The organism is Diaphorobacter sp. J5-51, from assembly GCF_001023515.1.
GTDB lineage: Bacteria > Pseudomonadota > Gammaproteobacteria > Burkholderiales > Burkholderiaceae_C > Diaphorobacter > Diaphorobacter nitroreducens.
Window position 1 is genome coordinate 1 of the sequence record NZ_JSYI01000047.1, and the last position, 56,916, is coordinate 56,916.

A 56,916-nucleotide genomic window follows, 5' to 3' on the forward strand; every position below is an offset into this window, starting at 1 on the left:
CAGGTTTGAGGCTCAGAGGTGTCTAGAAAACCCGGGGCGATTCAGAGCTGCCTATGCGGCAGTGAACGCCGACCCCGTAACCGTTGAGGCTGTCGCCAATTTCTGAGCTGCCTATGCGGCAGTGAACATGCCCAGTGGTGATGGGCAGCGACGTGCGCTTTTCTGAGCTGCCTATGCGGCAGTGAACGTCTTCAATGGTCTGCTGCAGTTCGCGCATCATTTCTGAGCTGCCTATGCGGCAGTGAACCTGGGCCACGTGGCCGTGGTGCTGGCGTGCCTTTTCTGAGCTGCCTATGCGGCAGTGAACTCGGGTGAGTGCAGGCCGGCGGCGCGCGGCACTTTCTGAGCTGCCTATGCGGCAGTGAACTGTTGGCGGTCGGCAACCGAGCGGCGAACACGTTTCTGAGCTGCCTATGCGGCAGTGAACCGCTTCGGCTTCGACGGCCCCGGCATGCTGCATTTCTGAGCTGCCTATGCGGCAGTGAACCTGCACGCAGCGATTCAGCGGTTCCACGATTTTTTCTGAGCTGCCTATGCGGCAGTGAACGCCATCGCCGTAGCTGGTAAGCAGGTGCACATTTTCTGAGCTGCCTATGCGGCAGTGAACGTTGTGGATTCACGGACTCCCTCTCTACCTTATTTCTGAGCTGCCTATGCGGCAGTGAACCGCCATAGGCTATTGACCTCAAACTAGCCAAATTTCTGAGCTGCCTATGCGGCAGTGAACACCACCCGTCAGCAGCGGCAGCGTCATCGTGTTTTCTGAGCTGCCTATGCGGCAGTGAACATGCCACGATCGAGAGCGACGATGGCGGCTTTTTTCTGAGCTGCCTATGCGGCAGTGAACTCGTTGCCCTTGAAGTTCACGCATTCAACAAATTTCTGAGCTGCCTATGCGGCAGTGAACATGTGCGATGGCACAAACCCGGTGGTATGCGGTTTCTGAGCTGCCTATGCGGCAGTGAACGCGATGCCGCTGCGAATGTCCGCCTTGCTTACTTTCTGAGCTGCCTATGCGGCAGTGAACGGGCAGGTGGGTGTGCAGCAGTTCGGCGCACTTTTCTGAGCTGCCTATGCGGCAGTGAACCGTTCTGCTCCCCTGGCGCTGCCTGGGTGGTTTTTCTGAGCTGCCTATGCGGCAGTGAACGCGAGAAAGCAACCATCGCCAGCTCTGGTATTTTTCTGAGCTGCCTATGCGGCAGTGAACGGCCGTTGGTAGGTTTCCCGATAGCTTTGAAATTTCTGAGCTGCCTATGCGGCAGTGAACGTCAGGCCTGGGCGCGTCCGGGCCGCCAGCGTTTTCTGAGCTGCCTATGCGGCAGTGAACTCTTCACACATGTTCATCCTCCCGTTTCGCCATTTCTGAGCTGCCTATGCGGCAGTGAACGCCAACTCCACGATGGTGCCCACCGCCTACCATTTCTGAGCTGCCTATGCGGCAGTGAACGATGGCCGCCTGAACCCGGAGTGGGTCGAATGTTTCTGAGCTGCCTATGCGGCAGTGAACTTCATGGTCGGCCTCTGTCACATGCGCCAATCTTTCTGAGCTGCCTATGCGGCAGTGAACGGGCAGGATATGGTGAAGGTTGGCCCGGACATTTTCTGAGCTGCCTATGCGGCAGTGAACTCGCTCGGCGCTGCGCTTGTGGTGTCATTCATTTTCTGAGCTGCCTATGCGGCAGTGAACGCGATAGAGGGCGCGCGTCCAGCGGAACTTGCGTTTCTGAGCTGCCTATGCGGCAGTGAACCTACGCCACCGCCCATCGCATCCGCACGGGAATTTCTGAGCTGCCTATGCGGCAGTGAACAATGCCTGCTCGATTTCTGCCTTGGCTTCCATTTTCTGAGCTGCCTATGCGGCAGTGAACGTCGAATGCGTCGAGGCATGGACTGAGGCCCATTTCTGAGCTGCCTATGCGGCAGTGAACGGGCCTTCCAACAACCCACAATGCCGGCGATTTTTCTGAGCTGCCTATGCGGCAGTGAACACCCCTACGTGGATTACGTGGAGCGCCATGTTTTTCTGAGCTGCCTATGCGGCAGTGAACTACTGATGGAGGGCGGGGACTTGCCCGTGTATTTTCTGAGCTGCCTATGCGGCAGTGAACGTGGGCATCAAGCGCATGGCTGGCTTCCAGCATTTCTGAGCTGCCTATGCGGCAGTGAACGTGGGCAAACCCCTGTGAAGGGGCGAGGGATTTTTCTGAGCTGCCTATGCGGCAGTGAACCCGGAGGAATGCAGCCAGCACGGCGCTTTTCATTTCTGAGCTGCCTATGCGGCAGTGAACCTGACTAGGCCTTCACTGCATCAACGTTCCTTTTTCTGAGCTGCCTATGCGGCAGTGAACGAAGTCGATCACATCGTGCCGCTCAGATCAAATTTCTGAGCTGCCTATGCGGCAGTGAACTCGATCAAGGCCGACACCGCCGAGCTGCTGGATTTCTGAGCTGCCTATGCGGCAGTGAACGTGCAGCAGGGCGAACTGGCTCAGCCGCTGGCTTTCTGAGCTGCCTATGCGGCAGTGAACCTGGATCAGAACGCGGCGCAATGGCCGTACCTTTTCTGAGCTGCCTATGCGGCAGTGAACTCCTGCGCCTCCTGCGGTGGCGCTTCCTGGGTTTTCTGAGCTGCCTATGCGGCAGTGAACTTCTCTCCCCTGCGCTTCGATGTGGAATGGCTTTTCTGAGCTGCCTATGCGGCAGTGAACGCGCCGGCAGGGCCTGCTGCAGCTTCGGGCTTTTTCTGAGCTGCCTATGCGGCAGTGAACCCAGCTCATCCCTCGTAGTCGCCGATGCCAGCTTTCTGAGCTGCCTATGCGGCAGTGAACGGGACGACGCGCAGATCGGCTCCAGCGGGTACTTTCTGAGCTGCCTATGCGGCAGTGAACCAGAGGCGTCACCTCAAACCATTGGCCTCGATTTTCTGAGCTGCCTATGCGGCAGTGAACCAGCCCGAACGGAATGCCGGTCATATCTTCGCTTTCTGAGCTGCCTATGCGGCAGTGAACGGAAAGGTGGCTGCCATCCAGATGCGCAGCAATTTCTGAGCTGCCTATGCGGCAGTGAACTCTTCCGGCCAGTCAAGACAACACCTCTTTGATTTCTGAGCTGCCTATGCGGCAGTGAACGATGCCGATGGCCTTGAGGCGCTGCAGCAGACTTTCTGAGCTGCCTATGCGGCAGTGAACAAGGTGCGCGCGAACCCGAGCGGCGGCACGAATTTCTGAGCTGCCTATGCGGCAGTGAACGTGCAGCTGCGATCTTTTCGCACACATCCTGCTTTCTGAGCTGCCTATGCGGCAGTGAACAGCTACGTCTATGGGCGCGATCCCGTTGCGATTTTCTGAGCTGCCTATGCGGCAGTGAACTCTTCCACCAGATTTCCGGTGCGGCGCTCGTATTTCTGAGCTGCCTATGCGGCAGTGAACTTCGACTCATACCGCATTGACTACGTGGCCAATTTCTGAGCTGCCTATGCGGCAGTGAACGTGCGCTGGTTGCGCTGGTTTACGTGTTGGCTGTTTCTGAGCTGCCTATGCGGCAGTGAACTTTTGGCCACCTGTGGTGGAATTTTTTGTGATTTTCTGAGCTGCCTATGCGGCAGTGAACGCACCGCCCAGGCGGCACCTGGCACCTATGAATTTCTGAGCTGCCTATGCGGCAGTGAACCCACTGACCTACCGCTACCCGCGCACTTCCATTTTCTGAGCTGCCTATGCGGCAGTGAACGGCTGCGAGTACCACTCGACACGGGTTGCTGATTTCTGAGCTGCCTATGCGGCAGTGAACGCTTCTGCGAACGGCCCGCCATCCGTTCTCCGGTTTCTGAGCTGCCTATGCGGCAGTGAACTTCTCGCGGCAGGACATTGCCGCCTCGCAGGATTTCTGAGCTGCCTATGCGGCAGTGAACGCAAGGGCTGGCTGATTTGGTGGATGCTGGCATTTCTGAGCTGCCTATGCGGCAGTGAACCAGATCAACCCACTGGCGCCCAAGCAGCCAAATTTCTGAGCTGCCTATGCGGCAGTGAACGGCGAATTGCGCTACTTCGCGGCCCAATGGGTTTTCTGAGCTGCCTATGCGGCAGTGAACACCACATAGCCGCCATAGCCGCCCATGCCGCTTTTCTGAGCTGCCTATGCGGCAGTGAACAGCACAGCAATTCCGCTGGCGCTGTACCTCTATTTCTGAGCTGCCTATGCGGCAGTGAACATGCACTCAATGCCATCGTCCAGCGCTGATGCTTTCTGAGCTGCCTATGCGGCAGTGAACGCCGGGCCGATGGCGGCGATGACCTGGCGGATTTTCTGAGCTGCCTATGCGGCAGTGAACGAAGCGGCCATATTCTGCGCTGAACTCGGCCTTTTCTGAGCTGCCTATGCGGCAGTGAACGCGTCTTTGAGATTGATGCGGCACTTGGCCATTTTCTGAGCTGCCTATGCGGCAGTGAACGGGTTGTCGCGCCAGTTGATCTCGCACGTCCATTTCTGAGCTGCCTATGCGGCAGTGAACAAAAGATCGCAGCTGCACGTCGCGCATACCAATTTCTGAGCTGCCTATGCGGCAGTGAACGATGCACATCGCGGCACGGGTGTGCTTGCCCATTTCTGAGCTGCCTATGCGGCAGTGAACCTCGCGGATGCGCGTCATCTGCTCGCCGTAGATTTTCTGAGCTGCCTATGCGGCAGTGAACCCTTCTTGAATCTTGATGAACGTTTCGGCCAATTTCTGAGCTGCCTATGCGGCAGTGAACCATTAAACGCAAGCTCCCCCATCTCAATGCAGTTTCTGAGCTGCCTATGCGGCAGTGAACAACACCCCGGCAGGCGGGCGCTCAGACTGCGTTTTCTGAGCTGCCTATGCGGCAGTGAACCAGCCCAGACGAGACCATCAGCGCAGCCTTGTTTTCTGAGCTGCCTATGCGGCAGTGAACGCGCACTGGCGGGGATACACCGACGACGGGAATTTCTGAGCTGCCTATGCGGCAGTGAACATCAAGCGCACCTTGCGCAAACCGCCCACCGATTTCTGAGCTGCCTATGCGGCAGTGAACCCCTGGTGGCATTCCTTGCACAGCGCCACGGCTTTCTGAGCTGCCTATGCGGCAGTGAACGTGAGCTGGCCGCCATTGAGGCATTTCGCACCTTTCTGAGCTGCCTATGCGGCAGTGAACGGCATCCGTGACCACTACAAGGCCAAGCTCAATTTCTGAGCTGCCTATGCGGCAGTGAACATGCGCAAGTGCGGCTTTGACGTGAGCGATATTTTCTGAGCTGCCTATGCGGCAGTGAACCACCTTACGGTGTAGTTTGAGCCCCGGATCGTTTTCTGAGCTGCCTATGCGGCAGTGAACGCTTCAAGCCGGCATCGCTGCGCCAATCAGCCTTTCTGAGCTGCCTATGCGGCAGTGAACGGTGGTCGAGGGGTGTAAGAGGCCGCTGCCGTTTTCTGAGCTGCCTATGCGGCAGTGAACTGCCGGGGCCATGAGATAGCAGTCCTGCCGCTTTTCTGAGCTGCCTATGCGGCAGTGAACTCGGGTCTGTCCCGTGGATCGTGACGCCGACCTTTCTGAGCTGCCTATGCGGCAGTGAACCCCTTCAAACTTCGGACATATCGCGCACCTCATTTCTGAGCTGCCTATGCGGCAGTGAACGGAAGCACACGCCTTCGTATGGGACTGCCCATTTTCTGAGCTGCCTATGCGGCAGTGAACGATTAGTTTTTTCGTCTTTGGATGGCCGGGGATTTCTGAGCTGCCTATGCGGCAGTGAACTGGACCCTATCCCACCCAACCTTCTGTTTTTAAAGAACATTCCCCCATAAAGCCAGAACACCCCAATTCCTAGGGTGCTCCGTAAGTGCTTGATTCACAAGGCCCTGCCATGGCCCCTGAAAAAAGGGTCAAACAGGCTCAAAACCAAGGCACGGTCGCGTCATGCCCCAGGCCATAGGCGTTGAAGGCCCCGGCCACAGGCAGCGGTTGCAGTGGGCCATGCTCCACGCACAAGCAAAACGACTGACCAGTGCTGCTGCTGCGCAGTTGCACAAACGGCAAGTCAGGTCGGCGCTCTACCGTGTCGGGGATAGCAGCTGCGGCCTGCTCGGCGGTTTCGCCCTTGCGCTGCATGCGGCGGCGGCGTAGGCGGTCTGCGTTGGTCTTGAACTGGCGGCGTCGCACGGTGCGGTGCTGTGCGTTGGCGGGCACTGGCAGCAGCTCGCCCACCTGCGTGTGGTCGCGCATGCCCTTGAGCCAGTCTTCCTCCATCAGGCGCTGCAGCGCCTCGGGCGTGCCGTGCAGGCGCAGCACCGCGCCCAGGGTGCGCTTTGTCAGCGGCTGGCTCACGTGCTGCGGGTAGCTCACGCCAATGTCGGTGGTCTGCCCCTGCACCAGGGCACGGTGCAGCTTGGCTACCAGCGCGCCCAGCAGGTGCGCGTGGCTGAACTCCGGGTCGGGCAGCAGGGTGATGTTGATGTAGTGCGTGGTCATGGCGCCTCGCCCATCAGCTGGCGTCGCCAAATACGCCGCCACGGATCAGCACTGCCATCACAAAGTGCTGCTGCTCTACGGGCGGCACCTGGTCTTTCAACAGCCAGTTGTCCAGCAGGGTGTAGAAGTCCAGCTTTTGCTTGGGCTGGCGGTAGGCCTTGCCTTGGGTGGTCACGGAGCCGTAGGGCTCCACCGCGATGGGGCCCAGTTCTTCAGCGCCTTCATACCAGGTATCGATGGTGCGGATGGCGTTGCCGATCTTTTGCGAGTGGATGGCGGCCACGCCGTCCACGTGGTACAGCGTCTTGCTCTTGCCAGCACTGTCCTTGTCCAGAATCAGCTCTTGCGATGGGAACACCTCTTGCCCCGCACCCTGGCGCACAAAGGCCGTGATACGCAGCAGCACATGCTGTGATCCGGCCAGCCCGGCAGCCATCGCCTGGCCTAGCTCGTCGAGGCCTTTTGCTTCTGTATTGATAGCGCCTACCGCCCGTGTATTAAGCGCCAGGGCATCAAAAGACCATATCTGCGCAGCCTGCCCGTTCTGCATCTGCTCCACCGTCACTTCGACTTGCTCGGCCCCGGCGCGGTTGCGCCACAAGAAGCGGCCATTGGCCAGGTTGGCCGCGTAGCGCCGGGCCAGCTCGCCAAAGCCGTGCTGCTGCACATAGCCCTGCACCGTAGCCAGCAGCTTGGCTTGGTAGGCCGCGCTGTTGCACGCCGATGGCGTGCCCGCGCCTCCCAGCACGCGCAGCGTGAACTGCACTTTGAGCGTGTCAGCCTCAGCGGGCAGGGCGGCCACGTCCACGGTTTGCAGGTTGGGGTTCTCGATGGCGGCGTCCAGCTTGGCGGGGTCTTGGTCCTTGGCCTTGAGGCGGTTGCTGATGGTGCCGCGCACAGACTTTTCACGGACAGTGACGGGCTGCCACGCGTGCGACTGTGCGCGGTCGTCCCAGCGGCCTGCATGGAACACGGCGTCGGATGGGTCCAGCTTGCGTTCAAAGGCCAGGACGGATGCGGTAGTGAGTTTGTCGGTCATGGTGTCAATCTTTCAAAAATAGGGGTGTTGAATGCGAAAGGGCAGGCACGCGGGGCTCAGGTGTATGCATAGGCCTCGTCGTCGTCCCATTCGTCCAGCGTTTCGGTGGTGGGGTTGCCGTCTGCGCCAGCGCCCTCCGCCTTGGCGGGTTGGTAGCCATTGCGGCAGCGGTACAGACCCTGTGCTTCGTCGGCTTCGGCGCGCCACAGCAACTGGGCCAGATGCGTCAAACGGTGTGGGCTGATCCACTCGCCCAAGGCGTAGACCGATTCCACAAACCGCATCGGCACCGTGGCATCGCGCGCATTGCGCACGGTGCCGGGGGCGTGGTTAGGTGTCAGCGCCGCATAGCCCACGGGGATGGGCACCACCCAGCCGCTGCCTTTGCGGCGCTGTGGGTCTGCCCACTTCACCTGCCCATCGGGCGCAGGGGCTCCGCCGTCAGGTACGACCGGCGCGTAGTTGAAGCGGGCCGCATGCAGCCAGGCGTCCAGCAGCGTGGCGTCAGGCTGGGTGGTGCGCAGCGCTTGCAGGCGCACAGCCAACAGGTCATCCCGCTCCACCAAGGCAAAGCCCGGCAGCCACTGCCGCCGCCATTGGCGGAACTCCTTCTCTGCCGCCACAGGGTCTTCGGGCACAACGGCCATCCAGGGCCGCACGCGCTTGCCTGGCACCGGGCGCGATGGCAGCACGCTGCCCCCCGCCACGCGCATGCCCGCCAGGATGTGGCCCGTTTGCGCAGCCCATTCGTCCAGCTGTGCCTGGTTGCTTTGCAACAGCGCTGCAGGGGTGCCGGGCGTGCGCTTTTCTGACACGGCCAGCACCAGCGTGATCTGCAGGTGCATGCGGCCTTCTTCCACGATGGCGGCGGTGCTGCCGTCTTTGTCCACCGGGTTGCGCGTGAGGTTGAAGTTGCGCACATAGCCCTGCGTGACCTGCTCCTGATGGTGGTGGCACACCACGCCCACGCCCTGCAGTTGCAGGGGCACACCGGCCTGGGCCAGCTTCCGCTGCAGCGCCCACATCACGCCTGTGAAGGCGGTGATGGATGGGAAGCCGTGCGTGAGCGGGCTGCCAATGGCGTTGGCGTTTTGAATGCGCAGGTGGGGCAGTACGAGGATGGCTTGGGGTTGCTTCATGGCATGACCTCCGTCGCTGTGCGGTCAAGCCGCTGGCGCAGTGTGCGCAGTTGCTGCTGAAAACCGTCCTCGTCGGTCAGCAACTCCTTCTGCCATGCACGGGCTTCCGCATCGCCCAAGGGCAGCTTGCCGCGCAGCTGCGCGTTGAGCCAGTTGGCAAAGCGCTGACCCACGACGGCAGGCCAGTCCATCTGCAGCCACTCGCGGGCAAAGTCGGCTTCATCGGGTTTTTCGGCACGCAACGGGTCCAGCCACAGTTGCTCGCTGCGGTGCAGATCCGCAAAGCGCTCGTCATCCCAGCTCCAGCCCGGAGGCAGGATCTGTTGCAACTCGGCAGCCAAGGACACCAGCTCGTCCACCAACGCGTCGAGCAGTTCCTCGCGCCGCTCACGCGTGGCCAAGTTGGCGTCGGGGTTGGACTCCAAAAACACCCGCAGCGCCCGCACCGTGCGGCGCACCTCGGGCCGTGCGATGAACAGCCGGTCAAACACCGAAGTGGCATGCGCCGGCATCCGCACCGCACTGGCTTGCCACTGCGGCGGCAGCGACGACAGCAGGTAGTTCATGCCCCGCCGTTCGCTGTTGAGCTGGCTGATGTTTTGTGGCTTGGTGCCCCCCATGTTCTGCACGGCCAGGCCGGGGTAGTCGTGGAATACGCCGTCATGCATCTTGCGCTCGCGCCGCGCCTGGCGGGCGGCCTTGTTGGCCTCGCCAAAGCGGTCTTCCTGCACCTGGGCATGCACCGCATGTGCGAGCGATGTGGCGTACAGCGGGGCCAGCAGGGTGTAGTGCGTGTCGTCGCTGGCGTCGGGGCCTGTTAGCCAGTAGATCTGCTTGCTCAACGTGTTGGCCGACACCGCTGTGCACTTGGGCTCTAGTAGTTGAATGCACAGAGCTGCAGCGTTGTCTAGTTGCGCAGAAGAGTTCACAGCCTCAGTCGCGTCTGGATCTTCAAGTCGCAACAGATCAATAAGTTTCTGCCCCTCAACGCGACATTCCAGCAGCAGATACAGCTCGTATGCAGCGGAGTTGTAGGAGCCATTGCCAGTCGTGTCGTGTAACCCATCTCGCTTCGATAGAACGTGTGAACCGACAACGTCCACCATTGGCAGGCTTGAAAAATCGACGGCAAGGTTTGTCGTCTTCTTTACGGGCAAGTCGGGGTGTACGCCTTTTGCGATGTGGCTCGCTACGGCGATTTGCTCAACAGTGCGAACTCCGCGTTCAAGTATGTGCACCAATTGGTACTTTTCTTGAGCTTCTATTCGGCGCTGCTTTGCAGCTGCGTCATCTTTGCCTTGCAGTTTTCTAAGAGCATGGGCGAGGCGATGCGCGACATGTTCGTGCATCGCTAAGCGTATTCGCTGACAGCGCTCGGTAGTTTCTCGGTGCGATTCCAAAGTGCTAGCCCTCCTTTCGATTGAAACCTAGTTGTTCGTGCCACTGCCAGCCCGCCTGCGATTCAGGCAGGCTGGCGGTGGCATAGCGTTCTGCACATTGCCCCAGCGACAAGCCCCGCGCATCTGCCAGTGCAGCCAGTTCCTCCATCAAGCCCAACTGCGGCCAGGGCGATACGCTGGGCGATACCAGTTGCGCTGCGGACACCGGGTGGCACAGGCTTTGGTGGATGGGTACGTACAGCTTGTCGTAGCGCCGCTCCCCGTCTTGCACGCGGTGTAGTTGTAGCGTTTCTTCCTCTTCGTCTGGCAGCAGGGCTACGTCATCGCGGGGCTGTGGGTCGTAGCGAAAGCGTTGGAACTGCGGCAGCAGGCCGGTAAGCCACAGCTGACCGGGGTGCGCCCAATGCAGGAAGGCCGCGCGCTCCGGAGCGGTGGTGTATTTGCTGGCTGCGGAGCGTTGCAACATGGCATCTCGCATGCGCTCGTGCTCCAGGTCGGCCCAATGGCGGCGGGGGTGGTATTGCACGGTGGCCACTTCAATGCGCGGTTGGGCATCCACCGCCCACGGTGTGTCGTCTTTGACCATGCGCGTCATTAATTGGCGCAGGCTATGGCTGTGCAGGTAGAAGTTCTGTGCAGCGTCGCTCGACCCCGGTGGCTGTGGGTCCATCTCAAAGCCTGGTTTGCAAAACGCCGCTTTCCCCTTGTGCTCGTAGTTTCGCAAATTGCTGTCCAGCACCACCATGTTCACCCCGCCTATGGCCCCAGGCCGGTGCCGCCGCACGCGCCCCGCCAGCTGGATGAGCGAGCGCATGGACGAGGGTTCGACCACGGCCCAGTCGTAGTCGTGGTCGCGGCCCACTTCGGTCACGGGGCTGCCCAGCACGATGAAAAGGTGGTGGGGCTCGGGGTGGGCGTCGATGAGCGCACGCAGGGCGGGGCGTTGCAACGCGGCGTCGTGGCCGTCCTTGGCGCCGCGGCGGTTGAGCAGGGTGTCCAGCTGCTGTTCGATGGCCGAGCGCAGCAGCAGGGGGAACTGCGAGTGGTACACGCACAGGTGAATGCGAACCTTGCCGTGCAGTTCTGGTGGTAGTGCATCAGCCGCATACATGGCCAGTGCCACGTCGTACAGCGGAGCGATGTTGGCCATGCGGATGAGGCCCAGGCTCACGCACTTGCCGCTAGCGTCGGTGCCGTGGTTGTGGGGCTGCTGGTGCAGTTGCCAAGCTCGCTCCAGCACCAGGCGGGCAAAGTCTTTGCGGCGCTCGGCTTCTTGCATGCCGTGCCAGGTGTCGGGCAGGGGTGCAATCTGGGCTAAGCGGCGCACCTCGATCTGCTTGGCCTGTTGCAGTTGGGCTACGCGTTTGTGTACGTACTGCGTGTGCGCTGCGCGGAAAGCAGCACCGTCCGCACAGTCCTGCACGGTTAGGTTTTTGTGGAACTCATCGATCCACAGGCAGCAGATGTTCGCAGGCTCGCCGGGCCGTTCGCTGCGGTGCCGCTGGTACACGGCCCGCCCGGCGCGGTATGCCAGGAACAGCCCTTCCACCAGCGCGGGCGGCAGCGTGGCCGATGACAGCAGCACGCGGCTGCCCAGCAGGCCCGCCCAGTGCACCAGCCGGGTGAGGGCGGGAAGGTCGGCCATGTCAAAGTCGTCGGGCTCGTCCAGTACAAGGTCGCTGGTCAGCAGGCGCAGCATGGGCGCAATCTGGCGGCCACCGCGCAGGCTTTCGGTGGCGGGGGTGAGGTGGTCTACGGTGCACACCAGCAAGGGCGCGGCAATCAGCGCACGGGCTTTGGCGTCGTCGGTCAGGCGCTGGAGCAGCGGGTGCTGGTCGTTGCCCTCGTAGAGCACGGTGCCCGCTTCGTCCAGTAGCGCCTGGCTGGATGCGGAGCCGGTGGCTTCGGCCTGCTGTTCCCAGTATTCAAACAGCGCCCGGCTGGCCGCACCGCCGACCTGAATGGCCAGTTGCTCGTCGCTCAGTTGCAGGTCGTTCTGGAACACGCGCCCGGTTTGCAGCGTGAGTGTGCGCAGCCCCATGGCAAAGGCGCAGCGCAGGCCGGTGGCGGGGTCGGCCAGTGCGTTCATGACCCGGGCATTGCCCAATGTTTTGCCGCAGCCGGTGGAGGCCATGTTGACGATGAACGCGCCTTGCGGCACTGCGCGGGCGCGCACGCTGGCGGCCAGGTCGGCGGCCTTGTCTTGCCAGGCAAAGCGCGGGTCGGCGCTGCGTTTTTTGAGGGGCTTGTGGTTTTTGAGCGCGGGCAGGCTGTGCGTGAGGCTGGGCAGGGAGCGTGCCACTAGCGTGGCATGGGCTTGCACACCCAGCAGGTGCTCGTCCAGCGCTTGATTAAAAAATGGGCCCTGGCGCTTATCCGTAAAGCGCGAGCAGCTACTATTTTTATAGTGAATGCTGCAAGTGTTGGCGTAGAGCGGATAGCCTTGGCTGAGGTACGGGGCGCGAGCGGCGGCGTCGGTGAGGCTGGAATAGTGGTGGTCCGCCAGCATGAGGCACAGGCGCGCAATATGCATCGCAAAGGGGTCGTGTAGCACAGTGCCTTGCCCGGCGGTTTTCGACAGCTCCAGCAGTTTGCGTGCGTAGCGGGCGGCTTGCTTGCGCCAGGCGGGCTGGGTGACGGGCAGCCCGTGCGGGAAGTGCCAGTGGGCTTGCTCAGTGGAGGACCCGGTGCGCTCGCGTGGCTCGTTCCAGTCGGCGCTGATGCGCAGCAGTATGTCGTCCAAGACGTTTGAATTTAGGAAGCGGGGGCGCGCCCCAAAGCGGTGGTGAATGCGCCTTTCGTCTTCCGTGTCATGTGGATCTACGTCTTGTGACTTCTCTACCGGCAGGCAGGGCAGGCGATGGTGGGTGAACACCAGCCACGCCACCGCCTGGGCCAGCGGCGGTAGGCAGGCGAACGGCAAATGCTGCTTGGCTTGGGGCTCATCCAGCCCATCGCGCAGCAGCCGTCCGCCTGCATGGTCCAGCCACGTTGCCTCCAACGCCTGCGCATCGGTGTTCACGTCGGCATAGGCCGCCAGCCGTTTCAACCAGCCCGCGTCATCGTCCTGTCCCACAAAGGCCTGGAAGAGCCGTACCGAAACCCATTCATGGCGGTAGTGGTTGCGCTCGCGCAGACCGGGGTTTTTGAGCTTATCCTGAAACGCCTGCGTGGCCTTGCCAAGGTCGTGCAGCAGGGCAGCCAGCGCGGCCAGGGCGGTCATCTGGGGCAGGTGGTGCCAGGCGTTTTCATCGCCTGCGCGCAGCACGTTGCTGGCCGTGGTGTTGGTGGGCACCGCACCCTGGTCGTTGAATTGGCTGGCGTCGCCCACCACCCATAGCAACTCGCTGTGGTCACGCCCACGAATCCAATGGCAGGCCACTGCGGTGTTCTTGCGTGCGGTCTGGCGCAGCAGCTTGCGCACGGTGTCCAGCCCGGCTTGGGTGATGGGTGTTTGCCAGGTACGCTCGCCGCGCCGCTCCGCAAACTGATCGAGGATGCGGCGGGTTTCAGTCAATGCACGCTTGGTGCATTGCGCGACGAAGAGCACGTTCATGCATTTGGCTCCCGGACAGGAGGGGGCGCGTCGGCCAGCCGCGACGTCGTGCTGGCGATGTGTTTGAGTGTGTCGATGATGAAATCCAATGATTCGCTGCGCGTCAACGCCTCTATGCATTGGCGGCGGAACTGCTGTTCATCATCGCCCCGCATCGCCGACAGAAAGGCTTGCGGCAGGATGGCTGCATCCTTGATCAAGTCTGCTGCGTCGAATACCAGACCACCCCGTCGCGTCTTGCCGTGCAATACCGCCAGCCCGTGCGGCAGGCCCAACACCCAGGTCGCGGTAGCGCCCAGGCCATAGGCCAGATAGTTGCCATGGTCAAGGAAGCGGTTCGCAGCGTCGGTACCCGTTCCGCGTTTGGCCCGCGTGAATTCCCCGTAGCCCACGGCTTCCACGGCCAGCCTGAAGAGGGCCTTGGTCAAGCGTGCCTCGTCAGTCAGCAGCGCTGTCACATCAGGGGCGTTGCTGATCAGTGGAGTGAACTGCTGCACCAGGCTCTGCAAACGACCCAGATCGATGGAAAAGCCGGCTTCACGCAAAGAGCGGCTGTTCCATTCGGCCGCCAGCCGCTGCAGTCGCCAGGTCTGCAACTGCTTCGCGGCGTGCAGGCGCAGTTCCTCATCGAACCAGAACTTCACCCAGTACTGCAGGTATTCGGTGGGCCGGTATTCACTCTGCGGTGTGAGCCAAGCGACTTCTACGTCGACTTCATTGGCTGCGAAAAGTGGCGTACCGCCACCACCGCAGAAGCCCACCAGTACGCCTGCCTTCGCCAGTTCTCGCATGGCGGCCTGCGTGATCGAGGTGCCCGTCCCCAGCAAGATGCTCGTGGTGTTGGCAATGGGAATGTTCCAGTACAGGCTTCGCTTGCCCGTGTCGGTCACGTACTCGACGCGGCCGCCATTCACGAGCACCCGGCAGTGCTCCAGATAGTAGATATTGGCCCTCTGTGAATGCAGTATGGCCTTGAGGTCACCGGCGGCAATGTCTTCCATCAGGGCACAGTGTGCCCGCGCGCCTTGCTTGGCGCTTACGTCACCGCGCCCCGTGCATCCACGCGGATGATGCGCTCCACTACGCCGTGCGCCAGGCCGCCGCGCACGCCAATCAGGTAGTCGTGCAGGTTCACCGTGGGGTCACAGTGGCCGGGTACCAGCCACAGCATGCGGCCCAGGGCCGGCAGGCGCGCCTTGGGGCCAGTTGCGTGCAGGACGCCGTGTTCGTCGCCGCCGTTGGCGTAGCGCAGGGCGCGCTCGGGCGGCAGTCCCCAGACCAGCGGCATGCCGGAATCGATGGCGTGGCTCTTGTGCCCTGCGTCGCACACCACGTGCGTGGGTCGCGCAGAGATCACCTGCGTCTTCACGAACAGCGCATGCTCGAAGGCGGGCTGGGCGCCTTCGCGTTCATTGGCGGCGTAGTCCGCGTCCATGAAGAGGAACGAGCCGGCCTGCAGCTCGCCATACACCCCGCTGGCGGCCTCGTGCACCAGCGTGCCGGTGCCGGAGCCCGTGACCAGCGGCACGGGCAGGCCCGCGGCCTCGATCAGCGTGCGGGTATCGGCGGCGGCCTGTACTGCGTGAGCGATGGCTGCGCGCCGCTCGGCCGCGCCGCGCAGGTGCTGTGCGCTGCCGTGGTAGGCCTGCAGGCCTGCGAAATGCAGGCGCGGCTGGGCCGCTACGGCCTGGGCCAGGGCGAGCGCCGCCGGGCCGGGCGGCACGCCGCAGCGACCCTGGCCGACGTCGATCTCCACGAACACGTCGATGCCGGCGTCGCTGCCCGCCACGCGCATGGCTTCGGACAGGCGGGTGATGCCTTCTTCGCTGTCCACCGCGATGCCCAGCCGGCCGCCGCGGGCGGCCAATTGCGCGGCCAGGCGTGCTGCGCGCAATAGTTTGGCTCCCCCCAGTACCTCGTTGCTGATGTACAGGTCGGCCACGCCGCCGGCGGCGAGCGCCTCGGCTTCGGACACCTTCTGCACGCAGTGGCCGCGCGCGCCGGCCTTTTCCAGTTGCAGGGCGATCTCTGCGCTCTTGTGCATCTTGGCGTGGGGGCGCCAGCGCACCTGGTGCTTGTGCGCGAATTCGGCCATGCGCTGGATGTTGCGCTCCATGGCATCCAGGTCGACGACGAGTGCCGGCGTGTCGATCAGGTCCACGCGCAGCCCGACGGTGGCGCGCAGGTGTTCGGGCAGATGCTCAGGAGTGGATCTCATCGCGGCTCGCGTTCTCCAGGTGTTGCGTGTCGGCCCAGCCCACCAGGGTGAGCCCGTTGCCCTCGGTCCACAGCAGCCGGTTGATGGCGGCGTTGGTCAGCTGCCAGGTGCGTGGGGCCTGCAGGTCCAGCCGCGTGGCCAGGCGGTAGAGCACGTCCATCACCCCGCCATGGGCCACCAGCACGATCTGCTCTCCGGCGTGGCGCGCGGCAATGCCGTCCACCGTGACAGCAATGCGCTCGCGCAGCATGTCCAGCGACTCGCCGCCGCCGTCGGGCACGAAGTGGGGATCGCGCTTGCGCCAGCGCAGGGCCTGCTCGGGGGATTCGGTCTCGATCTGCTGGAAGGTGCGCCCCTGGAAGCTGCCAAAGCTGCGCTCGCGCAGGCCGGGCACGGGCGTGAGGGGCGCGCCCGTGGTGCGGGCCACGGCTTCGGCCGTGGCATAGGCGCGCTGCAGGTCGCTGCTGTAGATGGCGGCCACCGCTTCGTCGGCCAGCGCCTGCCCCACCTGCCGGGCCTGCCACAGGCCGGTGTCGTTGAGCGGTATGTCCAGATGGCCCTGGATGCGGGTGTCCACATTCCAGGCGGTTTCGCCGTGGCGGATGGCGATGATGCGGGTGGCGTGCATGGAAAAGAGCGCAGGCGTGGGGTCAGAGCAGGGAACTGGCGTTGTCGAGCACGAAGTCGCAGGCCTTTTCCTTCAGGTCGCCCTTGAGGCGGTTCAGGTTGAACTGCTTGCCGTTGGAACCGCTGACCATGCCCGACAGGCCGCTCAGGTAGCCCTCGTCGCGGGGCTCGGGCTGGGCCGCGCCCAGGCCCATCTTGCCCAGCAGCTGCTGTTTGACCAGTGCGGCCTTGTCGGCATTCAGATAGTTGTTCTTCATGCAGTAGGTGATCACGCCGGCAGCGTTGCTGGGGGTGGCCGATCCACTCAAACCCATGGCGGACAGGGCCGACGGCGCAGCGCCCCCACCCAACATTCCGCCGAGCGTGGAGGGGCTGGCACCCCCGCCGGTCGCGCCGCGCAGGGTGTCGCCCAGGCCGGATGCCTGGGCGACCATGCTCGCGGTGCCCAGGCAGGCGCACAGAACAAGGTGTCGGATGGAGCTTCGCATGGCGGGTCCTTTCAGGTCGCGGGGGAGTCAGCGTTGTGGCGTGATTTCTGTGCGGACCTTGCGCTGCCCCGCTGGGGGGCGCGGGAAGCCGGTGAGCGCCTGGTCGAACAGCACGCCGTAGATGGCGGGATCATCCGTCCACACGTCCTCGTACACGGCCGAGGTTTCGTACACCACCTGCTGCGAAGCGGCGTCGCGCAGCATCAGACTGACCTTGCGGTGGTAGAGGGTGGGCGGGCCGTCCATCATCCAGCCCATGCCGCCAAAGCCCCAGCCACCACCGTAGCCCAGGCCCCAGCCGAAGCGGCCGTAGAACGGATCGGGCGCATAGGGCCAGTAGCGCGGTGTGGCGTAGCCGCCCTCAGCGCCGATCTGTGCAACCAGCCGTGGCTGGGTGTCGTCGCGGCGCAGGCCCACGCGCGCAAGCGCCTGTTCGGCCTGGGCCTCGATGGGTGCAAACGCTGCGGCCTGTGCCTGCTGCGAGGGCAGTCGCTCGAAGCGGTAGGTGGGCGGGCTGGGCAGGGCGCTGAGGGTGGAGAAGCTGCTGACGTCGCTCTCCACCAGGCGCGGACCGGCGCAGCCGGCCAGCAGCGCGGCCGCGGCGCACAGCGCGAGGGCAGGAATGTGGCGCAGGAAGGCCATGGCGGTATCTCCCCGGGGCATCAGGCCCCGCGCCTGTGATGGTACGGCGTTGCGCGGCGCTGCGTTCAGCCCAGTTGCACCACCTGCAGGCCGGGCAGCGCGGGTGCGACCGGAAATTCCTCGTGATCGAACGCCATGTCGCCATTCGGGTCGGCAATGCCGGTGGCCTTGGCGTTCTTGAAGTCGTGCAGGTGGGGGTCCATCAGGTGTGTGGTCACCACGTGGCCCATGGCGCGCAGCATGCTCTCGATGCGGCCGGGGAACTTCTTGTCCCATTCGCGCAGCATTTCGTTGACGGCCACGCGCTGCAGGCCGTCCTGGCTGCCGCACAGGTTGCAGGGAATGATGGGAAACTGCTGGTACTGCGCCCAGCGCGCCGTGTCCTTCTCGGGCACGTAGCACAGCGGGCGAATCACCACATGCTTGCCGTCGTCGCTGACCAGCTTCGGCGGCATGCCCTTCATGCGGCCGCCGTAGAACATGTTGAGCATCAGCGTGGCGACGATGTCGTCGCGGTGGTGGCCCAGCGCCAGCTTGGTGCAGCCCAGGTCGTCCGCCACCTTGTAGAGGATGGCGCGGCGCAGGCGCGAGCACAGGCTGCAGGTGGTCTTGCCCTCGGGCACCACGCGCTTGACGACGCTGTAGGTGTCCTGGTTCTCGATGTGGTACTGCACGCCGATGCTCTTGAAATAGTCCGGCAGCACATGCTCGGGGAACCCGGGCTGCTTCTGGTCCAGGTTCACGGCCACGATGTCGAACTTCACCGGCGCGCGCTTTTGCAGCTTGCGCAGGATGTCCAGCAGCGTGTAGCTGTCCTTGCCGCCGGACATGCACACCATGATCTTGTCGCCTTCCTCGATCATATTGAAGTCGGTGATGGCACGGCCCACCTCGCGGCACAGGCGCTTTTCCAGCTTGTGGGACTCGCGCTGGATCTTGCGTGTGTCGGCCGCATCGGGCGCGGCATCTTCGCCGGCCCAGTCGGCGGCGGTGGGAAGGGTGTTGTTGGCGGTGTTCATGGGTTTACCACTGTCCTGTCTCGACGCGAATGGCGACTTCGCAGTCATCAAAAATTTCCAGTTTGGCGATCTTCACGCGCACGCCCAGCACGCCGGGCAGCTGCATCAGCCGGTTGGCCAGCTTGCCGATCAGGCTCTCCAGCAGGTTCACATGCTCGGCCGTGCACTCGTCGATGATGATCTGGCGCACCTTGCGGTAGTCCAGCACGTGCTGGATGTCGTCGTCGCGCGGCGCCAGGGGCTGGGTGCCCAGGTTCAGCTCGGCGTCCACCTGGATGGGCTGGGGCGCGTTTTTTTCGTGCGCGAGGATGCCCAGGTTCGCGTCGAAGCGCAAACCGGTGAGCGTGAGGATCTGGGTGCCGGCGGCGGTGTGCATGGCGGGGCGTGCGGGGTTCACATCAGGGAGAAGTCGCGCTCGAAGCGCATCAGGTGCTGGCCGCCGTCCACGAGCAGCGTGGTGCCGGTGAGCGAGCGGTTGTCCAGCGCGAAACGCACGGCGGCGGCCACGTCTTCCGGCGTGGACGAGCGGCCCAGCGGGCTCAGTGCGTGCATGCGCTCAAAGCGCTCGCCCGTCAGCAAATGGCTGGTGAGGGTGAGCCCCGGCGCCACGCCCACCACGCGCACGCGCGGCGCGAGCGCCATGGCCAGCATGGTGCCGGCCGCTTCCAGCGCGGCCTTGGAGAGCGTGTAGCTCAGGAAGTCCGGGTTCAGGTTCCACAGCTTCTGGTCCAGCAGGTTCACCACCGCGCCTTGCACGTCGGCTTCGCCCGCGGCGGCGCGCTGCTCCAGATGGGCATGCAGCGCCTGCGCCAGCAGCACCGGTGCGCCGGTGTTGCTGCGCAGGTGCTGCTCCAGCAGCGCGTAGCTGAAGCTGGCGGCCGTGTCGTGTTCGAACAGCGAGGCGCTGTTGACCACCGCATCCACCGCACCGAAGTGCGCCACCACGCGCGGCAACAGGGCGCGCACGGCCGCTTCATCGGCAAAATCAGCATCAAAATGGGCACTAGCGCGCGACAGTTCTGCGCAAGCAGCTACGGTTTCAAGAGCGTCCTGTTGCGAAGACCGGTAATGCACGGCCACCTGCCAGCCCCCGGCCGCCAGCGCCAGCGCAATGCTGCGGCCCAGGCGCCGGGCGGCGCCTGTCACCAGCACGGTGCGGGGGCGGGGAGGAGAGGTCATTGGGGGGACAATCGGGCGCGTGACGAGCAAACCCACAATTTTACCGAGCGCCCTGCAGACCCATGTCGCCAAGGCCATTGCCGAGGCGGGAGGCTGGATCGGCTTCGACCGGTTCATGGCGCTGGCGTTGTACACGCCGGGCCTGGGCTATTACGCGGGCGACCTGCCAAAGTTCGGTGCCATGCCCGCCAGCGGCAGCGACTTCGTGACCGCGCCCGAGCTGTCCCCCGTCTTCGGCCGCGTGCTGGCCCGCCAGGTGCGCGAGGCGCTGGACGCCACCGCCACCGACGAGGTCTGGGAGTTTGGCGCCGGCAGCGGCGCGCTGGCCGCGCAGTTGCTGGGCGCGTTGGACGACCGCGTGCGGCGCTACACCATCGTGGACCTGTCGGGCAGCCTGCGCGCACGCCAGCAGGCCACGCTGGCGGCCTGGGGCGACCGCGTGCACTGGGTCGACCGTCTGCCCGATCAGATGCAGGGCGTGGTGGTGGGCAATGAGGTGCTGGACGCCATGCCCGTGCAACTGCTGCAGCGCCGCGAGGGCCTGTGGCACGAACGCGGCGTGGCCCTGCACTGCACGGAGGGCGGCTTCGTGTGGGAGGACCGTCCCACCCCGCTGCGCCCGCCGGTGGAGATCGACGGCCCGCACGACTACCTCACAGAGATCCACCCCCAGGGCGAGGCCTTCATGCGCACGCTGGCCCAGCACCTCGTGCGCGGCGCGGCCTTCCTGATCGATTACGGTTTTGGCGAGGACGAGTACTACCACCCCCAGCGGCACATGGGCACGCTGGTGTGCCACCGCGGGCACCAGGTGGATTCCGACCCGCTGGCGGACGTAGGCCTCAAGGACATCACCGCGCACGTCAACTTCACCGCGATGGCCCTGGCCGCGCAGGACGCGGGGCTGCAGGTGCTGGGCTACACGACGCAGGCGCACTTTCTCATCAACTGCGGTCTGCTATCCGAACTGGAGCGGCTGACGCAGGCCCAGCGGGCCCAAGCGGCCAAGTTGATGATGGAGCACGAGATGGGCGAGCTGTTCAAGGTGCTGGCCGTGGGCGCAGGCGCGCCGTGGCTGCCCATGGGCTTTGCGCAGGGTGACCGGAGCCACCGGCTCTGAGGTTTCTACAGGGGCTGTCACGATGTCCGCTTTACCCCACGATCCGAGGGCAGCCTGGTCTTCGTGCTGGTGCATTCCGTGCTGTGGCCGCTGGCGCTCAACACCTACGCGGGCTTTCAAGGCGTGCCCGAAACGCTGCGCATGGCGGGGCGCAACTACGGCCTGAAGGGGCTGCGCTACGTGTTGCAACTGCTGGTGCCCGCGGCGCTGCCGTCCATCCTGTCGGGGTTGAAGATCGGCTGGGCCTTCGCCTGGCGCACGCTGATCGCGGCGGAACTGGTGTTCGGCGCGTCTTCGGGGCAGGGCGGCCTGGGCTGGTACATCTTCCAGAACCGCAATGAGCTCTACACAGACAAGGTCTTCGCGGGCCTCGCCATGGTGATCGCCATCGGCCTGGCGGTGGAGAACCTGGGCTTTCACACGCTGGAACGCCTGACGGTGCGGCGCTGGGGCGTGCAGCGCTAGGGCCTGTGAACACTATGGAAGGGGATCGCATTGCCTCGCAAAGAAGGTGGATGCAAGGCGCTTGCGCGCCGCAAGGCCCGTGCCTTGCCAGCGCGGGCAACGAGGCAACCCGAAGGGAAGCTCATGACAGCCCCCTCGGTGTTGCGTTCCTTGTGCGTGCGGGCGCACGCACTGCGGCACGCGCCTTGATGGGCAGGCTGTCATGAGCTTCGCGACTCCTTCCATCACAGGCCCTAGCGGCACGCCACGCGGGCTGCAGGCGCCTACACTCGGCCCATGCTGCGCTGGCTTCTCGTCGTTTTCCTCGCCCTGGTGCTCATCAACGGGCTCACCCCCTGGCTGCGCCGCCTGGGGCTGGGCCGGCTGCCGGGGGATTTTCAGTTCCGCCTCTTCGGGCGCGACTGGTTCATTCCGCTGGCCAGCACCGTGCTGCTGAGCTTCCTGCTCAGCCTAGCGGTCAAATGGTTGTGAGCCTTTTATGGCGCTAACCCTTGCTGGACAAGCGCGGGCAGCTATCAATTGAGATAAACGCTTTTGCCCTACAGCCGAGGCGGCCGCGGTTGCGCCATGATGGGCCCCATGCCGCAGCAACCTCCTACCTCCCAGTCGCCGGGCCTGCATGCCGGCGTGGACATTGGCGGCACCAAGGTGGCCGTGTGCCTGGCGGACCCTGCCCACGGCAGCGGTCCGCCGGTGTTGCTCACGCGCGTGGCGGAGCCCACCGCCAAGACCGGTGCGCCGGATGCGCTGGCCCAGCAGGTGCTTCGGCTGCTGGATGCCGCCTGCACGCGGCAGGGAATCACGCGTTCGGATCTGGCGGGCGTGGGCGTGGCGTCCTGCGGGCCATTCGTGCGGCATGCGGGCATGGTCGAAGTGGTCAACCCCAACATCTGCGGAGGGCTCGCCGGTGCGCCGCGCGGCCTGGGCAACGACTGGACCCGGGTGCCGCTGCAGGCGCCCTTGGCGCAGGCGCTGGGCGCAGACCGCGTGCATGTTGCCAACGATGCCGTGGCCGCGCTGCAGGCCGAGCGGCTGTGGGGAGCGCTGCGGGGGGAGGACGATTGCGCCTACGTGACCTGGAGCACCGGCATCGGCGTCGGCCTGTGCGTGGACGGCTGCGTGCTGCGCGGCAAGAACGGCAACGCGGGCCATGCCGGCCACAGCTACGTGGGCGACCCCGACGCGGGCAGCGACGTGGCGCTGTGCGGCTGCGGCAACCAGGGCGATGTGGAGTCGCTCGTCGCGGGCAGTGCGCTGCCGTGCCGACTGGGTCGGGAGGCGCCCGCGCTGATGGCGGCGGCGGACGCGGGTGACGCGGCCGCGCTGGCCGAAGTGCAGGCGCTGTGCGTGCTGATGGGACGGCTGCTGTACAACCTGGTGGCCACGTTGGACCTGCGGCGCATCAGCCTGGGCGGAGCCGTGTTCCTGCACCACCAGGCGCTGCTGCTGCCGCTGCTGCGTGCGCAGCTGGCGCGCTACTTCCCCGCGCTCACCGCCGGGGTGGAGCTGGTGCCTGCGGGGCTGGGCGCCCAGGTGGGCGACTACGCGGCGTTGGCTTTGCTGCAGCAACCCGGTTGAACTCACAGCGGTTGGCCTTGACAGGCTGGGGCGTGGCGGGGCCGCTGCGCGCAGGACGCGTGCACCCAGACAACCCTCAAGAGGCTGCCACGGCCCCTGCCGGCGCGGTGACCGGCGGCGCAGCCTCGTCGCGCAGCGCCTGCAGGAAGCTGTTGCGCCACCAGTGCACGTCCTGGCGCTGGATGCGTTCCATGAGCCGTTCATGGCGCCACTGGCGCTCGGACAGCGGCATGCGCAGCGCGGTCTGGATCGCGTCGGCCATGCCCTGGGTGTCGTAGGGGTTGACCAGCAAGGCCTCCTTGAGCTGCTCGGCCGCGCCGGCAAAGCGCGACAGCACCAGCACGCCCGGGTCCTCGGGCTCTTGCGCCACCACGTATTCCTTGGCCACCAGGTTCATGCCGTCGCGCAGCGGCGTGACCAGGCCGACACGCGCCGCGCGGCACAGGCCGGGCACGCGCTTGCGGGCGACGGTGCGGTGGATGTAGCGCAGCGGCATCCAGTCCAGGTCGCCATAGTCGCCGTTGATGGCGCCGCACAGGCCCTCCAGCTCCAGGCGCAGGTCGGCATAGGCGTGCACGTCGTCGCGCGAGGGCGAGGCGATCATCACCAGCGTGGCGCTGTGTTCGTTCTCGGGGTAGCGTTCCAGCAGTTGGCGGAAGGCGCGCACGCGGTGCGGGATGCCCTTGGAGTAGTCGAGCCGGTCAATGCCCAGCAACAGTTGGCGGCGTGAATACTCCGCGCGCAGGGCTTCGCAGGTCTGCACGGCATCGGGTGCGCGGCCCAGGCGCTGGAACTCCTGCACATCGATGCCGATGGGGAAGGCCGCCACGCGCACGGTGGCGTTGAAGGCGCGCAGGCGCTGCCCGTCCAGCTCTTGCGCATGGGCTTCGTTGACCATGTAGCGTGTGAAGTGGACGACGTCGGCCTCGCTTTGCAGGCCCACCAGGTCGTAGGCAAAGAACGAACGCATCAGCCACTCGTGTTGCGGCAGCGCTGCGAGGATGAGCGGCGGCGGAACGGGCACATGCAGGAAAAATCCGATGCGCTGGCGGCAACCCAGCGCACGCAGCTCCGCCGCCAGCGGGATCAGGTGGTAGTCGTGCACCCAGATCACGTCGTCCTCGCGCAGCAGCGGCAGCAGCTTGCGCGCGAACATCTGGTTCACGCGGCGGTAGCCCTCGCTGTAATTGGCGCTGAAGTCGGCCAGGTCCAGCCGGTAGTGCAGCACCGGCCACAGCACGCTGTTGGCGTAGCCCTGGTAATAGGCCGCGTGGTCCGCCTTGCACAGGTCCACGGTGGCCAGGGTCACGTTGCCGGCTTGGTGTGTTTGCAACGCACCTTCGCCGGGCGTGCCGTCCCGGGTGACGGTGCCGCTCCAACCGAACCACAGGCCGCCCGTGCGTGCCAGCGCGTCGCCCAGGGCCACGGCCAGGCCGCCGGCAGCGCTCTTGCGCGGGTCGGCCAGGCGGTTGGAGATGACGACGAGTCGGCTCATGCAGGAAGGCTCCAGGTCAGATCACGCTGTCCCAGGGGGCGGACAGCCGCATGGCGGCATTGATGATGCCCACCATGGAATAGGTTTGAGGGAAGTTGCCCCACATCTCGCCCGTGGCGGCGTGGGTGTCTTCGGACAGCAGCCCCAACGGGTTGCGCACGGCCAGCATGGCCTCGAAGATCTCCTGCGCCTGCTCGCGCCGGCCGGTGCGCGCCAGCGCGTCGATGCGCCAGAAGGTGCAGATGTTGAACGCGGTCTCGGGCTTGCCGAAATCGTCCGCGGCCTCGTAGCGGCGCATGAAGGGGCCGTCGCACAGCGTGTGTTCCATGGCGTCCAGCGTGCTCACGAAGCGCGGGTCGGTGGGGTGGATCAGACCCACCTCGGCCATCAGCAGCACGCTGGCGTCCAGTTCGCTGCCGTCAAAGCTCTCGGCAAATACCTGGCGCTTGGCGTGCCACGAGCGCTCCAGGATCTCGCCATGCATGCGCTGCGCATGCTGCTGCCAGTAATGGGCGCGCTCGGGCAGTTGCAGTGCGCGTGCGATCTTGGCCAGCCGGTCGCAGGCCGCCCAGCTCATGAGGGCTGACGAGGTGTGGATGCGCGCGCGCGTGCGCAGCTCCCACATGCCCGCGTCGGGCTTGCCGTACACCTGCACGGCCAGCTCGCCCACGCGCTCCAGGCGCTCGAACTCCGCGGCGCCGGCGGGGTGCAGCAACCGCCGGTCGTGGAAGGACTGCGCCGCGCCCAGCACGATGTTGCCGTACACGTCGTGCTGGAAGTGCTCTGCCGCCTGGTTGCCCACGCGCACCGGGCCCATGCCGCGGTAGCCGGCCAAGTGGGGCAGGACGGATTCGGGCAGCTCGTGCTCCAGCCCGATGCCGTACAGCGGCTGAATGTGGCCGCTGCCGGTTTTGGCCACGATGTTGCCGAGCCAGCGCAGGTAGTCCTCCATGGTGCCCACTTCCGACAGGCTGTTAAGCGCGCGCACCACGAAGAACGCGTCGCGCAGCCAGCAGTAGCGGTAATCCCAGTTGCGGCCGCTGTGCGCGGATTCGGGGATGCTCGTGGTCATCGCCGCGACGATGGCGCCCGTGTCCTCGAACAGCGACATCTTCAGCGTGATGGCCGAGCGGATCACGGCCTCCTGCCACTGCAGCGGCAGATGCAGGCGCTGGGTCCAGTGCTTCCAGTACGACACGGTCTCTTGCTCATAGTGGCGTGCGGTGTCGCCAATGCCGCCGGAGAGCGTTTCGTCTGCACCGAGCAGGAAGTTGTATTCGCGCCCCGCTACAAAGGGCTCGCCCGAGAGCACGTAGGCCACAGGCGCGTCGGTGTTCAGCCGCAGCGTGAAGTCGCCCCCCACATAGCGGATATGGTTGCTGCCGCGCGTGAGGGCGGGCAGGGCCATGCCCCAGTCGTAGCGCGGCTGTACCAGCACGCGGATGCGCGGGGCCCCCCGCACCGGTCGCACGCGGCGCACCAGCATCACGGGGCGAAAGGCGCGAGAACGTGCGAAGAAACGCGGGCAGAAGTCGGTCACCTCCAGGCAGTTGCCGTGCGCGTCGGTCAGGTGCGTGCGCAGCACGGCGGTATTGGGCTCGTACCACTGCTCGCTGCGGGCGAAGTCCTCCAGCTCGATGGCGAAGCGGCTGCCATCGGGGCCGGGCTGGACCAGCGCATTGAACACCGGGTCGCCGTCAAAGCGTGGCATGCAGCTCCAGACAATGCAGGCGCGCGCATCCACCAGCGCGCTGATGGTGCAGTTGCCGATCATTCCCAGCGCCAGCGACGGTGCGGCCATGGCGGTGGCGCCCACGTGAGGTGCTTTGCTCGTCATGTGATCTCCTCGCCCACGGCGTGCTGCAGCCACTGGCGTACGGCAGCAGGTGTGGCCAGCCGCGTGTGGGCGCGCGTCGCGCCTTCGCCCACCTTGATGCCCAGGCCCCCCAGCGACTGCGCGGCGGCAAAGCCGGCTTCGTCCGTCACATCGTCACCCACGAACAGCGGCGCGCGCCCGGCGAAGGGAGCCAGGCGCATGAAGTCCGTGATCGCGCGGCCCTTGTCCGGCCCCACAGGCTTGACCTCGTACACGAACTTGCCGTGCAGCAACTCGGCGCCCGGCACATCGCGCAGCGCCTGTGTGATCGCCTGCAGGCACAGCGCCTGCAGTTGCGGCGCCTGCCGGTAGTGCAGCGCCAGGCCGGCGCTCTTGGCCTCCAGCAGCAGCTCGGGGTGCTGGGCCATCAGCGGGCGCAGCGCGGCCAGCAGCGGCTGCAGTGGCAGCGCCGGCAGGCCGCCGCTGCGCCCGTTGCCCAGGCGGTACTGCGCGCCATGCTCGCAGGCCACGGGCAGGCGCAGCGGGTCCAAAAAATGGTCGATATCGGCCATGGTGCGGCCGGTGACGATGGCCAGCGCCCCCTCCAGCCGCACATGCAGTGCTTGCAGGCAGTCCACCACGCCGGGTGGCAGCTGCACGGCATGCGGCTGTGCGGCAATGTCGGCCAGCGTGCCGTCGAAGTCGAGGAACAGGGCGTGGCGGGAAGTCGGCAGAGGCGGCGTGGGCATCGCCCGCAACCTTAACCCTGCACGCGCGCGGCCACTGTAGGCCGGCGACCCGCAGGGCCGTAGGCATTGAAAACCTGACCCCTTACCCGCAATTGCCTGGTTTCGCCAACCCCCCGCGAGGTCCTCCATGAGCTCCCCCGAAGCACTGCACGTCGTCTGCCCCCACTGCCACACCACCAACCGCGTGCAGGCCGCGCAACTGGGCAGTGCGCCCGACTGCGGCAGCTGCCATCGGCCGCTGTTCACGGGCGAACCGCTGGCGCTGGATGCGGCCAGCTTCGACCGGCACGTAGCGCGCAGCCATCTGCCGGTGGTGGTGGACTTCTGGGCGCCGTGGTGCGGCCCCTGCCGCCAGATGGCGCCAGCCTTCGCGCAGGCTGCGCGCGAGTTGGAGCCGCGCATGCGGCTGGCCAAGCTGGATACCGAGGCGCACCCCGCGATCGCGGCGCGCTACGGCATCCGCAGCATCCCGACGATGATCCTGTTTCGCGGCGGACAGGAGGCAGCGCGCATCTCTGGTGCGCTGGGCGCGGCCGATATCGCGCGCTGGGTGCAGTCGGTGTAAGGCGCTGCGGAACCAACCCTCGTGTGGCGCTCGCCCCTGTTGTGGGGCCGCGGCGCTGACGATTCGCCATACGAATGGCTGTTGCTGCGTATCCGCAGTCAATCCTCACCGGGAATCCTCACCAGGGCCAGGCATCAAAGGTGCTCAGCCAGCGTTGCCCCGAGGTTCTGGGGCAGACTGCGCGGTGGTGTGAAGCCAGTCGGCCACGGCCTGTACGCGGGCGGCGTGAATCATCTCGCCCACCTTGGGGCCGCTCAGGCCCAGTTGCGCAGCGTGCGCAGCCACGCTGCTGGTGGTGACCGACTGCACGGCCGCGAGCGCGGCGTTGATGCGCGCGCGCTGCGGGTAGGGCCGATCGGCAAAACCCAGGCGTCCGCGCGCATCGCATTCACAGGCCAGCAGGATCTCGTCCAGCCGCGCGGGTTTGCGGATGGCGTCGCAGCGCTCCAGCAGGCGCACCAGCGCGGCAGCGCCCAGGTCGCCGCTGCGGTGGATGTTGCCGTGCTCGCGCGCCACCACGTCGGCCAGTTCGCGGCATTCCACCGGCACGCGCAAGCGTTCGCACACGGCCTTGAGCAGCCGCGCGCTGCGCTGCTCATGGCCGATATGGCGCGGCAGCACGTCGTGCGGCGTGGTGCCTTTTCCCAAGTCGTGCGTGAGGCAGGCGAAGCGCACGGTGAGCGGGGCCTGCAAATGGGCTGCCATGTCCAGCACCATCATCAGGTGCACGCCGGTGTCCACCTCGGGGTGGTACTCGGGGCGCTGGGGTACGCCCCACAGGCGCTCGACCTCGGGCAGCACCACGGCCAGCGCGCCACAGTCGCGCAGCACGTCGAACATGCGCGAGGGCTGCGGCTCCATGAGCCCGCGCGCCAATTCCTGCCACACGCGCTCGGGCACCAGGTGGTCGGCCTCGCCGTCGTGCACCATCTCGCGCATGAGCTGCATCGTCTCGGGCGCTACGGTGAAGTCGGTGAAACGCGCCGCAAAGCGCGCCACGCGCAGGATGCGCACCGGGTCCTCGCGGAAGGAGTCGGTCACATGGCGCAGTACCCGCGCCTGCAGGTCGCGCGCGCCGCCATAAGGGTCAAACAGGTCTCCAGCGCCCGTCCAGTCAGCGCTGGCAGCTATTGCATTGATAGTAAGGTCGCGCCGTGACAGGTCTTCTTCCAGTGTCACGTCGGGCGACGTCTGCACCACGAAGCCGCGGTAGCCGCGCCCGCTCTTGCGCTCGGTGCGCGCCAGCGCGTATTCCTCGCGCGTCTCGGGGTGGAGGAAGACGGGGAAGTCGCGCCCCACGGGCAGGTAGCCGCGTGCCACCATGTCGTCGGGCGTGGCGCCGACGACGACCCAGTCGTGGTCATTGACGGGGCGGCCCAACAGCCGGTCGCGCACGGCGCCGCCCACCATGTAAATCTGCATGGGGGCAGTGTATTCAACCTGGAATCGGTCGCTGTCCGCACGTCATCGCCAGGACTGCCGCCCCGCTGGACGAGGCAGGGCGCAGGTGGTGGTAGCCGACGCATTCTTCGCTGCGCAGATCGTCCTCGTCGATGCCGGCGTCGTCCGCCGCGCGCAGCGTGCGACCACGGCCGGTTTGCAGGCGCAACCCACAGGCTTGTCCAGGTGAAAAGCCATGGCGCCGCTCGGCCAGCGGGACGCGGGCACGCAGGGGGGTGGTGTCGTCGGCCGTGGTGCAAGCCTTTCGGCGCGTTGGCCTGACTGGTGGTTACGCCACCTCTACAACCAGGTGGGGGTTGAACCGCGCGTTCTCCACCTGCCCATCCTTGGCATAGCCGCGCGGGTTGCACAGCACGCGTGTGCCGTGCAGCCGGTAGTCGAAGCTGTCGTGCGTGTGCCCATGCACCCACAGCCGCGCGCCGCTGCCCTCGACCAGGGCCTGTGCGTCGGACACGAAGGCGGCGTTGATGGGCGAGCCCGCAAAGCGCGGGTGGATGCTGTGTGGCGAAGGCGCGTGGTGGGTGACGACCACGGTGGGGCCGGCAAAGGGCTGGGCGAGTTCGCGCGCCAGCCAGCGGGCGTTGGCGTCGAACAGTTCGGCCGCATGCTGGGGCGTGAAGAGCGCCCCGCCGTCTTCACCACCCGCGCGTATGCGGCTGAAGTCGCGCATGAACTGCTGGGCCTGGGCCATGGCCTCGGTGCGGGCGGCGCCATCGCCGGCCACGCGGAAGTCGCTCCACAGGGTGCTGCCGATGAAGCGCACGCCCTGCAGCACCAGGCTGCGGTTGTCCAGCAGGTGCACGGGACTGCCCTCGCGCAGACGGCGCAGCTCTTGCGCGGTGTCCTGCAGGCTGGAGCCGTAGAACTCGTGGTTGCCCGGCACGTACAGCACCGGCTTGGCGAAGCCCTGCGCCCAGGCCACGGCGGCCGCGGGGCGGGCAATGTCGCCCGCGAGGATCACCACATCCGCGTCGGTGCGCGGGTGCTCCATGCCCTGCACGCCCAGGTGCAGGTCGGACAGGATGTGCAGTTTCATGGCACTGCGCCGGCGGGCTAGGGCCTGTTCACACTATTTTTGCCAGATGCGTTGCGATCAAAAAGGGCCAGGCGCAAGGCGCCAAACGAAGCTGGGGTGCTACCCCAGCGAGGCTTGGCAACGCCGCGAATGGCCCTTTTTGATCGCAACCCGGAGGGAACGGAGTGAAAACCGCGCCATTCGTCGTTGCCCTCCTAGCCAAGGCCCCGGCCTTGGCGTCGTCACGCGCCTAGATTGGCGCGGTTTTCACGCCATTCGCACTGGCAAAAATAGTGTGAACAGGCCCTAGCCGCGCCGTGCGCGGTAGGGCTCGTCGAACGGCACGAAGTCCTGCTCGGCCAGTGCGCCGTCGATCCAGGCCTTCACGCCCGGCAACTGCTGCACGCGCTGCACATAGGCGGTGATGTGTTCAGGCACGGGCAGGGCAAAGGTGGCCAGGCGCATGCACACCGGCGCATAGAACGCGTCGGCAATGCTGAATTGGCCGAACAGCATGGGGCCGCCGTGCTGGTCCAGCAGCTCGCTCCACATGTCCACCAGGCGCTGCACGTCGGCGCGCACGGCGGGCTGGTCGCGCCACACGATCTCGCCCACTTCGGGCAGGCGGGCCTCGATGTTCATGCCGCAGTGGCTGCGCAGCGCGCCGAAGCCGCTGTGCATCTCGGCCACCACGCTGCGGGCGCGGGCGCGCGCGGCCTTGTCCTGGGGCCACAGGTGCTTGTCGGGGTACTGCTCGGCCAGGTATTCGGCGATGGCCAGGCTGTCCCAGACGGTGATGTCCCCATCCACCAGCACGGGCACCTTGGCCACGGGGGTGACGGCCTTGAGCTGGCGCTTGAACTGCGAATTGGCATCGAAGCTGTCAAAGCGCACGGGCACTTCCTCGAACGCGATGCCGGCCTGGCGCAGCAGCACCCAGGGGCGCATGGACCAGGAGGAATAGTTCTTGTTGCCGATGTAGAGCTGGAGCATGGAGGGGTTCCTTGATGCTGTGGTGCTACGTTAAAAAGAGCTGCTCGCGCCCGTAATCACAGGGTTTGAGCTCGTTACTTGCTTGAAAGCACCGTATGCCAAGCGCAAATCGCTCTTGTTTTTGAAGCGTCAAACCGGCCAGACCACGCCGTTGTCGTTGAGTATGGCGTCCAGCGGCAGATCGTGTGCCTCGGGCTCGAAGTCGTCCAGGTAGCCGTGGGTGAACCCCAGGCCCACGGTGGCGGGGCGGGGCTGCAGCGTCGCCAGCGTGCGGTCGTAAAAGCCCCCGCCGTAGCCCAGGCGGTAGCCGCCCGGGCCGTAGCCCACGCAGGGCACGAACAGCAGCGTGGGGTGGATGAGCTCGGTGTCCTTGGGCTTGGGGATGCCGTAGGCGTCTTCCTCCATGGGGCAGCCGGGGTACCAGGCGTGGAAGGTGAGCGTCTTGTGCACCTTGTCCACCACGGGCAGGCCTATGCGGCGCAGCTGGGGCTCGTCCAGCAACTCGCCATCTTCCTTCCAGCGGTGCAGCGCGGGCAGCGGATCGAACTCACCCTTGATCGGCCAGTAGGCGCCGATGATGGTGTCCGGGCGGTCCACCAGCCAGATGCGCATCACGCGTTGCAACTGGTCGGCGCGCTGCAGGCGGTCCGGCAGATTCAGGCGCTGTTCTACCAATGCGCGGCGCAGGGCTGCTTTGTCCATCACATAATCCCCCAATGCTTTGGATGAAGATTCTGACACCGCTGATCGCCGGCGCTGCCCTGGCCACCGCCGCGCCGTGGGCCGGGGCGCAAAACCGCGGCGATGACACCGTCCTGGAGATGCAAAAGGCCTTCCGCAAGGGCGACAAGCAGCGGCTTGCCGCGCTGCTGCCGGGCGCGCGCGGCCATGCCCTGGAGCCCTGGGCTGCGTACTGGGAACTGCGTGCGCGGCTGGAGGAGGCCCAACCCTCCGAAGTGACCGCCTTCCTGCAGCGCTGGGCTGGCACCTACCAGGAAGACCGCCTGCGCAACGACTGGCTGCTGCTGCTGGGCCAACGCCGCGACTGGGACCAGTTCGCAGAATTTCACCCGCAGTTCCGCATGGGCGATGACCGCGAGGTGCATTGCTACGCGCTCGCGATCGAGCAGATCAAGGGCACGGCCGCCGAGAGTGCCGGCGCCGAGATGCTGCGCCACTGGTATGCGCTGCGCGAGCTGGACGACGGCTGCTCCAGTGCCGCCGCCCAGATGCTGGCCGCCAAGAAAATCAAGCCCCTGGACGTGTGGCGCAAGGCGCGTCTGGGCGCAGAGGCCAACCGCCTGCGCGTGGTGCGCAAGGCGGTGGAAATCGTCGCGCCCGATGCGCTGCCGCAACTGCGCGAGGCGCTGGATTCGCCCACCAAGTACCTCACGGGCCGCGCCACGGCGCGTGGCAAGGAGCGCCAGGAACTGGTGGTGCTGGCGCTGGCCCGCATGGCCATGAGCGATGTCGCCAACGCCGCCAGCCTGCTGGACAGCAAATGGGGGCCGCACCTGTCGGCCGAGGAGCGCAACTGGCTCTGGGGCCTGATCGGCAAGCAGGCCGCCACGGCGCTGTCGCCCGATGCGCTCAGCTACTACGCCAACGTGGGCCGCGATGCCGACCTGACCGACGACATGCTGGCCTGGCGCACGCGCGCCGCGCTGCGGGCCGGGCAATGGAAGCTGGTGGGCCGCAGCATCGATGCCATGAGCCCCGCGGCGCGCCAGGAAAGCGTCTGGACGTACTGGAAGGCGCGCGCCCTCATGGCCAACCGCCCCGGCGACGAGGATCGCGCGGCCGCGCGCCAGCTGTATGCGCGCATCGCCGGCACCACGGGTTTTTATGAACAGCTGGCGCTGGAGGAGCTGGGCGAGCGCGTCACGCTGCCCCCGGCGCCCGCACCGCTGACCGAGGAAGAAAAAGCCACCGCGCGCGCCAACCCCGGCCTGAACCGTGCGCTGTACGCCATCCTGATGGGCCTGCGCAGCGAAGGCGTGCGCGAGTGGAACTACACCACCAACCTGCACACCCCTGGCGGCATGGGCGAGCGCGAGCTGCTGGCCGCGGCCGACTTCGCCTGCCAGCGCGAGGTGTGGGACCGCTGCATCAACACCAGCGAGCGCACCAAGGGTGTGATCGACGCGGCGCAGCGCTTTCCGATGCCGTTCCGCTCCGCCGTGGTGGAGCGCGCGCGGGGCATCGGGCTGGACCCGGCCTATGTCTATGGCCTGATCCGCCAGGAAAGCCGCTTCATCATGGATGCCCGCTCGGGCGTGGGCGCGTCGGGCCTGATGCAGGTGATGCCCGCCACCGCGCGCTGGACGGCGCGCAAGATCGGCCTGGAGGGCTTCTCCCCCCAGCAGCTCTACGACCGCGACACCAACATCACCATCGGCACCGCCTATCTCAAGCTGGCGCTGGACGACTTCGACGGTTCCATGCCCCTGGCGGCGGCAGCCTACAACGCCGGCCCGGGCCGCCCGCGCAACTGGCGCAACGGCCCGGTGCTGGACGCGGCCATCTGGGCCGAGAACGTGCCCTTCAGCGAGACGCGTGACTATGTGAAGAAGGTGCTGGCCAATACGGTGAACTACGCCGCCATCCTCACCGGCCAGCCGCAGTCGCTCAAGAGCCGGCTGGGCACCGTGGGCCCGCGCGACGCGCGCGCGCCGGAGCCGAACAAGGATCTGCCTTGAATCTGCCTTGAGGGCTGCTGCGCTATATAAAAAGGAGCTTTCAGCGCTTGCTGGATAAGCGCTGGAGCCATTTTCATGCCACATCGTCACCCCGCGGCGGCGCCTTGCGGCCGGTGAGCATGGCGCGCACCAGGTTCTCGCGGTGCTGCAGGCAGGTCCACAGCACACCGCCCACATGCAGGGCCACGCAGGCCAGCAGGGCCCAGCCCAGGGACTGGTGCAGGTGGGCCAGCCAGCCATAGCCCCAGAACCGGTCGGTGGTGTAGAGCCAGCCGGTGAAGCCCAGCAACGCCATGATCGCCAGCAGTGCCAGCACCATCCAGGCGCCCAGCGGGTTGTGGCCGAGGTAGCGCGGCGCATGGCCCGCCAGCGCCAGGCGCGCATAGGCCAGCGTGGCCGCAGGCGTGCGCACGAACTGGGCGAAGCGCGCATAGCGGCTGCCGCCGAATCCCCACGCCACGCGCGCGGCCAGCAGGGCCAGGGCCACGTAGCCCACGCGCTCGTGCAGCGGACCGGTGTCGTCGCTGCTCCACCAGGCCATGGCCACGCACGCGGCCAGGCCCCAGTGCAGCAGGCGCACGGGCCGGTCCCACACGCGCAGCGGTGCGCCGGTGGCGCGCGCACCGTCAGTCTTGAACGCGCTCAAGCGTCTTGGGGTCGAAGAAGGCTTCCACCCGCTTGCCCTGCGGGTCTTTGCCGTAGACCTCGTAGCAGGTTTCGGTCTTTTCCATGCGGCGCACGGTCCAGCCTTCCTTCACCAGCTTCTGCTCCAGCTCGGTGTGCGGTCGCCATTCGGCGGGGGGATGCTCGGGGCAGGTGACCTTGCCGTGGGCGAAGGCGCTGCTGGCCGAGACGGCGAGCGCCAGGGCGGCGATGTGCGGGATCCAGGATGTCATGCGGGGCTCTCTTTCTTGCCGGAAAAGAATGGGTTGCGGTGATCGTTCGCCGGTGTGCTCAGGGCCTGGCCCAGCGGCGCAGCAGGTTGTGGTACACGCCCGTGAGCTGCACCAGGCGCGGGTCGTCGGGCGCCACCAGCGGCGTGAGTTGCTGGATGGACTGGTCCAGGTCGAACAGCAGCGTGCGCTCGCCCTCGTCGGGCACCAGGCTCTCGATCCAGAAGAACGATGCCACGCGCGCCCCGCGCGTGACGGGCGTGACGCGGTGCAGGCTGCTGGAGGGGTACAGCACCATGTCGCCGGCGGCCAGCTTCACGGCCTGCACGCCGAAGGGGCCCTCCACCTCCAGCTCGCCGCCGTCGTATTCCTCGGGCTCGGCCAGGAACAGCGTGGCCGACAGGTCGGTGCGCATCTGCTGGTGGCTGCCGGGTAGGAACATGAGCGCGCTGTCCACGTGCGCGCCGTAGGTGCCGCCGTCGGCGTAGCGGTTGAACTTCGGCGGGTAGATGGTGCGCGGCAGCGCGGCGCTGATGAACAGCGGCGTGCTGCTCAGCCGGCGCAGGATGTGCTGGCCCAGGCGCTGGCAGAGTTCGCTGCCGTCGGTGATCTGCTGGTTGCGCTTGACGCTCTTGGCCAGCGTGCCGGCGGTGGCGGCGCCGTCCTCCCAGGCGGCGGCGTCCAGTTGGGCGCGAAAGTCGCGCACCTCCGTTTTGGAGAGGACCTGGTCGATGGAGATCAGCATGGTGGTTGCGGTGTGAGGCAATTGGGGGTGATGTCGCAGAGCTGGGCACAGCCGGCCTGGGCCATGCAGGCGTGCAGCTCCTCGGTCAGCAGCTGCAGCATGTGGGCCACGCCCAGCGCACCCGCCACGGCCAGGGCGTACATCTGCAGGCGGCCGATGAGCACGGCGTCGGCGCCCAGTGCCAGGGCCTTGAAGGCGTCGGCGCCGCTGCGCACGCCGCCGTCCAGCAGCACGGGGTAGCCCTCGCCCACGGCGGCGCGCACGGCGGGCAGGCGATGCAGGGACGCGGGCGCGCCGTCCAGGCTGCGCCCGCCGTGGTTGGAGACGATGAGGCCGGCCGCGCCCGCCGCCTGCAGCGCGCGGGCGTCGTCGGGGTGCATGACGCCCTTGATCCACACAGGCAGGCGGGTCTCGCCCAGCAGCCAGCGCAGGTCGTCCCAGGTAGGGGCGTGGCGCATGGCGCCCTGGAAGATGCGGCTGTCGTCCGCGCCCAGTCCGGGCGGCGCGGGCGGTGGGTAGGCCGCCAGGTTGGCGGGCGTGCAGTCGGCGGGCATCACAAAACCCGCCTGCAGCGCGCTGCGGCTGGCCAGCTGGATGCTGGCGTCCAGCGTGAGCACGATGGCGCGGTAGCCCGCGGCCTCGGCGCGGCGCAGCAGGGCGAGCGTGTGTTCTCGCTCGGGCTGCAGGTACAGCTGGAACCAGCGCGCGGGGCCGGCGGCACCCGCGATCGCCTCCAGCGTGCACGATGACAGCGTGCTGGCCACCAGGCAGGTGCTCGTGGCCTGGGCGGCGCGGGCGGTGGCGACTTCTGCCTCGCAGTGGGCCAGGCGCTGGTGCGCCACCGGGGCCAGCAGCAGCGGGTGGGGCAGGTCCAGCCCACCCAGCGTGAGCCGCGTGTGGCCGCCGCGCACGTCGCGCAGCAGGCGCGGCACGATGGCCCAGGCGGTGAAGGCGGCGCGGTTGGCGGCCACCGTGCGGTCCCAGCCGCAGCCGCCGGCCACATAGGCAAGACGGCCCGCGTCCATGTGCTGGGGCGCGAGCCGTTCGTAATCGATGGCGTTCCAGACGCCTGCGGGAATATGTGGTGTCATCAAATTTGATAGCTGCTAGCGCTTGTCCATCAAGCGCTAGCAGCTTATTTGATTACAAGTCCAGGTTCAACGTCAGGCGCACTGCGCGGCCGTCGCCCTTGTACAGGAAGGCGCCCGAGCGGTACACGGCGGTGTAGTAGTCCTTGTCGGTCACGTTCAGCACGTTCAGGCGCAGGTCGGCGTGCTTGTTGATGCGGTAGGACGCGAACAGGTCGTACACGCTGAACGAGGGCACCGGCTGCGAGCACATGCCGTTGGTGTAGCCGGCGCCGGTGTCGGGCTGGCCGCCGCAGCGGCTGCTCTCGTAGCGCGCCACGGCGCCGAAGGAGAAGTCGCGCGTGAGCTGGTACTTGCCCTGTACGGTGAAGGAGCGGTCGGCGAAGTTGGACAGCGGGTTGCCCACGTTGGACGCCACGGCCGAGCGCAGCACCTTGGATTTCATGATCGCCGCTCCGGCTTGCAGCTGGAAGTTCTTGGTGAGATTGCCGGCCAGGCCCAGTTCGATGCCGCGCACGCGGTTCTTGCCGGTATTGAAGGTGCCTTCAGTGTCGTAGTTGGCGCCCTCCATCACGTCGTCCTTGGTGGTCTGGAACACGGCGGCGGTGGCCAGCAGCTTGTCGTCCAGCAGGTTCCACTTGGTGCCCAGCTCGATGTTCTGCGAGGTCTCGGGCTTGGCGCCGGCGGCGCTGCCGTTGTGGATCACCAGGCCGCCGTAGCCGCTGCTCGTGCCGGTGTCGGGTTCGCCGCCGTTGATGTCCTGCGCCGTGCCGTAGCTTGCATAGACCATACCCATGGGGTTGATCTTGTAGCTCACACCCAGGTGGCCGTTGAGCAGTGTGTCGTTGAAGCCGTAGTTGCCTGTGATCGCGCCCGTCTGGTTGTTGCGGGTGTCCAGCGACAGGTCGTAGTGGTCGGCGCGCAGGCCGCCGAACACGGTCCACTGGTCGGTCAGGTCCACCGTGTCCATGGCCGACAGCGCGAAGGTCTTCACGCGCCAGTCGCGTGTCCAGCTGCGGCGTTCGTAGCTGCGGCCGGCCAAGTCGCCCAGGTTGCTCACGGGGTTGCCGTTCAGATCAGTGATGCACCAGCCGGCCTGCGGGCCGTTGCGGCCCGAAACGCGGCAGTTGGTGGCGCCGGTGTTGGTCACGCCGTAGTTGCCGGACTTCACCTTGTGGTCGGTGTATTCGAAGCCGAAGATGAATTCATGCTTGAGGCTGCCGATCTGCTTGTCCCAGCGCAGGTTGCTCTGATGCGCGAAATATTTCACGTCCTGCCAGCCGGTGTGGCCGCCGTCCAGCACGCCGGCCGTGCCGATCGGGTTGTTGGCCGCGTCCAGCACCGTGCCGTTGGAGGCTCCCGTGGTGGCGTAGCGGTTGTCCGACTGGCCGTAGCGCGTCAGGCTGGTGAGTTTGAGGTCGGGCGCAAAGCGGTAGGCGATGCGCGCGGTGACCGTGTCCACGTCGGAATTCAGGAAGTCGCTGTTCTGCGCATAGACCGGCACACCCGTGGCGGGGCGGCGGTTGGGCACCGTGCCCACGAGGTAGCCGCCCAAGTCGGGATGCTTGTCCTTGGCGCGCAGGCCGTAGTAGTCCAGCGTGACGGACAGGTCTTGGTTCAGCTCCCACAGGCCCGACAGCGCCAGGCCGTCGCGGCGGCGCTGCGAGGGGCTGCGGCCCGGCACGTCCTCGCCCGAGGTCAGGGCGTTGGCGCGCAGGGCGAACTTGTCGGTGAAGCCCTTGTTCATGTCCAGCGTCACGCGGTGGTGGCTGTCGGTGCCCACGCCGGCGGACACGCGTGTGAAGTCATAGTCCAGCGTGGCCTGCTTGGTCACGGCGTTCACCGCGCCGCCTGCCGAGCCGCGGCCCGCGAAGCTGGAGTTGGGGCCCTTGGTGACTTCCACCTGCTCGATGGCGAAGCTCTCGCGCGTGGTCATGCCGGGGTCGCGCAGGCCGTCCACGAACACGTCCGAGCGCGCCTCCTGGCCGCGGATGATGTAGCGGTCGCCAAAGGCGTTGCCGTTTTCGCCCGTTCCCAGGGTGATGCCGGGCTGCGCGGCCAGGATCTGCTTGAGGTCGGTGGCGCCGGAGTCGCGGATGGCCTCGCCGGTGACCACCTGGATGGTCTGCGGCGTCTCGGCCAGCGGGCGGGTGTGGCGCGTGTCGGCGGAGGTCTTGGCCTTGTAGGGCGCGCCGACCTCGGCGTTGGGGTTGGGATCGATGGCCTGCTCCTGCACCGTCACCGTGGGCAGGGTGGTGACGGGGGCGGGCGTGGGCTGCACCTGGGCGATGGCGCTCAGCGGCAGCAGGGCTGCGGCCATGCGCAGGCTCTTGGGCTTCTTGAGAGGGGAGGAGGAGGGCATTGCTGGAAACGAGAGGTTGGAATTATTCGCTAGGGATTATTGTTGCGAATCAATCTCGTTTGCGTCAATAAGTGCAAAAATGCCTCACCCACAGTGGCGGAAACGTCAGCAGCAGTGGTGTTTTGTGGTGGTTTGGCAACAAACACACGGTTGGGCGCGCGAAGTCCCGCCAAGTCCCGCCCAGCGCGGCAAGCATTCGGTCAATGCTGGCGCGTGCCCCGCTGCCGGATGGCACGCGGCGGCAGGGCGATCAGGCGTTGAGCAGCGCGCGGCCCTCGCGCCGGGCCGCGCCGGCGTCCACCAGTTCCTGCATCAGCTGCTCCGCCCATGCCACGGCCGTATGGCTGGCAAAGTGTCGCTGGTGCAGCATGCCGAAGTACGGTGTGGCCGCCAACCAGGCATGCACTTGCGCCAGCGGCGCCTGCTGCCATTCCAGCAGCTTGTACTTGAGCAGCACCTTGGCCGCGTGGCGTGCGTGTTTGACCGGGTCGGCCTCGAAACCCGCCAGCCGGCGCCGCGCCCGCGCCAGCGCGGCGGGCACGTCGCCAAACACGCTGCCGTGGCCGGGGATCACGGTGAGCGGATTCAGCCGCTCGATCAGGTCCAGCGTGGCGCCCACCTCGGCAAAGGCCTGCTCGCCGTCCAGTTCGGGGAACACCACGCCGAAGCCGTTCTCCCAGAGCGCGTCGCCCGAGATCAGCACGCGCGCGTGCGGCTCGAACAGCACCACGGCATGGGTGTCATGCCCCGGGGCTGCGTGCACCTGCCACGCGCGGTCGCCCAGCTGCACCTCGGTGCCGGGGGGCAACACTCCGTCGGCACGAAAGCGCGGGCACTCCTGGCCGGTGGGCACGTAGCTCAGCGCCACCGGGTCCCAGTCCTGCACCTGTGCCCACTGCCCCGGGGGGATGCGGGTGGCAAGCTGCGGCCAGCGCGCCTGCAGCGCGGCATTGCCGCCGCAATGGTCGCTGTGCAGGTGGGTATTGAGCAACTGGTCCAGCACACGCCCGTCCAGCGCCGACTCCACCAGCGCCACGGTTTGCGGCGCGTGGGCGCAGTAGCCGCTGTCCACCAGCGCCGTGCAGTCGCGCCCCAACAGCAGCACGTTGTTGGCCGACAGCCAGCCGCGCTCGATGACAATGATTTCCGGCGGTAGGGCAGGTGGAACAAGCGGCATCAGCTATGAAAATTGGAGTAACCGGAGCGCGGCATCACTTGCCGTCGCGCAGCTCCCGTCGCAGGATCTTGCCCACGTTGGTCTTGGGCAGTTCGTCGCGGAATTCGATGTATTTTGGCCGCTTGTAGCCGGTCAGGTGTTCATGGCAGTAGCGGACCACGTCGTCCTCGGTCAGCGAGGGGTCGCTGCGCACCACGAACACCTTGATGGCCTCGCCCTGCTTGTCGTCGGCCACGCCCACGGCGGCGCATTCCAGCACGCCCGGGCACAGGGCCACCACCTGCTCCAGTTCGTTGGGGAAGACGTTGAAGCCGCTCACCAGGATCATGTCCTTCTTGCGGTCGATGATGCGCGTATAGCCCTCCTCGTCCATCACGCCGATGTCGCCCGTGCGCATGAAGCCGTCGGGCGTGAAGGCCTTGGCATTTTCCTCGGGCTGGTTGTAGTAGCCGGGCATCACGTTGGGGCCCTTGATGCAGATCTCGCCCGCCGAGCCGATGGGCAGGCTCGCGCCTGCGTCGTCCTTGATGGCGATGTCGATGCCTGGCAGCGGCAGGCCGATGCTGCCGCTGAAGGCGGTGCTGTTCACCGGGTTGTTGGTGCCGATGGCGCAGGTCTCGCTCATGCCCCAGCCTTCGATCATGGTGGCGCCCGTCACGGCCTTCCACTGCTGGGCCGTGGCCTCGGTCGCGGCCATGCCGCCGGCCTGCGCCACGCACAGCTGCGAGAAATCCAGATGGCGGAACTGCGGGTTCTGCAGCAGTGCGTTGAACAGCGTGTTCACGGCGGGCAGCATGTGGAAGGGGCGCTTCTTCAGCACCTCCACGAACTTGGGGATGTCCCGCGGGTTCGGGATCAGCGTCAGGCGCGAGCCCTGGCGGATGGCCAGCAGGCACAGCGTGAGCGCGAAGATGTGGTACAGCGGCAGCGCGGCAATGCTGTTGGCGCGGCTCAGGTCGCCGATCTTGCCCAGCGCGGGGGTGAACCAGGCCTCGGCCTGCAGCGTCGCGGCGACGATGTTGCGCTGGGTGAGCACTGCGCCTTTGGACAGGCCCGTGGTGCCGCCCGTGTACTGCAGGAAGGCCGGCGTGTCGGGCGCGACGCGCGCCGGGGTCAGCGTGCGCCGCTCGCCCAGGGCCAGCGCGCGCTTGAAACTGATCACTTGGCGCCCGCCCGTCAGGGGCAGCTCGTACGCGGGCACCATCTTGGCCAGGTGGCGCACGGCAAAGGTGATCCAGCGTCCGTACCAGGCGCCCAGCAGGTCGCCCATGGAGGCGATCACCACGTGCTGCACGGCCGTGTGGTCGATCACCTCGGCCAGCGTGTGCGCGAAGTTCTCCAGGATGACGATGGCCGTGGCGCCCGAGTCCTTGAGCTGGTGCTCCAGCTCGCGCGCGGTGTACAGCGGGTTCACGTTCACGCACGTGTAGCCCGCGCGCAGCACGGCGGCCATGGTCACCGCGAACTGCGGCACGTTGGGCAGCATGATGGCCACGCGCGCACCGGGTGCGAGACCCTGGCCCTGTAGCCACGCGCCGAGCCGGGCCGACAGGCGGTCGAGTTCGCGGTAGCTCATCCACCGGTCCATGCACACCGAGAACGGGCTGTCGGCGTGGCGGTGGAAGGACTCCTCCAGCATCTGCGCCACCGAGGGGTAGGCATCGGCATCCACGTCGTGCGGCACGCCAGCGGGGTAGTTCTTGAGCCAGATTCGTTCCATGCAAGGGTCCTCGTTGCGGTATGGGGCAAGATCGCACCGATTGTGGAAGTGGCCTTGCACGCGCCATACCGGGCTTGTCCTAGTCCGGATGCCGCAGAGGTCACCCAAGCGACACACCACAACCACCACAAGGGAGCTTCATGACGAACGCGCGTTGGCAACGCTGGGCGGTGGCCGTGCATCTGCTGTTGATCGCGGGCTGGATGGCCTGGTTCTGGGGCCGTTCGCCGGCGCTGGCGCTGGCGGGCGTGGCCGCGGTCCCGCTGATGTTCCGCCTGGGCATGGCGCCGCAATTTTTCTTGATGGCCTGGGTTTGCCGGGGGGATGCGACGCCGCGTCCGCGCGCCGGGCAACTGCTGCGCGCCTGGTGGGCCGAGTCACGCTGGGCCAGCCTGGTCTTCGGTTGGTGGCAGCCGTTCCGCCACCAGGCCGTGGCGGACTGGCTGCCACCGCGCGCGTCGGACGTGCCCGGCCCGCGCGGCGTGGTGCTGGTGCACGGCTTCCTGTGCAACCGAGGGTTCTGGACGCCCTGGCTGGCGCTGCTGCGTGCGCGCGGCCATGCCTTCGTGGCCGTGACCCTGGAGCCCGCCTTCGGCTCCATCGACGATTACTGCCGCACCATCGACGATGCCGTGCGCCGCGTGGCCGAGGCCACTGGGCGGGTGCCGCTGATCGTGGGCCACAGCATGGGCGGTCTGGCCGCACGCGCCTGGCTGCGCGCCGTGCCGGGCAGCGAGCAGCGCGTGCACCGCATCGTCACGCTGGGATCGCCGCACCACGGCACCTGGCCCGCGCGCGGCGCACGCAGCACCAATGGCCGGCAGATGCGGTTGCACGGCCCCTGGGTGCGCCAGTTGGGGCAAGACGAGCCGCCGGCACGCGCCGCAGTCTTCGTGTGCTGGTACTCCAACTGCGACAACGTGGTCTATCCGCCCGCGGCCGCAATGCTGCAGGGCGCGGACAACCGCTTCATCGAGGGGGTGGCGCACGTCGAGATGGCGTTCCACCCGCGCGTGCTGCAGGACTGCCTGGCGCTGCTCGAGCAGCCCTGAGCGTGTCGGCGACGCGCTTCAGGCCGGGAGCGGCTCGCGCGCATCGGCCGCGAACTCGGGCTGGCCGCGCAGCCGTTCGTAGATCGGCGCGAAATCCTGCGCCGTGAGTTCGAACAGCTGCTCGAAGCTGTCGATCACGAAGTAGGTCTGCTGGTAGGTGTCGATCTTGTAGCGCGTGCGCATGGTGCGTTCCAGCTCCAGTGGCAGGCGCTGCGGCTCGGGACTGTGCACGGCGTAGGGCAGTTCGCCGCGCGAGCTGAGGATGCCCGCGCCATAGGCGCGCAGCCCGCCTTGCTCGCGGATCAGGCCGAACTCGATCGTGTACCAGTACAGCCGCGAGAGCATCTCGCAGGCGCCCAGTCCCGCAGCTTTCAGGCCTCCTTCGCCATAGCGCTGCACATAGTCGGCAAACACCGGGTTGAACAGCAGCGGCACGTGGCCGAACAGGTCGTGGAACACGTCGGGCTCGACGATGTAGTCGAATTCCTGGGGCGTGCGGATCCAGTCGGTGACCGGGAATTTGCGGTTCGCCAGCAGCGAGAAGAACGGCACCTCGGGGATCAGCCCCGGCACGGCCACCAGCTCCCAGCGCGTGGCGCGGTACAGGTGCTCGTTCACGTCATCGAAGCGCGGGATGCGCTCCTTGGCGCCCAGCAGCGGCAGGGCCTGGATGAAGGCCTCGCTCGCCAGGCCCTGCAGCTGGGCCGACTGGCGCTGGTACAGGCGGTGGTAGGTGTCGTGGTCGGCGGCGGTGTAGGCCGCGAAGTTCTGCGCGCAGGTGTAATCCTCCTGCGCACGCGAATAGTCGCCGCGCGGCGGGCGGCTGGATTGTCCGTAGACGACGGGGGCTTGTCCCATGGTGCTTGTCTCCTTGTTGGAACCACGCCGTCGTCGTGCACCGCCGGCCTGGTGTGGGCCGGCGGGCGGGAGTGCAGGACGGCGTTCAGTCGATGTGGATCTTGGCGGCCTTGATGAGGAATTCGTACTTGCCCAGTTCCGAGCGCACGAAGCTGCCGAAGCCGCCCAGCGTGAGTTCTTCGGGCGTCAGGCCCATCTTCTGGAACTGCGCCTTGCCGGCCGGCGAGTGCATGGCTTTCGAGAACGCCGTGGCGTATTTCTGCGCGTCGGCGGCGGGCAGCGTGGCGGGGGCAAACAGCCCGAACCAGGTGGACACGTTGAAGCCGGGCACCTCGCTGTTGATGCTGGGCACGTGGGGCAGGGCGTCGTCGCTGCCCAGCGATGTCACGCCCAGCGCCTTGAGCTTGCCGCCCTGGATCAGCGGCAGTGACGACGCCAGGTTGTCGAACACGATGTCCACCCCGCCGTCCTGCAGCGCCTTGAGCGCCGGGCCCGCGCCCTGGAAGGGCGCATGGGGCATGCGCGTGTTGGTGAGCGACCTGAACATCTCCCCGGCGATGTGGCCGATGCTGCCGTTGCCGCCCGAGCCGTACTTGAGCTGGTCCGGGTGGGCCTTCATGTACTTCACGAGGTCGGTGGTGGTGCTGATATCCAACGCCTTGGCCCGTTCGGCGCTCATCACCAGCACGTTCGGTGTGCGGGCGACGAGCACGATGGGCGTGAAATCCTTGACCGGGTTGTAGGGGAAATTCTTGTACAGCCAGGGATTCACGGCATGGGTGGCGACCGCACCCATCACCAGCAGGTTGCCGCTCTTGGGCGCCTTGGCCACCGTGTCTGCGCCCAGGTTGCCGCCGGCGCCCGGCTTGTTCTGCACCTGGATGGGCCCGAGCTGGGCCTGCGCCCCTTCGGCCAGGATGCGCGCGCTCTTGTCGAGCGGGCCTCCGGCCGCGTAGGGCACCACGATGGTCATGGGGGCGGATGCGTTCTGTGCCTGTACGGCGCAAGCCATGCACAGCGCAAGGGAACCCACCAATTGACGGCGACGCAACATTGAATTTCTCCCGAGTCTCTTTGAAAGGGCGCTCAGTATAGAAAGCCGTTGTTGCAGTGCGTCATTCCATGGCCGGGCCGCGCCAGGGCTCAGGCCTGGGTCTGCAGGACGCCGCGCCGGATCTGGTCACGCTCCAGCGATTCGAACAGCGCCTTGAAGTTGCCTTCGCCGAAACCCTCGCGGTAGTTGCCCTGGCGTTCGATGAACTCAAAGAACACCGGCCCCAGCATGGGCGTGGAGAAGATCTGCAGCAGCAGACGGGGCGTGCCGTCGGCCGTGGTGCCGTCCAGCAGGATGCCGCGCGCCTGCAGTTCCGCCACGTTCTGGCCGTGACCCGGCAGGCGGGTGTCCAGCATGTCGTAATAGATGTCGTTGGGGGCTGGGGCCAGGGGCACGCCCGCCAGCCCCAGCTTGTCCACCACCTCGACGAGCGAGTCGCAGATCAGCGCGATGTGCTGGATGCCCTCGCCGTTGAACTGCATCAGGAATTCCTCGATCTGCCCGCCGCCCTGCTTGGCCTCTTCGTTCAGCGGGATGCGGATCTTGCCGTCCGGCGCCGTCATGGCCTTCGACGTCAGGCCCGTGTACTCGCCCTGGATGTCGAAGTAGCGGATCTCTCGGAAGTTGAAGAGCTTTTCGTAGAAATTGGCCCAGAATCCCATGCGTCCGCGGTACACGTTGTGCGTGAGGTGGTCGATCTCGTTCAGGCCGTGCCCCACAGGGCGCCGGTCCACGCCGGGCAGGAAGTCGAAGTCGATGTCGTAGATGGACTTGCCGTCCTCGAAGCGGTCGATCAGGTACAGCGGCGCGCCGCCGATGCCCTTGATGGCCGGCAGGCGCAGTTCCATGGGGCCGGTGGGGATCTCGATCGGCTGGGCGCCCAGCTCCAGCGCACGCCGGTAGGCCTGGTGCGAATCCTTCACGCGAAAGGCCAGCCCGCAGGCCGAGGGGCCGTGTTCGGCGCCAAAGTACGCGGCCTGGCTGGCCGGCTCGCGGTTCAGGATGAAGTTGATCTGGTTCTGCCGGTACAGCAGCACGTCCTTGGACCGGTGGCGCGCCACGAGCGTAAAGCCCAGCTTCTCGAACACCGCTTCCAGCAGCCCCGGGGTGGGCGAGGTGAACTCCACGAACTCGAAGCCCATCAGGCCCATGGGGTTCTCCCAGGCGTCGGCGTCGTGGGTGGCGCGAAGGGGCAGGGCGGCAGTCATCGGTAGTCTCCTTAGGGTGTGTCGCTTCACTGTAGGAGGGGCGGGGCTCATGTTTCTGGCGAATGCGCACGGGTTTGAGTGTGGATATGCAGGAATGTTGCGCAACGTCAATGCGATGTGCAGTCATTTCGCGTTAAGGAACACGCGGGTGCGTCTCGTGCGGCGCTTGCCTAGAATCCGCCGCCATGAGCGAACGCACCCCCGCCCTCGACAAGCTGGACCGTGCCATCCTGCGCCGCCTGCAGGACAACGGCCGCGAGACCTATGACGTGATCGGCGAACAGGTGGGCCTGTCGCCCAGCGCCGTGTTGCGCCGCGCCAAGCGGCTGGAGGAAGAGGGCGTGATCGACCGCTACGTGGCTCTGGTACGCCCCGAGCGCGTGGGCCTGGGACTGACCGCCTACCTGAACGTGCGCCTGGAAAAGCACACCGAGAGCCACAAGCGCAACCCGATGGACCTGTTCCGCGCCAGCGTGCAGACCTGGCCCGAGGTGGTGGAGTGCGCGTCGCTCACCGGCGAGATGGACTACCTGCTGCGCGTGGTGGTGGCCGACATGGCGCACTACAGCCGCTTCATCATGGACACGCTGCTCAAGCACCCCAGCGTGCAGGACTGCAAGACCAGCTTCGTGCTGGACCGGGTCAAGGCCACTACCGCCCTGCCGGTGTAGATAAAAAAGGCACGGCAGTCGCGTGGCGGACAGAGGAAGTCCTGTATTGATAGCTGCTTGCGCTTACTGGGTAAGGGCTAGAGGCCATTTTTCCCTTGGATCTGATTTCCCCCACTTTTTTGTTGCATTGCAGCATATGCGCCCCAGATTCCTAGGGAAAACCCTAGAATCGGCCGCATCATGCTTTCAACCAAAGACTGGCTTCGCGCTTCCTGGAATGCAGGGCGACAAATGCTGCGCCCCGCCGCCGGGGGACGCTTCCACCGAGGTTTTGCCATGAACACTGTGATGGTGCCCATCCGTTCGCTCGGCCCGCAGCACCGCGAGCGCATTGCCGCCCACCTGCTGCGCCTGGAGCCGCGCGACCGCTACCTGCGCTTTGGCTACGCCGCCAACGACGACCAGGTGCGCCGCTACGCCGAGTTGCTGGACTTCTCGCGCGACGAGGTATTCGGCATCTTCAACCGCCGCCTGGAGTTGATCGCCATGGCCCATGTGGCGTTTGCGCCATCGGGCGAGTACGAAAGCTGCGCCGAGTTCGGCGTCTCGGTCTCGGCCACGGCGCGCGGGCGCGGCTACGGCGCGCGGCTGTTCGAGCGCGCGGTGATGCTGGCGCGCAACCGCGGCGTGAGCATGATGTTCATCCACGCGCTCACCGAGAACACGGCCATGCTCAAGATCGCGCGCAATGCCGGCGCCACGGTGCGCCGCGACGGATCCGAGTCCGAGGCGTACTTGCAGCTGCCGCCCGCGCGCTTGGACACGCGCGTGTCCGAGATCATGGCCGAGCATTTCGGCGAAGTGGACTACCAGCTCAAGAAGCAGGCGCGGCAGTTCTGGCGCTTCCTGGCCGACCTGCAGGAAATCCGCCAGGGCGTGCGCGACGGCCGCCACCAGGCCGCCGAGTAGGCAGGCGCGCCCCCGGCGTGCCCCGCGGGTGCGCGGGGCGATCCGCTATCCTTGGGGGCTGATCCACTCCCTGCACAACCTGCACCCGTCCCCGTGTCCGACCCCCACCCTGCGCGCGCCTCCGACAAGGAGGACAAGCGCACGTTCCTGCAGCGCCTCGTCGAGTTCATCAACCCCGGGCCGGACTCGACGGCCGAGCTCATCGCCACGCTGGCCGAGGCCGAGGACAACGACGTCATCAACGCCGATGCGCGGGTGATGCTGGAGCGCGTGCTGCGCATGGCCGAGATGACCGCGGGCGACGTGCTGGTGCCCGCGCCACGCATGGACATGCTGGACATCGACGCGCCGGTGGACGAGCTCATGCACCAGGTGCTGCACACCGCGCACTCGCGCTTTCCGGTGTACCAGGGCGAGCGCGACAACATCATCGGCATCCTGCTGGCCAAGGATCTGCTCAAGCTCTGGCGCTCGCCGGGGCTGAACGTGCGCACGCTGGTGCGCCCGGCGCTGTTCGTGCCCGAGAGCAAGGGCCTGCATGACCTGGGGCGTGAGTTTCGCAACACGCGCAACCACATGGCCATCGCCATCGACGAGTTCGGCCGCATCGCCGGTCTGGTGACGTTCGAGGACGTGATCGAGCAGATCGTGGGCGAGATCGAGGACGAGTTCGATATCCCCGAGGACGAGGGCGACATCTTCGGCCTGGCCGACCGTACCTTCCGCGTCAGCGGCGACACGCCCGTGGAGCGCGTGGCCGAGGCCTTCGGCGTGGCGCTGCAGGGCAGCGACCCCGATGAGAGCTTTGACACCATCGGCGGCCTGATCGCGCACGAGCTGGGCCGCATGCCGCGCAAGGGAGAGTCCGTGGTGCTCGGCGGCCTGCAGTTTGTGGTGATGCACACCAAGGGCGGGTCGGTGCGCTGGTTCAAGGTCGCACCGGCGGCGGCCACGCCCGAGTCCGAACGCTGATGGCCGTCGCACCGCCCCTGGCCGCGCACGCACCGCGCCGCGGCCCGTTGCCCTGGGTGCTGGCACTGGTGGCCGGGCTGGCGCAGGCCGCATCGCTGGCCTGGCCCTGGGGCGGGCAGCCGCTGTGGTGGCTGCAGATCCTGTCGCTGGCCTTGTGGGCGCATGTGCTGCTGGGCGCCGGCGGTACGCGCCGGGCCGGCCTGCTGGGCTGGGTGTTCGCCACGGCGTGGCTCGCGGGTACGTTCTGGTGGCTGTTCATCTCCATGCACACGTATGGGGGACTGGCCGCGCCGCTGGCCGTGCTGGCGGTGCTGGGGCTGGCGGCGTTCCTCGGCAGTTATTACGCAGCGGTTTCTGCATGTTTTTGGGCTCTAGCGCCCGTCCATAGAGCGCTGGCAGCTATCGTTTTTGCTGCGCTGTGGTTGTTGGCGGAACTGGCACGCGGCCAATGGTGGACCGGCTTTCCGTGGGGCGCAGGCGGCTACGCGCATGTGCAGGGGCCCCTGGCCGCGCTGGCGCGCAGCGTGGGCGTGTACGGCATCGGTGCCGCGGCGGCGCTCTTGGCCATGTTGCTGGCGCAGGCGCGCCGCGCCGACCTGCGCAACGCACGTGCCTGGGCGCTGGTCCTGGCGCTCACGGCCGTGGGGGCAGGGGCCGCCTGGCAGCGCCACTGCGCCGTGGAGGGCTGCGGTGCGCCGCCACCCGTGCATGCGCCCCTGTCGCTGGCGCTGCTGCAGGGCAACATCCCGCAGGACGAGAAGTTCCAGCCCGGCAGTGGCGTGCCGATGGCGCTGCAGTGGTATTACGACCAGATCCACGCGGCCAAGGCCAGCCTGGTGGTGGCGCCCGAGACGGCCGTCCCCCTGTTGCCGCAGCAGCTGGTGCCCGGCTATTTGGAGGGCATGGCCGAGCGCTATGCCGCGGGCGGCCAGGCGCTGCTGCTGGGCATCCCGCTGGGCAGCCTGGAAGAGGGCTATACCAACTCGGTGCTGGGCTTTGCGCCAGAGCAGCCGCAGCCCTACCGCTACGACAAGCACCACCTGGTGCCGTTCGGCGAGTTCATCCCGCCGTTCTTCCGCTGGTTCACCGAGATGATGAACATCCCCCTGGGCGACTTCAACCGCGGCGCGGTGGGTCAGCCGTCGCTGGCGTGGGCCGGCGAGCGCATAGCGCCCAATATCTGCTACGAGGACTTGTTCGGCGAGGAAATCGGCGTGCGCTTTCTCGACCCGGCGAGCAGCCCCACCATCCTCGTGAACCTGAGCAACATCGGCTGGTTCGGCAACACCGTGGCGGTGGACCAGCACCTGGCCATCAGCCGTCTGCGCGCGCTGGAGTTCGAGCGTCCCATGGTGCGTGCCACCAACACCGGCGCCACGGCGGTGATCGACCACCGCGGGCAGGTCACGCACCGCATGCCGGCCTATCAGCGCGGCGTGCTGCGCGCCCAGGTGCAGGGGCGTGGTGGCGCCGCCACGCCATACGCCCGGTGGGTGGCGCGCTGGGGGCTTTGGCCCCTGTGGGCGCTCGGGTTTGCAGTGGCGGGGCTGGCCTGGTGCCTGCGCGGGCGCACAGGGCGGGCGCGGGCTGGAAATTGATCCAGATCATCCCGGCGCGGTAGCCAGCGGGCTTTCCCGGGGCACGGTTACAGGCCAGAGCGCGCGCGAGCCTGGATAATAGAGGGCCTTCGCCGCCCGTGGCCGCGGGCCGCGCGCTGATTCTTTTGCATCAACGACAACCACCTACCGCGACGGCACGGGCCGTCTGGAGCACGATTGACAATGGCTGATTCCTTCTCGTACGAACAACTCATCGCCTCGGGCGAGGGCCGGTTGTTCGGTCCGGACAGCGGGCGCCTGCCCCTGCCCCCCATGCTGATGTTCGATCGCATCACGCACATCGACACCGACGGCGGCGCGCATGGCCTGGGAAGGATCGTGGCCGAACTCGACGTCAAGCCCGACCTGTGGTTCTTCGCCTGCCATTTCCAGGGTGACCCGGTCATGCCCGGCTGCCTGGGGCTGGATGCCATGTGGCAGCTCATCGGCTTCTATCTCACCTGGCTGCGCCTGCCGGGCCGTGGCCGCGCGCTGGGCGCGGGCGAGGTCAAGTTCACCGGCGAGGTGGGCCCGGACGTAAAGCTCGTGACCTACGAAATCGACCTCAAGCGCGTCATCAAGCGCAAACTCAACATGGCCATCGGCGATGCACGCCTGCTGGCCGACGGCAAGGAAATCTACGTGGCCAACGACCTGCGCGTGGGTCTGTTCCTGCGCGAAGGCGACGCACAGGGAAGCGCAGCATGACCAAGAAACGGGTGGTGATCACGGGCGCGGGCATCGTCTCGTGCATTGGCAACGATCTGCAGACCGTGGAGGAGGCGCTGCGCGCCAGCCGCTCCGGCATCAAGGCCGTGCCCCAGTTCACCGAGCTGGGCCTGCGCAGCCAGGTGGGGGGCGTGCCTGAGATCGACGTCGAGGCGCGCATCGACCGCAAGCAGCTGCGCTTCATGGGCGACGCCGCGGCCTATGCGCAGATTGCCCTGGAAGACGCCATCCAGCAGGCCGGCCTCACCCCCGAACAGGTCAGCCACCCGCGTACCGGCCTCATCATGGGCTCGGGCGGCGGATCTCCCGCCAACCAGATCGAGGCGGCCGACACGCTGCGCGAAAAGGGCATCCGCCGCGTGGGACCCTACCAGGTCACGCGCTGCATGAGCTCCACCGTCTCGGCGTGCCTTGCGACCAACTTCAAGGTCAAGGGCATCAACTATTCCATTACCTCGGCCTGCTCCACCTCGGCGCACTGCATCGGCGCCGCTGCGCAGCAGATCGCCTGGGGCCTGCAGGACGTGATGTTCGCCGGCGGCGGCGAAGAGCTGTCCTGGGGCATGTCGCTGCTGTTCGACGGCATGGGCGCCATGTCCAGCAAGTACAACGCCACGCCCGAGAAGGCCTCGCGCGCCTATGACGCCAACCGCGACGGCTTCGTGATCGCCGGCGGCGGCGGTGCCGTGGTGCTGGAAAGCCTGGAGCATGCACTGGCACGCGGCGCCACCATCCTGGGTGAGGTCGTGGGCTTTGGCGCCACGAGCGACGGCGAAGATATGGTGGCCCCGTCGGGCGACGGCGCCATCGCCTGCATGCAGCAGGCCATGGAAGGACTGGGCGCGCCCATCGACTACATCAACACCCACGGCACCTCCACGCCTGTGGGCGACATGCAGGAGGTGCGTGCCATGCAGGCGGTGTTCGGCGAGGCCGTGCCGCCGTTCTCCAGCACCAAGTCGCTCACCGGCCATTCGCTGGGCGCCACCGGCGTGCAGGAAGCGATCTACTGCCTGATCATGCTGAACAAGGGCTTCATCGCCGGTTCGGCCAACGTGGAGACACCCGACCCGCTGCTGGGCTCCATGCCGCTGGTGACCCACACGCGCGACGCGCAGTTGACCCACGTGCTGTCCAACAGCTTCGGCTTTGGCGGCACCAACGCCAGCCTGGTGCTGCGCCGCTGGCAAGGCCAGTGACGGCCTCGGGCCAGGTACGACGGGGGCTGCGGCCCCCGTTTTGCTTGGACGCCTAAAATTGCCGGTTCGCGCGTGCGAGCGCGCCCGCTCTCTCAGACACACAGCCATGCTGACATTCCAACAAATCATCCTCAAACTGCAGTCCTACTGGGCCGACCAGGGTTGCGCACTCTTGCAGCCCTATGACATGGAAGTGGGCGCCGGTACGTCGCATACAGCTACGTTTTTGAGAGCTCTGGGCCCGGAGCCCTGGAAGGCCGCCTACGTGCAGCCCAGCCGCCGCCCCAAGGACGGCCGCTATGGCGAGAACCCCAACCGCCTGCAGCATTACTACCAGTACCAGGTGGTGCTCAAGCCCGCGCCCGACAACATCCTGGAGCTGTACCTGGGCTCGCTCGAAGCCCTGGGCTTTGACCTCAAGAAGAACGACATCCGCTTCGTCGAGGACGACTGGGAGAACCCCACGCTGGGCGCCTGGGGCCTGGGCTGGGAGGTGTGGCTCAACGGCATGGAGGTGACGCAGTTCACCTATTTCCAGCAGGTCGGCGGCATCGACTGCAAGCCCGCCACGGGCGAGATCACTTACGGCCTGGAGCGCCTGGCCATGTACCTGCAGGGCGTGGACAACGTCTACAACCTGACCTGGACCGAGGGCCCGAATGGCGCGAAATTGACCTATGGCGACGTGTACCACCAGAACGAGGTGGAGCAGTCCACCTACAACTTCGAGCATTCCGACGCCGAGTTTCTCTTCACCGCCTTCGGCGCCCATGAGAAGCAGGCCAACCACCTGATGGGCGAGCAGCTCGCGCTGCCGGCCTACGAGCAGGTGCTCAAGGCGGCGCACACGTTCAACCTGCTGGATGCGCGCGGGGCGATCTCCGTGACCGAGCGCGCCGCCTACATCGGCCGCATCCGCAACCTGGCGCGCGCCGTAGCCAAGGCCTACCTGGACAGCCGTGCGCGCCTGGGCTTCCCCATGGCGCCCAAGGCGCATGCCGACGAGGTGCTGGCCGAGCTGGCCAAGGCCGCGGAACAACAGAACAAGAAGGCCGCCTGAGCGCACGCGCCGCGCAGCGAGAAACACACCATGAATCACCAGAATCTTCTTGTCGAACTGTTTGTCGAAGAACTGCCCCCGAAGGCGTTGCAAAAGCTCGGCGATGCCTTCGCGGGCGTGCTGCTGGAGCAACTGCAGGCGCAGGGCCTGACCTCGGCACATTCGCAGCTCACCGCCTTTGCCTCGCCGCGCCGGCTGGCGGCGCACATCACCGAAGTGCTGCCCGCCGCGGCCGACAAGGCGGTGTCGCAAAAGCTCATGCCCGTGGCCGTGGGTCTGGATGCGAGCGGCCAGCCCACGCCGGCGCTGCTCAAGAAGCTGACCGCGCTGGGCGCCGACGCCGCCAGCGTGCCGCAGCTCAAGCGCGTGCACGACGGCAAGGCCGAGGTGCTGTTCTTTGAAAGCATGGCCAAGGGCGCGCTGCTGGCCGACGGCCTGCAGAAGGCGCTGGACGAAGCCATTGCCAAGCTGCCGATCCCGAAGGTGATGCGCTACCAGCTGCAGGACGGCTGGACCAGCGTGCATTTCGTGCGCCCGGCGCACGGCCTGGTGGCGCTGCATGGCAGCGAGGTGCTGGTGGGCGTGCAGGCCCTGGGCCTGACGGCCGGCAACACCACGCACGGCCACCGCTTCGAGGCCTCCGTGGACCCGGTCGTGATCCAGAGCGCCGACAGCTACGCCGAGCAACTGCGCAGCGAAGGCGCGGTGATTGCTAGCTTTGCCGAGCGCCGCGCCGAGATCGCGCGCCAGCTGCAGGCGGCCGCCGACCGTGTAGGCGGTGGCGTGCGGCCGATCGAAGACGCCGCCCTGCTGGACGAAGTGACGGCGCTGGTCGAGCGCCCCAACGTGCTGGTCTGCGAATTCGAGAAGGAGTTCCTCGCCGTGCCGCAGGAGTGCCTGATCCTCACCATGAAGGCCAACCAGAAGTACTTCCCGCTGCTGGATGCCGAGGGCAAGCTCACCCACCAGTTCCTGGTGGTGAGCAACATCAGCCCGCAGGACGCCAGCGCCGTCATCCAGGGCAACGAGCGCGTGGTGCGCCCGCGCCTGGCGGATGCCAAGTTTTTCTTCGATCAGGACCGCAAGAAGACCCTGGTCAGCCGCGTGGACCAGCTGGCCAAGGTGGTCTACCACAACAAGCTGGGCACGCAGGGCGAACGTGTGGAGCGGGTGCGCCATATCGCCAAGGCCATCGCCACGCAGCTGTTCACGGCGCTTGCGCAAGGCAACGCGGCGCTGGACTCCCAGGAAGGCGAGATCGCGCAGGACTATCTGCTGACCTGCGTGGACAACGCCGCGCTGCTGGCCAAGGCCGACCTGGTCACCGACATGGTGGGCGAGTTCCCCGAGCTGCAGGGCATCATGGGCGGCTACTACGCGGTGAGCGACGGCCTGCCCGACGAGGTGGCGCACGCCATCGAGGACCATTACAAGCCGCGCTTTGCCGGCGACGCGCTGCCGCGCGAGAACGTGGGCGTGGTCGTCGCGCTGGCCGACAAGCTGGAGACGCTGGTGGGCATGTTCGGCATTGGCAACCTGCCCACGGGCGACCGCGACCCGTTTGCGCTGCGCCGCCATGCGCTGGGCGTGATCCGCATGCTGGTCGAGAAGGAGCTGCCGCTGGATCTGGATGCGCTGCTGGCCAGCGCCGTGCCGGCTTTCGGCGATAAGATCGAGGACACCAGCGCCCAGTTGGCCGACTTCATCTACGACCGCCTGGCTGGCTCCCTGCGCGAGCAGGGCTACAGCGCCCAGGAGGTGGACGCCGTCATCGCCCTGCGCCCGCAGCGCCTGGCCCTGGTGCCCCGCCAGTTGGAGGCCGTGCGTGCTTTCACCCAACTGGAAGAAGCGCCCGCGCTGGCCGCTGCCAACAAGCGCGTGACCAACATCCTGAAGAAGGCCGGCGAGGTGGATCCGCACGTGAATGAGGAACTGCTGCAAGAGCCCGCCGAGAAGGACCTGTACGCCGCGCTGCAGCGCTTCGTGCCCGAGGCCAACGCCCAGTTCGACAGCGGCGACTACACCGCCAGCCTGCAAACCCTGGCCGTGCTGCGCGCGCCCGTGGACGCGTTCTTCGACGACGTGATGGTCAATGCCGAGGAACTGGCGTTGCGCCTGAACCGCCAGGGCCTGCTCAAGAAGCTGCACATGGCGATGAACCGCGTGGCCGACCTCTCGCGCCTGGCGGTGTGACCGTGCGCGGCTGTGGGGCCTGGACCGTTACGCCGGTGACGGCGGACGCGGGCGGCGCGGCAGCGTTGCTTTGATAATCGCGCCATGAAACTCGCCATCCTGGACCGAGACGGAACGCTCAACGCGCTGGGCGATGGCTTCATCGCTTCGCCCGACGAATGGGTGCCGGTGCCTGGCGCGCTGGAGGCCGTGGCGCGGCTGAACCACGCGGGCTGGCATGTGGTGGTGGCCACCAACCAGCCGGGCCTGGGCCGCGGCCTCTTCGATGCGCAGACCCTGGTGGCCATCCACGCGAAGATGCACCGGCAGCTGGCCACGCTGGGTGGGCGCATCGACGCGGTGTTCTACTGCCCTCACACCGAGAGCGAGCAATGCCACTGCCGCAAGCCCGCTCCGGGCCTGATGGAGCAGATCCGCGATCGCTACGGCGCGGAGGGGCAGGAGATTCTGGTGGCGGGCAGCAGTGCGGCCCACCTGCAGGCGGCGAGCGAGCTGGGCGCGCAACTGCACATGGTCTGCACCGGTCGCTCGGCCCACCTGGACCCGCGCCAGAGCCTGCCGCCCGGCTGGCCCGCCGGCACGCGCGCCCATGCCAGCCTGGGCGCGCTGGCGGATTTCATCGCCCCGCAGAACGGCGCCAGCCTGCCCGTGGCCCTGTGATGCGAAGACTATTGAATTGATAGCTGCTGGCGCTTACTACATGGGCGCTAGAGGCCAAAAACACTGAAAACTGCTTCATGGCACTGATCCGCTCCATTCTTCATCTGCTGGTGATGGTCGTCACCGTAGTCCCCTACACCCTGGGCATCCTGCTGGTGCGTGTGCTGGGCGGCAGCCCGGCGGCGCGCTACCGCGTGGCGCGCGCCTGGCTGAAGCTGTGCATCGATTCGGCGCGCTGGCTGCTGGGCATCCGCACGCAGATCACCGGCATGGAGCACCTGCCCCAGGGCGAGCAGCAGGGCGCGGTGCTGCTGGTCAAGCACCAGTCCACCTACGAGACCTTCCTGATGCCGGCCATCATGCCGCACCCCCTCGCCTATGTGTTCAAGAAGGAACTGCTTTCCGTGCCGTTCTTCGGCTGGTCCATCGGCAGCCTGGACATGATCCACATCGACCGCGGCCAGCGCGCCCGCGCCTTCGCCAAGGTGCTGCAGCAAGGCCGCCGCCTGTTGGCCAAGGGCACCTGGGTCATCATGTTTCCCGAGGGCACGCGCACGGAACGCGGCGCCAAGGGCGAGTACAAGAGCGGCGGCACGCGCCTGGCCATCGACGCCGGCGTGCCCGTGGTTCCGATCGCCGTGACCTCGGCCACGGTCTGGCCGCGCAAGGCCTTCATCAAGCGCCCGGGGGTGGTGCACGTGTCCGTCGGCCGGCCCATCCCCACCGAGGGGCGCAAGCCTGACGAGCTGATGCGCGAGGTCGAGGCCTGGATCGAGGGCGAGATGCGCCGCCTGGACCCCGACGCCTACCCCCCCGCCGCCGGCTGACATGCAGCGGTTAGTGCAGCTGGCACTGGACTTCCTGGGCGGCGGGAGCAGCCCGGATTCCGGGGTGCCACAGCCGAAACGGGCGATAGCGCCCGTCCAGCAAGCGCCAGAAGCTTCTTTATTAGTAGCGCCAGCGCCACCGCTGGGCGATCTGCTCACGCCCGCCGTGTTCCGCCACCCGGAGGCCAGCCGC

48 protein-coding genes, 1 pseudogene and 1 CRISPR repeat array (1 of these 50 only partly in view) are annotated in these 56,916 nt (G+C 66.7%); of the genes and pseudogenes, 18 read left to right on the forward strand and 31 right to left on the reverse strand.

Translation table 11 applies throughout. The features are described 5' to 3' along the window. Positions 1-39: 39 nt before the first annotated feature. A CRISPR array of direct repeats spans positions 40-5,771; the repeat unit is 28 nt; unit sequence TTTCTGAGCTGCCTATGCGGCAGTGAAC. 138 nt (positions 5,772-5,909) lie between these two features. From cas6f to OX89_RS06920, 13 genes are read right to left on the reverse strand one after another with little or no spacing between them, the layout of a single operon-like run. After that, complete coding sequence (gene cas6f, locus OX89_RS06860; RefSeq protein WP_047350052.1) at positions 5,910-6,485, reverse strand: type I-F CRISPR-associated endoribonuclease Cas6/Csy4; 576 nt, start codon at positions 6,483-6,485, stop codon at positions 5,910-5,912. A gap of 13 nt (positions 6,486-6,498) precedes the next feature. After that, positions 6,499-7,524: a type I-F CRISPR-associated protein Csy3 gene (csy3, locus tag OX89_RS06865; RefSeq protein WP_011803945.1), complete on the reverse strand. Its 1,026-nt coding sequence runs from the start codon at positions 7,522-7,524 to the stop codon at positions 6,499-6,501. Positions 7,525-7,580: 56 nt separating this feature from the next. Next, entirely contained in the window at positions 7,581-8,663 is a 1,083-nt protein-coding gene (csy2, locus tag OX89_RS06870) for a type I-F CRISPR-associated protein Csy2 (RefSeq protein ID WP_047350053.1), read from the reverse strand. After that, the gene (gene csy1 / locus OX89_RS06875) at positions 8,660-10,012 is read right to left on the reverse strand and encodes a type I-F CRISPR-associated protein Csy1 (RefSeq protein ID WP_047350054.1); all 1,353 of its coding nucleotides are present in this window, start codon (positions 10,010-10,012) and stop codon (positions 8,660-8,662) included. The genes csy2 and csy1 overlap by 4 nt, the downstream gene beginning before the upstream one ends. A 55-nt stretch (positions 10,013-10,067) precedes the next feature. Next, the gene (gene cas3f, locus OX89_RS06880) at positions 10,068-13,619 is read right to left on the reverse strand and encodes a type I-F CRISPR-associated helicase Cas3f (protein ID WP_047350055.1); all 3,552 of its coding nucleotides are present in this window, start codon (positions 13,617-13,619) and stop codon (positions 10,068-10,070) included. Beyond that, positions 13,616-14,620 (reverse strand): type I-F CRISPR-associated endonuclease Cas1f, encoded by a 1,005-nt coding sequence (gene cas1f / locus OX89_RS06885; RefSeq protein ID WP_047350056.1) that lies wholly within the window; start codon positions 14,618-14,620, stop codon positions 13,616-13,618. Before cas1f ends, cas3f begins: the two co-directional genes overlap by 4 nt. Before the next feature lie 35 nt (positions 14,621-14,655). Further along, a complete protein-coding gene (locus OX89_RS06890; protein WP_047350057.1) occupies positions 14,656-15,837 on the reverse strand; it encodes a DSD1 family PLP-dependent enzyme in 1,182 nt (393 codons plus the stop codon). After that, positions 15,821-16,465, reverse strand: a complete 645-nt coding sequence (locus tag OX89_RS06895; RefSeq protein WP_011803951.1) for a histidine phosphatase family protein — start codon at positions 16,463-16,465, stop codon at positions 15,821-15,823. The genes OX89_RS06890 and OX89_RS06895 overlap by 17 nt, the downstream gene beginning before the upstream one ends. A gap of 22 nt (positions 16,466-16,487) precedes the next feature. Continuing rightward, entirely contained in the window at positions 16,488-16,952 is a 465-nt protein-coding gene (locus OX89_RS06900; RefSeq protein WP_047350058.1) for a DUF2501 domain-containing protein, read from the reverse strand. 27 nt (positions 16,953-16,979) lie between these two features. After that, a complete protein-coding gene (locus tag OX89_RS06905) occupies positions 16,980-17,615 on the reverse strand; it encodes a DUF4136 domain-containing protein (protein WP_234305518.1) in 636 nt (211 codons plus the stop codon). Between the two features lie 44 nt (positions 17,616-17,659). After that, positions 17,660-18,613: a tRNA 2-thiocytidine(32) synthetase TtcA gene (ttcA, locus tag OX89_RS06910; protein WP_047350059.1), complete on the reverse strand. Its 954-nt coding sequence runs from the start codon at positions 18,611-18,613 to the stop codon at positions 17,660-17,662. A 4-nt stretch (positions 18,614-18,617) separates the two neighbouring features. Beyond that, positions 18,618-18,989 (reverse strand): dihydroneopterin aldolase, encoded by a 372-nt coding sequence (locus tag OX89_RS06915; RefSeq protein ID WP_011803955.1) that lies wholly within the window; start codon positions 18,987-18,989, stop codon positions 18,618-18,620. A gap of 17 nt (positions 18,990-19,006) precedes the next feature. Beyond that, a complete protein-coding gene (locus OX89_RS06920) occupies positions 19,007-19,792 on the reverse strand; it encodes an SDR family oxidoreductase (protein WP_047350060.1) in 786 nt (261 codons plus the stop codon). 19 nt (positions 19,793-19,811) lie between these two features. Between OX89_RS06920 and OX89_RS06925 the strand changes: the two genes are divergently transcribed. From OX89_RS06925 to OX89_RS06940, 4 genes and pseudogenes are all read left to right on the forward strand, one after another. Further along, entirely contained in the window at positions 19,812-20,912 is a 1,101-nt protein-coding gene (locus OX89_RS06925; RefSeq protein WP_047350061.1) for a class I SAM-dependent methyltransferase, read from the forward strand. 45 nt (positions 20,913-20,957) lie between these two features. After that, positions 20,958-21,377, forward strand: a pseudogene (locus OX89_RS06930) (ABC transporter permease); the annotation flags it as partial. A 276-nt stretch (positions 21,378-21,653) separates the two neighbouring features. Further along, positions 21,654-21,848: a DUF2905 domain-containing protein gene (locus OX89_RS06935; protein ID WP_011803958.1), complete on the forward strand. Its 195-nt coding sequence runs from the start codon at positions 21,654-21,656 to the stop codon at positions 21,846-21,848. A 96-nt stretch (positions 21,849-21,944) separates the two neighbouring features. Beyond that, positions 21,945-22,955, forward strand: a complete 1,011-nt coding sequence (locus OX89_RS06940; protein WP_084002031.1) for an ROK family protein — start codon at positions 21,945-21,947, stop codon at positions 22,953-22,955. A gap of 76 nt (positions 22,956-23,031) precedes the next feature. Here OX89_RS06940 and OX89_RS06945 read toward each other — a convergent pair whose 3' ends face one another. From OX89_RS06945 to otsB, 3 genes are read right to left on the reverse strand one after another with little or no spacing between them, the layout of a single operon-like run. Further along, positions 23,032-24,450, reverse strand: a complete 1,419-nt coding sequence (locus tag OX89_RS06945; protein WP_047350062.1) for a trehalose-6-phosphate synthase — start codon at positions 24,448-24,450, stop codon at positions 23,032-23,034. Positions 24,451-24,466: 16 nt separating this feature from the next. Then, positions 24,467-26,287, reverse strand: a complete 1,821-nt coding sequence (locus tag OX89_RS06950) for a glycoside hydrolase family 15 protein (RefSeq protein WP_047350063.1) — start codon at positions 26,285-26,287, stop codon at positions 24,467-24,469. Further along, complete coding sequence (gene otsB / locus OX89_RS06955) at positions 26,284-27,015, reverse strand: trehalose-phosphatase (protein ID WP_047350064.1); 732 nt, start codon at positions 27,013-27,015, stop codon at positions 26,284-26,286. The genes OX89_RS06950 and otsB overlap by 4 nt, the downstream gene beginning before the upstream one ends. 127 nt (positions 27,016-27,142) lie before the next feature. Between otsB and trxC the strand changes: the two genes are divergently transcribed. Further along, positions 27,143-27,580 carry a thioredoxin TrxC gene (gene trxC / locus OX89_RS06960; protein ID WP_011803963.1) on the forward strand — a complete coding sequence of 146 codons (438 nt, stop codon included), beginning with the start codon at positions 27,143-27,145 and terminating at the stop codon, positions 27,578-27,580. A gap of 144 nt (positions 27,581-27,724) precedes the next feature. Here the strand turns inward: trxC and OX89_RS06965 are convergent, their stop codons facing one another. The 4 genes from OX89_RS06965 to OX89_RS06980 all read right to left on the reverse strand — a co-directional run bounded on the left by OX89_RS06965 (position 27,725) and on the right by OX89_RS06980 (position 31,751). Next, positions 27,725-29,002: a multifunctional CCA addition/repair protein gene (locus OX89_RS06965; protein WP_047350065.1), complete on the reverse strand. Its 1,278-nt coding sequence runs from the start codon at positions 29,000-29,002 to the stop codon at positions 27,725-27,727. Positions 29,003-29,309: 307 nt separating this feature from the next. Then, on the reverse strand, positions 29,310-30,077 hold the full coding sequence (locus OX89_RS06970) for a metallophosphoesterase (protein WP_011803965.1): 768 nt from the start codon (positions 30,075-30,077) through the stop codon (positions 29,310-29,312). Positions 30,078-30,362: 285 nt separating this feature from the next. After that, the gene (locus OX89_RS06975) at positions 30,363-31,049 is read right to left on the reverse strand and encodes a glutathione S-transferase family protein (protein WP_047350066.1); all 687 of its coding nucleotides are present in this window, start codon (positions 31,047-31,049) and stop codon (positions 30,363-30,365) included. Between the two features lie 129 nt (positions 31,050-31,178). Continuing rightward, positions 31,179-31,751 (reverse strand): 5-formyltetrahydrofolate cyclo-ligase, encoded by a 573-nt coding sequence (locus tag OX89_RS06980; protein WP_011803967.1) that lies wholly within the window; start codon positions 31,749-31,751, stop codon positions 31,179-31,181. A gap of 14 nt (positions 31,752-31,765) precedes the next feature. On the opposite strand from OX89_RS06980, the gene OX89_RS06985 reads away from it, so the two are divergent. Beyond that, a complete protein-coding gene (locus OX89_RS06985; protein WP_047350067.1) occupies positions 31,766-33,748 on the forward strand; it encodes a lytic transglycosylase domain-containing protein in 1,983 nt (660 codons plus the stop codon). A 73-nt stretch (positions 33,749-33,821) separates the two neighbouring features. On the opposite strand, the gene OX89_RS06990 is transcribed toward OX89_RS06985, so the two are convergent. From OX89_RS06990 to OX89_RS07020, 7 genes are all read right to left on the reverse strand, one after another. After that, positions 33,822-34,394: a cytochrome b/b6 domain-containing protein gene (locus tag OX89_RS06990; protein ID WP_084002032.1), complete on the reverse strand. Its 573-nt coding sequence runs from the start codon at positions 34,392-34,394 to the stop codon at positions 33,822-33,824. Next, positions 34,375-34,644 carry a PepSY domain-containing protein gene (locus tag OX89_RS06995; protein ID WP_011803970.1) on the reverse strand — a complete coding sequence of 90 codons (270 nt, stop codon included), beginning with the start codon at positions 34,642-34,644 and terminating at the stop codon, positions 34,375-34,377. The genes OX89_RS06990 and OX89_RS06995 overlap by 20 nt, the downstream gene beginning before the upstream one ends. 58 nt (positions 34,645-34,702) lie before the next feature. Next, positions 34,703-35,386, reverse strand: coding sequence for a Fe2+-dependent dioxygenase (locus OX89_RS07000; protein WP_041835864.1), 684 nt, complete (start codon positions 35,384-35,386; stop codon positions 34,703-34,705). After that, positions 35,380-36,477 carry an alpha-hydroxy acid oxidase gene (locus OX89_RS07005; protein ID WP_047350068.1) on the reverse strand — a complete coding sequence of 366 codons (1,098 nt, stop codon included), beginning with the start codon at positions 36,475-36,477 and terminating at the stop codon, positions 35,380-35,382. The genes OX89_RS07000 and OX89_RS07005 overlap by 7 nt, the downstream gene beginning before the upstream one ends. A 52-nt stretch (positions 36,478-36,529) precedes the next feature. Further along, the gene (locus OX89_RS07010; protein ID WP_011803973.1) at positions 36,530-38,836 is read right to left on the reverse strand and encodes a TonB-dependent siderophore receptor; all 2,307 of its coding nucleotides are present in this window, start codon (positions 38,834-38,836) and stop codon (positions 36,530-36,532) included. A gap of 250 nt (positions 38,837-39,086) precedes the next feature. After that, a complete protein-coding gene (locus OX89_RS07015) occupies positions 39,087-40,013 on the reverse strand; it encodes an MBL fold metallo-hydrolase (protein WP_047350069.1) in 927 nt (308 codons plus the stop codon). 34 nt (positions 40,014-40,047) lie between these two features. Next, a complete protein-coding gene (locus OX89_RS07020; RefSeq protein WP_047350070.1) occupies positions 40,048-41,733 on the reverse strand; it encodes an AMP-binding protein in 1,686 nt (561 codons plus the stop codon). A gap of 140 nt (positions 41,734-41,873) precedes the next feature. Between OX89_RS07020 and OX89_RS07025 the strand changes: the two genes are divergently transcribed. Next, a complete protein-coding gene (locus OX89_RS07025; RefSeq protein ID WP_047350071.1) occupies positions 41,874-42,785 on the forward strand; it encodes a triacylglycerol lipase in 912 nt (303 codons plus the stop codon). An 18-nt stretch (positions 42,786-42,803) separates the two neighbouring features. On the opposite strand, the gene phhA is transcribed toward OX89_RS07025, so the two are convergent. The 3 genes from phhA to hppD all read right to left on the reverse strand — a co-directional run bounded on the left by phhA (position 42,804) and on the right by hppD (position 45,905). Next, entirely contained in the window at positions 42,804-43,643 is an 840-nt protein-coding gene (gene phhA / locus OX89_RS07030) for a phenylalanine 4-monooxygenase (RefSeq protein WP_047350072.1), read from the reverse strand. 85 nt (positions 43,644-43,728) lie between these two features. Beyond that, entirely contained in the window at positions 43,729-44,697 is a 969-nt protein-coding gene (locus tag OX89_RS07035; RefSeq protein WP_047350073.1) for a tripartite tricarboxylate transporter substrate binding protein, read from the reverse strand. Positions 44,698-44,786: 89 nt separating this feature from the next. Next, complete coding sequence (gene hppD / locus OX89_RS07040) at positions 44,787-45,905, reverse strand: 4-hydroxyphenylpyruvate dioxygenase (RefSeq protein WP_047350074.1); 1,119 nt, start codon at positions 45,903-45,905, stop codon at positions 44,787-44,789. 185 nt (positions 45,906-46,090) lie between these two features. On the opposite strand from hppD, the gene OX89_RS07045 reads away from it, so the two are divergent. The 9 genes from OX89_RS07045 to gmhB all read left to right on the forward strand — a co-directional run bounded on the left by OX89_RS07045 (position 46,091) and on the right by gmhB (position 55,896). Beyond that, positions 46,091-46,576, forward strand: a complete 486-nt coding sequence (locus OX89_RS07045; protein ID WP_011803980.1) for an Lrp/AsnC family transcriptional regulator — start codon at positions 46,091-46,093, stop codon at positions 46,574-46,576. Positions 46,577-46,756: 180 nt separating this feature from the next. Then, positions 46,757-47,485, forward strand: a complete 729-nt coding sequence (locus OX89_RS07050; RefSeq protein WP_047350075.1) for a GNAT family N-acetyltransferase — start codon at positions 46,757-46,759, stop codon at positions 47,483-47,485. A 93-nt stretch (positions 47,486-47,578) separates the two neighbouring features. Then, positions 47,579-48,457: an HlyC/CorC family transporter gene (locus OX89_RS07055; RefSeq protein ID WP_041835866.1), complete on the forward strand. Its 879-nt coding sequence runs from the start codon at positions 47,579-47,581 to the stop codon at positions 48,455-48,457. After that, the gene (gene lnt, locus OX89_RS07060; protein WP_047350076.1) at positions 48,457-50,055 is read left to right on the forward strand and encodes an apolipoprotein N-acyltransferase; all 1,599 of its coding nucleotides are present in this window, start codon (positions 48,457-48,459) and stop codon (positions 50,053-50,055) included. The genes OX89_RS07055 and lnt overlap by 1 nt, the downstream gene beginning before the upstream one ends. Before the next feature lie 183 nt (positions 50,056-50,238). Next, the gene (gene fabA, locus OX89_RS07065) at positions 50,239-50,763 is read left to right on the forward strand and encodes a 3-hydroxyacyl-[acyl-carrier-protein] dehydratase FabA (protein WP_047350077.1); all 525 of its coding nucleotides are present in this window, start codon (positions 50,239-50,241) and stop codon (positions 50,761-50,763) included. Next, positions 50,760-51,983: a beta-ketoacyl-ACP synthase I gene (gene fabB / locus OX89_RS07070; protein ID WP_047350078.1), complete on the forward strand. Its 1,224-nt coding sequence runs from the start codon at positions 50,760-50,762 to the stop codon at positions 51,981-51,983. Before fabA ends, fabB begins: the two co-directional genes overlap by 4 nt. A gap of 106 nt (positions 51,984-52,089) precedes the next feature. After that, complete coding sequence (gene glyQ, locus OX89_RS07075; RefSeq protein WP_011803986.1) at positions 52,090-53,043, forward strand: glycine--tRNA ligase subunit alpha; 954 nt, start codon at positions 52,090-52,092, stop codon at positions 53,041-53,043. Between the two features lie 30 nt (positions 53,044-53,073). Beyond that, positions 53,074-55,236: a glycine--tRNA ligase subunit beta gene (gene glyS, locus OX89_RS07080; RefSeq protein WP_047350079.1), complete on the forward strand. Its 2,163-nt coding sequence runs from the start codon at positions 53,074-53,076 to the stop codon at positions 55,234-55,236. An 84-nt stretch (positions 55,237-55,320) separates the two neighbouring features. Continuing rightward, on the forward strand, positions 55,321-55,896 hold the full coding sequence (gmhB, locus tag OX89_RS07085) for a D-glycero-beta-D-manno-heptose 1,7-bisphosphate 7-phosphatase (protein WP_012655568.1): 576 nt from the start codon (positions 55,321-55,323) through the stop codon (positions 55,894-55,896). Here gmhB and OX89_RS19365 read toward each other — a convergent pair. Next, a complete protein-coding gene (locus tag OX89_RS19365) occupies positions 55,853-55,993 on the reverse strand; it encodes a DUF1010 domain-containing protein (protein WP_353848839.1) in 141 nt (46 codons plus the stop codon). The genes gmhB and OX89_RS19365 overlap by 44 nt on opposite strands. On the opposite strand from OX89_RS19365, the gene OX89_RS07090 reads away from it, so the two are divergent. Both OX89_RS07090 and OX89_RS07095 read left to right on the forward strand, forming a co-directional pair. Continuing rightward, the gene (locus OX89_RS07090) at positions 55,974-56,723 is read left to right on the forward strand and encodes a 1-acyl-sn-glycerol-3-phosphate acyltransferase (RefSeq protein ID WP_047350080.1); all 750 of its coding nucleotides are present in this window, start codon (positions 55,974-55,976) and stop codon (positions 56,721-56,723) included. The genes OX89_RS19365 and OX89_RS07090 overlap by 20 nt on opposite strands. Position 56,724: 1 nt before the next feature. Further along, positions 56,725-56,916, forward strand: the 5' end (the start) of a protein-coding gene (locus tag OX89_RS07095; RefSeq protein WP_047350081.1) for a M48 family metallopeptidase. The gene runs 729 nt beyond the window's last position; the window shows 192 of its 921 coding nt (coding positions 1-192); the start codon lies at positions 56,725-56,727; its stop codon lies off the right edge, out of view.

Bases quoted from the DNA above. Each gene is read 5' to 3' on its own strand.
- cas6f (WP_047350052.1), bottom strand. From the start codon at position 6,485: ATGACCACGCACTACATCAACATCACCCTGCTGCCCGACCCGGAGTTC.
- csy3 (WP_011803945.1), bottom strand. From the start codon at position 7,524: ATGACCGACAAACTCACTACCGCATCCGTCCTGGCCTTTGAACGCAAG.
- csy2 (WP_047350053.1), bottom strand. From the start codon at position 8,663: ATGAAGCAACCCCAAGCCATCCTCGTACTGCCCCACCTGCGCATTCAA.
- csy1 (WP_047350054.1), bottom strand. From the start codon at position 10,012: ATGCACGAACATGTCGCGCATCGCCTCGCCCATGCTCTTAGAAAACTG.
- cas3f (WP_047350055.1), bottom strand. From the start codon at position 13,619: ATGAACGTGCTCTTCGTCGCGCAATGCACCAAGCGTGCATTGACTGAA.
- cas1f (WP_047350056.1), bottom strand. From the start codon at position 14,620: ATGGAAGACATTGCCGCCGGTGACCTCAAGGCCATACTGCATTCACAG.
- OX89_RS06890 (WP_047350057.1), bottom strand. From the start codon at position 15,837: ATGAGATCCACTCCTGAGCATCTGCCCGAACACCTGCGCGCCACCGTC.
- OX89_RS06895 (WP_011803951.1), bottom strand. From the start codon at position 16,465: ATGCACGCCACCCGCATCATCGCCATCCGCCACGGCGAAACCGCCTGG.
- OX89_RS06900 (WP_047350058.1), bottom strand. From the start codon at position 16,952: ATGCGAAGCTCCATCCGACACCTTGTTCTGTGCGCCTGCCTGGGCACC.
- OX89_RS06905 (WP_234305518.1), bottom strand. From the start codon at position 17,615: ATGCCCCGGGGAGATACCGCCATGGCCTTCCTGCGCCACATTCCTGCC.
- ttcA (WP_047350059.1), bottom strand. From the start codon at position 18,613: ATGAACACCGCCAACAACACCCTTCCCACCGCCGCCGACTGGGCCGGC.
- OX89_RS06915 (WP_011803955.1), bottom strand. From the start codon at position 18,989: ATGCACACCGCCGCCGGCACCCAGATCCTCACGCTCACCGGTTTGCGC.
- OX89_RS06920 (WP_047350060.1), bottom strand. From the start codon at position 19,792: ATGACCTCTCCTCCCCGCCCCCGCACCGTGCTGGTGACAGGCGCCGCC.
- OX89_RS06935 (WP_011803958.1), top strand. From the start codon at position 21,654: ATGCTGCGCTGGCTTCTCGTCGTTTTCCTCGCCCTGGTGCTCATCAAC.
- OX89_RS06940 (WP_084002031.1), top strand. From the start codon at position 21,945: ATGATGGGCCCCATGCCGCAGCAACCTCCTACCTCCCAGTCGCCGGGC.
- OX89_RS06945 (WP_047350062.1), bottom strand. From the start codon at position 24,450: ATGAGCCGACTCGTCGTCATCTCCAACCGCCTGGCCGACCCGCGCAAG.
- OX89_RS06950 (WP_047350063.1), bottom strand. From the start codon at position 26,287: ATGACGAGCAAAGCACCTCACGTGGGCGCCACCGCCATGGCCGCACCG.
- otsB (WP_047350064.1), bottom strand. From the start codon at position 27,015: ATGCCCACGCCGCCTCTGCCGACTTCCCGCCACGCCCTGTTCCTCGAC.
- trxC (WP_011803963.1), top strand. From the start codon at position 27,143: ATGAGCTCCCCCGAAGCACTGCACGTCGTCTGCCCCCACTGCCACACC.
- OX89_RS06965 (WP_047350065.1), bottom strand. From the start codon at position 29,002: ATGCAGATTTACATGGTGGGCGGCGCCGTGCGCGACCGGCTGTTGGGC.
- OX89_RS06970 (WP_011803965.1), bottom strand. From the start codon at position 30,077: ATGAAACTGCACATCCTGTCCGACCTGCACCTGGGCGTGCAGGGCATG.
- OX89_RS06975 (WP_047350066.1), bottom strand. From the start codon at position 31,049: ATGCTCCAGCTCTACATCGGCAACAAGAACTATTCCTCCTGGTCCATG.
- OX89_RS06980 (WP_011803967.1), bottom strand. From the start codon at position 31,751: ATGGACAAAGCAGCCCTGCGCCGCGCATTGGTAGAACAGCGCCTGAAT.
- OX89_RS06985 (WP_047350067.1), top strand. From the start codon at position 31,766: ATGCTTTGGATGAAGATTCTGACACCGCTGATCGCCGGCGCTGCCCTG.
- OX89_RS06995 (WP_011803970.1), bottom strand. From the start codon at position 34,644: ATGACATCCTGGATCCCGCACATCGCCGCCCTGGCGCTCGCCGTCTCG.
- OX89_RS07000 (WP_041835864.1), bottom strand. From the start codon at position 35,386: ATGCTGATCTCCATCGACCAGGTCCTCTCCAAAACGGAGGTGCGCGAC.
- OX89_RS07005 (WP_047350068.1), bottom strand. From the start codon at position 36,477: ATGACACCACATATTCCCGCAGGCGTCTGGAACGCCATCGATTACGAA.
- OX89_RS07010 (WP_011803973.1), bottom strand. From the start codon at position 38,836: ATGCCCTCCTCCTCCCCTCTCAAGAAGCCCAAGAGCCTGCGCATGGCC.
- OX89_RS07015 (WP_047350069.1), bottom strand. From the start codon at position 40,013: ATGCCGCTTGTTCCACCTGCCCTACCGCCGGAAATCATTGTCATCGAG.
- OX89_RS07020 (WP_047350070.1), bottom strand. From the start codon at position 41,733: ATGGAACGAATCTGGCTCAAGAACTACCCCGCTGGCGTGCCGCACGAC.
- OX89_RS07025 (WP_047350071.1), top strand. From the start codon at position 41,874: ATGACGAACGCGCGTTGGCAACGCTGGGCGGTGGCCGTGCATCTGCTG.
- phhA (WP_047350072.1), bottom strand. From the start codon at position 43,643: ATGGGACAAGCCCCCGTCGTCTACGGACAATCCAGCCGCCCGCCGCGC.
- OX89_RS07035 (WP_047350073.1), bottom strand. From the start codon at position 44,697: ATGTTGCGTCGCCGTCAATTGGTGGGTTCCCTTGCGCTGTGCATGGCT.
- hppD (WP_047350074.1), bottom strand. From the start codon at position 45,905: ATGACTGCCGCCCTGCCCCTTCGCGCCACCCACGACGCCGACGCCTGG.
- OX89_RS07045 (WP_011803980.1), top strand. From the start codon at position 46,091: ATGAGCGAACGCACCCCCGCCCTCGACAAGCTGGACCGTGCCATCCTG.
- OX89_RS07050 (WP_047350075.1), top strand. From the start codon at position 46,757: ATGCTTTCAACCAAAGACTGGCTTCGCGCTTCCTGGAATGCAGGGCGA.
- lnt (WP_047350076.1), top strand. From the start codon at position 48,457: ATGGCCGTCGCACCGCCCCTGGCCGCGCACGCACCGCGCCGCGGCCCG.
- fabA (WP_047350077.1), top strand. From the start codon at position 50,239: ATGGCTGATTCCTTCTCGTACGAACAACTCATCGCCTCGGGCGAGGGC.
- fabB (WP_047350078.1), top strand. From the start codon at position 50,760: ATGACCAAGAAACGGGTGGTGATCACGGGCGCGGGCATCGTCTCGTGC.
- glyQ (WP_011803986.1), top strand. From the start codon at position 52,090: ATGCTGACATTCCAACAAATCATCCTCAAACTGCAGTCCTACTGGGCC.
- glyS (WP_047350079.1), top strand. From the start codon at position 53,074: ATGAATCACCAGAATCTTCTTGTCGAACTGTTTGTCGAAGAACTGCCC.
- gmhB (WP_012655568.1), top strand. From the start codon at position 55,321: ATGAAACTCGCCATCCTGGACCGAGACGGAACGCTCAACGCGCTGGGC.
- OX89_RS07090 (WP_047350080.1), top strand. From the start codon at position 55,974: ATGGCACTGATCCGCTCCATTCTTCATCTGCTGGTGATGGTCGTCACC.
- OX89_RS19365 (WP_353848839.1), bottom strand. From the start codon at position 55,993: ATGGAGCGGATCAGTGCCATGAAGCAGTTTTCAGTGTTTTTGGCCTCT.